Annotated in this window: 49 protein-coding genes, 2 tRNA genes and 1 pseudogene (1 of these 52 cut by a window edge); 21 read left to right on the top strand and 31 right to left on the bottom strand. The window is 70.3% G+C overall.

Features of this window, described 5'->3' with window-relative positions:
* Positions 1 to 273 precede the first annotated feature (273 nt).
* Positions 274 to 966: an HAD family hydrolase gene (locus NFU81_RS13590; protein ID WP_251489384.1), complete on the top strand. Its 693-nt coding sequence runs from the start codon at positions 274 to 276 to the stop codon at positions 964 to 966.
* Positions 967 to 1,207: 241 nt separating this feature from the next.
* Here the strand turns inward: NFU81_RS13590 and NFU81_RS13585 are convergent, their stop codons facing one another.
* Together NFU81_RS13585 and NFU81_RS13580 are read right to left on the bottom strand one after the other, a co-directional pair.
* On the bottom strand, positions 1,208 to 1,741 hold the full coding sequence (locus NFU81_RS13585; protein WP_251489330.1) for a hypothetical protein: 534 nt from the start codon (positions 1,739 to 1,741) through the stop codon (positions 1,208 to 1,210).
* Between the two features lie 191 nt (positions 1,742 to 1,932).
* Positions 1,933 to 2,005 (bottom strand) — tRNA-Ala (locus NFU81_RS13580).
* A gap of 101 nt (positions 2,006 to 2,106) precedes the next feature.
* Here NFU81_RS13580 and NFU81_RS13575 point away from each other — a divergent pair.
* Together NFU81_RS13575 and NFU81_RS13570 are read left to right on the top strand one after the other, a co-directional pair.
* Positions 2,107 to 2,676: a DNA-binding protein gene (locus tag NFU81_RS13575; protein WP_251489328.1), complete on the top strand. Its 570-nt coding sequence runs from the start codon at positions 2,107 to 2,109 to the stop codon at positions 2,674 to 2,676.
* Positions 2,677 to 2,726: 50 nt separating this feature from the next.
* The gene (locus NFU81_RS13570; RefSeq protein WP_251489326.1) at positions 2,727 to 3,977 is read left to right on the top strand and encodes a serine/threonine-protein kinase; all 1,251 of its coding nucleotides are present in this window, start codon (positions 2,727 to 2,729) and stop codon (positions 3,975 to 3,977) included.
* A 28-nt stretch (positions 3,978 to 4,005) separates the two neighbouring features.
* On the opposite strand, the gene NFU81_RS13565 is transcribed toward NFU81_RS13570, so the two are convergent.
* From NFU81_RS13565 to dnaA, 12 genes are all read right to left on the bottom strand, one after another.
* Positions 4,006 to 5,481: a hypothetical protein gene (locus NFU81_RS13565; protein WP_251489324.1), complete on the bottom strand. Its 1,476-nt coding sequence runs from the start codon at positions 5,479 to 5,481 to the stop codon at positions 4,006 to 4,008.
* Positions 5,478 to 7,421 (bottom strand): vWA domain-containing protein, encoded by a 1,944-nt coding sequence (locus tag NFU81_RS13560; RefSeq protein ID WP_251489322.1) that lies wholly within the window; start codon positions 7,419 to 7,421, stop codon positions 5,478 to 5,480. Before NFU81_RS13560 ends, NFU81_RS13565 begins: the two co-directional genes overlap by 4 nt.
* Before the next feature lie 180 nt (positions 7,422 to 7,601).
* The gene (locus NFU81_RS13555; RefSeq protein ID WP_200804389.1) at positions 7,602 to 7,742 is read right to left on the bottom strand and encodes a DLW-39 family protein; all 141 of its coding nucleotides are present in this window, start codon (positions 7,740 to 7,742) and stop codon (positions 7,602 to 7,604) included.
* Positions 7,743 to 7,891: 149 nt separating this feature from the next.
* Positions 7,892 to 7,965: transfer RNA gene (locus tag NFU81_RS13550), tRNA-Ile, on the bottom strand.
* Positions 7,966 to 8,035: 70 nt separating this feature from the next.
* A complete protein-coding gene (locus tag NFU81_RS13545; RefSeq protein ID WP_251489320.1) occupies positions 8,036 to 8,713 on the bottom strand; it encodes a DUF3566 domain-containing protein in 678 nt (225 codons plus the stop codon).
* 3 nt (positions 8,714 to 8,716) lie between these two features.
* Positions 8,717 to 11,383 (bottom strand): DNA gyrase subunit A, encoded by a 2,667-nt coding sequence (gene gyrA / locus NFU81_RS13540; protein WP_274036902.1) that lies wholly within the window; start codon positions 11,381 to 11,383, stop codon positions 8,717 to 8,719.
* A gap of 43 nt (positions 11,384 to 11,426) precedes the next feature.
* Positions 11,427 to 13,427, bottom strand: a complete 2,001-nt coding sequence (gene gyrB / locus NFU81_RS13535) for a DNA topoisomerase (ATP-hydrolyzing) subunit B (RefSeq protein ID WP_251489379.1) — start codon at positions 13,425 to 13,427, stop codon at positions 11,427 to 11,429.
* 334 nt (positions 13,428 to 13,761) lie between these two features.
* Complete coding sequence (locus tag NFU81_RS13530; protein ID WP_251489318.1) at positions 13,762 to 14,310, bottom strand: DciA family protein; 549 nt, start codon at positions 14,308 to 14,310, stop codon at positions 13,762 to 13,764.
* Positions 14,307 to 15,455 carry a DNA replication/repair protein RecF gene (recF, locus tag NFU81_RS13525; RefSeq protein WP_251489317.1) on the bottom strand — a complete coding sequence of 383 codons (1,149 nt, stop codon included), beginning with the start codon at positions 15,453 to 15,455 and terminating at the stop codon, positions 14,307 to 14,309. Before recF ends, NFU81_RS13530 begins: the two co-directional genes overlap by 4 nt.
* A gap of 57 nt (positions 15,456 to 15,512) precedes the next feature.
* The gene (gene gnd / locus NFU81_RS13520) at positions 15,513 to 16,391 is read right to left on the bottom strand and encodes a phosphogluconate dehydrogenase (NAD(+)-dependent, decarboxylating) (RefSeq protein ID WP_251489314.1); all 879 of its coding nucleotides are present in this window, start codon (positions 16,389 to 16,391) and stop codon (positions 15,513 to 15,515) included.
* Positions 16,392 to 16,515: 124 nt separating this feature from the next.
* Positions 16,516 to 17,646, bottom strand: coding sequence for a DNA polymerase III subunit beta (gene dnaN / locus NFU81_RS13515; RefSeq protein ID WP_251489312.1), 1,131 nt, complete (start codon positions 17,644 to 17,646; stop codon positions 16,516 to 16,518).
* A gap of 733 nt (positions 17,647 to 18,379) precedes the next feature.
* Entirely contained in the window at positions 18,380 to 20,272 is a 1,893-nt protein-coding gene (dnaA, locus tag NFU81_RS13510) for a chromosomal replication initiator protein DnaA (protein WP_274036906.1), read from the bottom strand.
* A 390-nt stretch (positions 20,273 to 20,662) separates the two neighbouring features.
* On the opposite strand from dnaA, the gene rpmH reads away from it, so the two are divergent.
* The 9 genes from rpmH (at position 20,663) to NFU81_RS13465 (ending at position 27,281) form a co-directional block, all read left to right on the top strand.
* Positions 20,663 to 20,800: a 50S ribosomal protein L34 gene (gene rpmH / locus NFU81_RS13505; RefSeq protein ID WP_030354375.1), complete on the top strand. Its 138-nt coding sequence runs from the start codon at positions 20,663 to 20,665 to the stop codon at positions 20,798 to 20,800.
* 19 nt (positions 20,801 to 20,819) lie between these two features.
* Positions 20,820 to 21,218 (top strand): ribonuclease P protein component, encoded by a 399-nt coding sequence (gene rnpA, locus NFU81_RS13500; protein ID WP_251489310.1) that lies wholly within the window; start codon positions 20,820 to 20,822, stop codon positions 21,216 to 21,218.
* Entirely contained in the window at positions 21,215 to 21,532 is a 318-nt protein-coding gene (gene yidD, locus NFU81_RS13495; protein ID WP_167981854.1) for a membrane protein insertion efficiency factor YidD, read from the top strand. Before rnpA ends, yidD begins: the two co-directional genes overlap by 4 nt.
* A gap of 2 nt (positions 21,533 to 21,534) precedes the next feature.
* Complete coding sequence (gene yidC, locus NFU81_RS13490; RefSeq protein WP_251489308.1) at positions 21,535 to 22,764, top strand: membrane protein insertase YidC; 1,230 nt, start codon at positions 21,535 to 21,537, stop codon at positions 22,762 to 22,764.
* A gap of 15 nt (positions 22,765 to 22,779) precedes the next feature.
* Complete coding sequence (locus NFU81_RS13485) at positions 22,780 to 23,298, top strand: Jag family protein (protein ID WP_251489305.1); 519 nt, start codon at positions 22,780 to 22,782, stop codon at positions 23,296 to 23,298.
* Positions 23,299 to 23,404: 106 nt separating this feature from the next.
* Positions 23,405 to 24,148, top strand: coding sequence for a 16S rRNA (guanine(527)-N(7))-methyltransferase RsmG (rsmG, locus tag NFU81_RS13480; protein WP_251489303.1), 744 nt, complete (start codon positions 23,405 to 23,407; stop codon positions 24,146 to 24,148).
* A 236-nt stretch (positions 24,149 to 24,384) separates the two neighbouring features.
* A complete protein-coding gene (locus NFU81_RS13475; RefSeq protein WP_251489301.1) occupies positions 24,385 to 25,500 on the top strand; it encodes an AAA family ATPase in 1,116 nt (371 codons plus the stop codon).
* A complete protein-coding gene (locus NFU81_RS13470; RefSeq protein WP_251489299.1) occupies positions 25,497 to 26,591 on the top strand; it encodes a ParB/RepB/Spo0J family partition protein in 1,095 nt (364 codons plus the stop codon). Before NFU81_RS13475 ends, NFU81_RS13470 begins: the two co-directional genes overlap by 4 nt.
* 72 nt (positions 26,592 to 26,663) lie before the next feature.
* Complete coding sequence (locus NFU81_RS13465; RefSeq protein WP_251489297.1) at positions 26,664 to 27,281, top strand: GNAT family N-acetyltransferase; 618 nt, start codon at positions 26,664 to 26,666, stop codon at positions 27,279 to 27,281.
* Positions 27,282 to 27,373: 92 nt separating this feature from the next.
* Here NFU81_RS13465 and trxA read toward each other — a convergent pair whose 3' ends face one another.
* The 7 genes from trxA to NFU81_RS13430 all read right to left on the bottom strand — a co-directional run bounded on the left by trxA (position 27,374) and on the right by NFU81_RS13430 (position 37,230).
* On the bottom strand, positions 27,374 to 27,703 hold the full coding sequence (trxA, locus tag NFU81_RS13460; protein WP_251489296.1) for a thioredoxin: 330 nt from the start codon (positions 27,701 to 27,703) through the stop codon (positions 27,374 to 27,376).
* 42 nt (positions 27,704 to 27,745) lie between these two features.
* A complete protein-coding gene (trxB, locus tag NFU81_RS13455) occupies positions 27,746 to 28,696 on the bottom strand; it encodes a thioredoxin-disulfide reductase (protein WP_251489293.1) in 951 nt (316 codons plus the stop codon).
* 144 nt (positions 28,697 to 28,840) lie between these two features.
* Positions 28,841 to 29,716 (bottom strand): anti-sigma factor family protein, encoded by an 876-nt coding sequence (locus tag NFU81_RS13450; RefSeq protein WP_251489291.1) that lies wholly within the window; start codon positions 29,714 to 29,716, stop codon positions 28,841 to 28,843.
* Positions 29,713 to 30,387, bottom strand: a complete 675-nt coding sequence (gene sigM, locus NFU81_RS13445; protein WP_251489289.1) for an RNA polymerase sigma factor SigM — start codon at positions 30,385 to 30,387, stop codon at positions 29,713 to 29,715. The genes NFU81_RS13450 and sigM overlap by 4 nt, the downstream gene beginning before the upstream one ends.
* Positions 30,388 to 30,422: 35 nt before the next feature.
* Positions 30,423 to 32,261 carry a protein kinase family protein gene (locus tag NFU81_RS13440; protein ID WP_251489287.1) on the bottom strand — a complete coding sequence of 613 codons (1,839 nt, stop codon included), beginning with the start codon at positions 32,259 to 32,261 and terminating at the stop codon, positions 30,423 to 30,425.
* Between the two features lie 140 nt (positions 32,262 to 32,401).
* Positions 32,402 to 34,882: a murein biosynthesis integral membrane protein MurJ gene (gene murJ, locus NFU81_RS13435; protein WP_251489285.1), complete on the bottom strand. Its 2,481-nt coding sequence runs from the start codon at positions 34,880 to 34,882 to the stop codon at positions 32,402 to 32,404.
* Positions 34,883 to 34,908: 26 nt separating this feature from the next.
* On the bottom strand, positions 34,909 to 37,230 hold the full coding sequence (locus tag NFU81_RS13430; RefSeq protein ID WP_274036913.1) for a DUF6049 family protein: 2,322 nt from the start codon (positions 37,228 to 37,230) through the stop codon (positions 34,909 to 34,911).
* Between the two features lie 177 nt (positions 37,231 to 37,407).
* Between NFU81_RS13430 and NFU81_RS13425 the strand changes: the two genes are divergently transcribed.
* The gene (locus tag NFU81_RS13425) at positions 37,408 to 38,877 is read left to right on the top strand and encodes a CCA tRNA nucleotidyltransferase (RefSeq protein ID WP_274036914.1); all 1,470 of its coding nucleotides are present in this window, start codon (positions 37,408 to 37,410) and stop codon (positions 38,875 to 38,877) included.
* 40 nt (positions 38,878 to 38,917) lie between these two features.
* Here the strand turns inward: NFU81_RS13425 and NFU81_RS13420 are convergent, their stop codons facing one another.
* From NFU81_RS13420 to NFU81_RS13410, 3 genes are all read right to left on the bottom strand, one after another.
* Positions 38,918 to 40,225: an MFS transporter gene (locus tag NFU81_RS13420; protein WP_251489280.1), complete on the bottom strand. Its 1,308-nt coding sequence runs from the start codon at positions 40,223 to 40,225 to the stop codon at positions 38,918 to 38,920.
* A gap of 111 nt (positions 40,226 to 40,336) precedes the next feature.
* Complete coding sequence (locus tag NFU81_RS13415) at positions 40,337 to 41,419, bottom strand: inositol-3-phosphate synthase (protein WP_251489279.1); 1,083 nt, start codon at positions 41,417 to 41,419, stop codon at positions 40,337 to 40,339.
* A 23-nt stretch (positions 41,420 to 41,442) separates the two neighbouring features.
* The gene (locus NFU81_RS13410; RefSeq protein WP_251489277.1) at positions 41,443 to 42,087 is read right to left on the bottom strand and encodes a PadR family transcriptional regulator; all 645 of its coding nucleotides are present in this window, start codon (positions 42,085 to 42,087) and stop codon (positions 41,443 to 41,445) included.
* A gap of 341 nt (positions 42,088 to 42,428) precedes the next feature.
* Between NFU81_RS13410 and NFU81_RS40820 the strand changes: the two genes are divergently transcribed.
* On the top strand, positions 42,429 to 45,173 hold the full coding sequence (locus NFU81_RS40820; protein ID WP_274036918.1) for a transglycosylase domain-containing protein: 2,745 nt from the start codon (positions 42,429 to 42,431) through the stop codon (positions 45,171 to 45,173).
* A gap of 87 nt (positions 45,174 to 45,260) precedes the next feature.
* Positions 45,261 to 46,733: a glycosyltransferase family 87 protein gene (locus tag NFU81_RS13400; protein WP_251489275.1), complete on the top strand. Its 1,473-nt coding sequence runs from the start codon at positions 45,261 to 45,263 to the stop codon at positions 46,731 to 46,733.
* Here the strand turns inward: NFU81_RS13400 and NFU81_RS13395 are convergent.
* From NFU81_RS13395 to NFU81_RS13385, 3 genes are all read right to left on the bottom strand, one after another.
* Positions 46,721 to 47,761: an alanine racemase gene (locus tag NFU81_RS13395; protein ID WP_251489273.1), complete on the bottom strand. Its 1,041-nt coding sequence runs from the start codon at positions 47,759 to 47,761 to the stop codon at positions 46,721 to 46,723. The two genes, NFU81_RS13400 and NFU81_RS13395, sit on opposite strands and share 13 nt — an antisense overlap.
* A 34-nt stretch (positions 47,762 to 47,795) precedes the next feature.
* A complete protein-coding gene (locus NFU81_RS13390) occupies positions 47,796 to 48,935 on the bottom strand; it encodes a lipid II:glycine glycyltransferase FemX (RefSeq protein ID WP_251489271.1) in 1,140 nt (379 codons plus the stop codon).
* Positions 48,936 to 49,065: 130 nt separating this feature from the next.
* On the bottom strand, positions 49,066 to 49,374 hold the full coding sequence (locus NFU81_RS13385; protein WP_251489269.1) for a hypothetical protein: 309 nt from the start codon (positions 49,372 to 49,374) through the stop codon (positions 49,066 to 49,068).
* 269 nt (positions 49,375 to 49,643) lie between these two features.
* Between NFU81_RS13385 and rpsF the strand changes: the two genes are divergently transcribed.
* Genes rpsF through rplI form a run of 4 tightly spaced genes read left to right on the top strand, consistent with a single transcriptional unit; the run spans position 49,644 to position 51,350 of the window.
* Complete coding sequence (gene rpsF, locus NFU81_RS13380) at positions 49,644 to 49,934, top strand: 30S ribosomal protein S6 (RefSeq protein ID WP_251489267.1); 291 nt, start codon at positions 49,644 to 49,646, stop codon at positions 49,932 to 49,934.
* A 58-nt stretch (positions 49,935 to 49,992) separates the two neighbouring features.
* Positions 49,993 to 50,604, top strand: coding sequence for a single-stranded DNA-binding protein (locus NFU81_RS13375; RefSeq protein ID WP_251489265.1), 612 nt, complete (start codon positions 49,993 to 49,995; stop codon positions 50,602 to 50,604).
* 41 nt (positions 50,605 to 50,645) lie between these two features.
* Positions 50,646 to 50,882: a 30S ribosomal protein S18 gene (gene rpsR / locus NFU81_RS13370; protein WP_031512678.1), complete on the top strand. Its 237-nt coding sequence runs from the start codon at positions 50,646 to 50,648 to the stop codon at positions 50,880 to 50,882.
* Positions 50,883 to 50,900: 18 nt separating this feature from the next.
* Positions 50,901 to 51,350 (top strand): 50S ribosomal protein L9, encoded by a 450-nt coding sequence (rplI, locus tag NFU81_RS13365; RefSeq protein ID WP_251489263.1) that lies wholly within the window; start codon positions 50,901 to 50,903, stop codon positions 51,348 to 51,350.
* Between the two features lie 88 nt (positions 51,351 to 51,438).
* Here the strand turns inward: rplI and NFU81_RS13360 are convergent, their stop codons facing one another.
* Positions 51,439 to 52,773 carry an MATE family efflux transporter gene (locus NFU81_RS13360; protein WP_251489373.1) on the bottom strand — a complete coding sequence of 445 codons (1,335 nt, stop codon included), beginning with the start codon at positions 52,771 to 52,773 and terminating at the stop codon, positions 51,439 to 51,441.
* Positions 52,774 to 53,310: 537 nt separating this feature from the next.
* Here NFU81_RS13360 and dnaB point away from each other — a divergent pair.
* Complete coding sequence (dnaB, locus tag NFU81_RS13355; RefSeq protein WP_251489261.1) at positions 53,311 to 54,771, top strand: replicative DNA helicase; 1,461 nt, start codon at positions 53,311 to 53,313, stop codon at positions 54,769 to 54,771.
* Between the two features lie 22 nt (positions 54,772 to 54,793).
* Here the strand turns inward: dnaB and NFU81_RS13350 are convergent.
* Together NFU81_RS13350 and NFU81_RS13345 are read right to left on the bottom strand one after the other, a co-directional pair.
* Positions 54,794 to 55,501, bottom strand: a pseudogene (locus tag NFU81_RS13350) (FAD-dependent oxidoreductase); the annotation flags it as partial.
* A 43-nt stretch (positions 55,502 to 55,544) separates the two neighbouring features.
* Positions 55,545 to 56,477, bottom strand: a complete 933-nt coding sequence (locus tag NFU81_RS13345; protein WP_251489259.1) for an NADP-dependent oxidoreductase — start codon at positions 56,475 to 56,477, stop codon at positions 55,545 to 55,547.
* 101 nt (positions 56,478 to 56,578) lie between these two features.
* Between NFU81_RS13345 and NFU81_RS13340 the strand changes: the two genes are divergently transcribed.
* On the top strand, positions 56,579 to 57,172 hold the full coding sequence (locus tag NFU81_RS13340) for a TetR/AcrR family transcriptional regulator (protein WP_251489256.1): 594 nt from the start codon (positions 56,579 to 56,581) through the stop codon (positions 57,170 to 57,172).
* 18 nt (positions 57,173 to 57,190) lie between these two features.
* Here NFU81_RS13340 and NFU81_RS13335 read toward each other — a convergent pair whose 3' ends face one another.
* On the bottom strand, positions 57,191 to 57,671 hold the 3' portion of the coding sequence (locus NFU81_RS13335; protein WP_251489254.1) for a DinB family protein. Its footprint extends 41 nt past the window's final position; 481 of the gene's 522 nt are visible here — the last part of the coding sequence; the start codon falls outside the window, past its right edge; it ends in the stop codon at positions 57,191 to 57,193.

Here is a 57,671-nt window from a genome sequence, read left to right as displayed (position 1 = left end):
CAGCGCGCTTGCCAGGCACAGCGCCGCCGCCTCGGCGGCGGCCTCCCGGGCGTACTCGCCGCGGTCGCGCTGGCCGTCGCCTTCGACCTCGCACTGTCCCCGCTGTGGGCCGCGGTCGCGCTGGCCGTCCGCGCCCTGATGAACACCACCCCGGCGCGGCCACCGGGACCGCCCGGTCCCTCACCGCGACCGCCGCCCTCGCCCTCGTCTGCGCCCCGATCACGCTGCGCCTGTACGCCAGGCAGAGCTGAACGCGGCGCCTACGCTGGCCGTATGGCCCTCATCGTCCTGTGGGACATCGACCACACGCTCATCGACAACGCCGGTGTCAGCAAGGAGATCTACGCCGCCGCGTTCGAGGCCGCGACGGGAAGCCGTCCGGCCGAGCCGGCGATCACCCAGGGGCGCACCGACCGCCTGATCATGCGGGACATGTTCCGGCGCAACGGCGTGGACGAGCCCGGGTGGCCCGCCGTCGAAGGCGCCCTCACCGAGGCCGGCCGAGCACACCTCGATGTCCTGCGCCGGCGCGGCACGGCGCTGCCAGGCGTACGGAGCGTCCTCAAGGAAGCATCCATGCGGGCCGGTTGGGTGTCCTCGGTACTCACCGGCAACATCGCGGCCAACGCCCGCGTCAAGCTGTCGGCCTTCGGCCTGGACGCGCTGCTCGACCTGCCCGTCGGGGCGTACGGCGCCGACGCCGAGCAGCGTCCACACCTTGTGGATATCGCCCGCCACCGCACCCAGCGCGCCCACGGCCTCCCCCCGGACACCCCCGTCGTCCTGGTGGGCGACACCCCCCGCGACGTCGAAGCCGCCCTGACCTCCTCGGCCCACGTCATCGCCGTGGCCACCGGCATCGACCCCCCGACCGCCCTCACCGCGGCCGGCGCCCCCGTCGTCCTCCCCGACCTGACCGACACCGCCCGCGTCCTCCACCTGCTGGAGGAGGTCGAGCGGGGCTGAAGGGCAGTGCTGCGCCCCATCGGCATGACCCGCACCCAGGACGACGACGCTCCCCACAGGCAGCCCCGACCCCAACGGGGAACGTCAGCGGCCCCCTCACCCGGATCGGGCGAGGTGCGGCTGACCTGGGGAAACTTCCCCCACTGGCTTCCGCTGGTGGTGGGGTTTTCCGGGGGGCATGTGTGCCGGATGCGTGCTGCCGGCGGCAAGGGAATGCCCGGCTAGAGGCAGCAATGAGAGTTCAGGCGCCACTCACAGGGCCGTCAAGGGCGGCCGGTCGGCGGGAGGCACGGAGGTGGCCGGTGCACCAGCCGAGTCCGGCGCCGAGGGCCAGCAGCAGGCCCATGCCCAGAAGGGTGGGGATGGCGAAGACGACCAGGCCGACGCCGGCCGCGTTGTCGTTGTCGGGGGACGCGCCCCCCTGGGTGTCGGCCGGCGGGGAGATCAGCATGGCCGCCACGTAGCAGGCCATCAGCAGGGCGGTACTCACCGGGGCGGAGAGCAGGAGAACCGGCCAGGCCCTGCGATGGCCGAGCAGCGCACCCCAAAGGACGGTCCAGCCGAGAGCCGCGGCGACCAGCCAGATCAGCACCGTGCGGGCGGTGCTGGGCGGAATGGCGGTGTCGGTGGTGTCGAGGTCCTGGATGGTGGGGAGCCAGGACACCAACAGCCCGGCCCAGATCACGGCGCAGCACCACATCCACCACGGGAGCTCCCGCAGATTGCGGAAAGCCACGCCCAGCAACTCAACCGGGCTGTCCGGGAGTTCGACCACGGGGCGGCCCCTTGGCTTTTCGGGTGACTTGGCGGACGCCCCCGTGGGGACGCCCTGGTCCGTGCCGATGGTTCCCGGTGGCGGCGGTCGGAGGATGGGCCGGTCGAGAGGTGTGCCACATACGCGCCGGACGCCGGCGGCCCCCTCACCCGTACTGAGTGAGGGGGCCGCTGACCTGCGTAAACACACTGTGGAGCCTAGGAGATTCGAACTCCTGACATCTGCCTTGCAAAGGCAGCGCTCTACCAACTGAGCTAAGGCCCCGCGTCGGGGAACAGCGTACCGGGTCGGGCGGGGTGGGCCGAAACGGGATTCGGGCGCCTAGGATGGTTTGCGGATTCGCAGGCGCAAATCAGGGAGCGGGTATGGACGGCTCGGGACAGGGTGGTGCGGGGCAGGACGCCGTGGGCCGGGCGCTGGAGGCCAGGGAATTGCAGCGGGGTTGGTACGGGGAGCCGTTGGGGGAGTTGTTCCAGCGGCTGATCGGGGACCTGGGGCTCAACCAGGCGCGGCTGGCCGCGGTGCTCGGGCTGTCGGCGCCGATGCTGTCGCAGCTCAAGAGCGGGCAGCGGGCCAAGATCGGGAATCCCGCGGTGGTGCAGCGGCTGCAGGCGCTGCAGGAGCTGGCCTGGCAGGTGGCGGAGGGGCGGACCGGGGCGCTGGAGGCGGCGGCCAGGATGGACGAGATCCGCGAGTCCGCGGGCTCCTCCGTGCTCAGTACGACGACGCACTCGGCGGCCGCGGAGGACGCCGCGCCCCGGCAGGTGGTGCGGGGCATCCAGGAGGTCCTGCGGTCGGTCGCGTCGGCCGAGGAGATCGAACAGGCGGCCCTGAGCCTCGCGCCGATCCATCCCCGCCTGGCAGAGTTCCTTCGTGTGTACGGCGCCGGGCGGACCAGTGAGGCCGTTGCCCACTACGAGGCGCACCGGGACTGAGGCGAGCAGGACCGCAGGCAGGTCGGCAAGCAGGGGGAGAGCGGTACGGCATGGGTGAGGTCTTCGCAGGCCGTTACGAGCTGGTGGACCCGATCGGGCGCGGCGGTGCGGGCGCGGTCTGGCGGGCCTGGGACCAGCGGCGCCGCCGCTACGTCGCGGCGAAGGTGCTCCAGCAGAGCGACGCCCACGCGCTGCTGCGCTTCGTACGCGAGCAGGCGATGCGCATCGACCACCCGCACGTACTGGCGCCGGCGAGCTGGGCGGCCGACGACGACAAGGTCCTGTTCACCATGGACCTGGTGCACGGCGGCTCGCTGTCGCACCTGATCGGCGACTACGGGCCGCTTCCGCCGCGCTACGTGTGCGTGCTGATCGACCAGTTGCTGGCCGGGCTGCACGCGGTGCACGCCGAGGGCATCATCCACCGGGACATCAAGCCGGCCAACATCCTGCTGGAGGCGACCGGCACCGGCACCCCGCACGTGCGGCTGTCGGACTTCGGCATCGCCATGCGCAAGGGTGAGCCGCGGCTGACCGAGGCGGACTTCGTGGTCGGCACGCCTGGCTATTTCGCGCCGGAGCAGATGCTGGGCGCCGAGCCCGACGTCCCCGCCGACCTCTACGCCGTCGGCCTGGTCGCCCTCTACCTGCTGGGCGGGCAGCGGCCGGACTCGCGCGCCATAGCCGAGCGCTTCCTCACCGAGGGGGTGCCGCCCGCGCCCGTCGGGGTGCCCGAGCCGCTGTGGCAGGTGATCGCGGCGCTGCTGCAGCCCGATCCGCGGGCCAGGTTCCGTACCGCCACGGGAGCGCGCAAGGCGCTGGCGGGAGCCGTCGAGCTGCTGCCCGAGCCGGCTCCGGGCGAGGAGCCGGTGGAGATCTTCGACCAGATCGGTCCGCTGCCCGAAGGCTTCGGCCCGGACGGCCCGCTGCCGGCGGGTCCCGCGCCCGCGCCGGAAGCGGGACCCGGGACGGCACCGGCGGCAGGACCCGCGACCGTACGTCCGCAGACGCCGCCCGCACCGCCCCGGCAGGCGCCCGAGCCGGCCTACGCGTCGCCGACGACCGGCTACCCGCTGGCCGCACCCGCGCACCCGCCGACCAGGACCGACGTCCCGAGCCCCGCGCCCGTACCGCCGATGCCGGTGCCGCAGCCGCCCGTGGCGGCCGCCGCCGCGGCCCCGGTCGCCGCTGCGCCCGTCCGCGCACGCAGACCGGGACCACCCGCCAGCGTGGTGGTCCCGGTCCTCGTGCTGGCCGCGATCTGCTTCGCGGTCGGCATCTACGCGCTGACCACGGGCTGACCTGGGGGTCGGCCCGTGGCCGGGTCCTTCACCAGGACGGCGGCGGCCCGAAGCCGGACTGCGGCGGCAGCTGCTGCGTGACGGTGTCGGGCACGGCCGCCACCCTGCGCCGGGCGGTCAGGACCCACACCGCCAGTGCCAGCACCAGCACCGTGCCGGCGCCGAGGGCGGCGAAGCCCAGGAAGCGCTTGGCGGAGTTGCCGGACGACGACCCGGCCGACTGCGGTGTCCCGTTCGCCGCGGACACGTCGTGCGCGTCGACGCCGATCCCGGCGCCCTTCGGGTCCCCCGCGTAGGCGGGTGCGGGCTGGGCCGTGCCCGTGACGTTCACCCGCAGCGTCACCGGCACGGGGCCGCTGACCGCCTTCGCCACGTCCGGGTGCACGGTGACGGCGAAGTAGTACCAGCCCGCGTACCGCACCCGCGCGACGTCGGTGTCGTCGGCCGCGCGGTTGGCGTAGGAGACCGGTGCGAGCTGCTCGTGCACCGAGGCCGGGGTGCCCTCGTAGGAGTGCTCCTGGTCGTCGATGAGTTCGCGTACCGGGCTGTAGGCGGCCAGCCGCACCCCGGAGCCGACGTAGGCGCCGCTGTCGGTGACCTGGGCGCTGGAGAAGTCGGAGAAGACGGTCGCCTGCTGGCCCCAGTCGACCGGGACCTTGTAGAAGCGGGTCTCGCCCGGCAGCACCTTGTCCTTCCAGATGCCGGTCTTGACCGCTGCGGCGGTCTCGAACGACGTGCCGCCCGTGGCCTGTTGCGGGGTCCCGACGGTCAGCGGGGTCGGCGAGGCGGTGCCCAGGCCGTCCGGCGCGTGGCCGGCCGCCGCACCGCTCTTGAGCGGTGGTTCGAGGACGTAGCGCAGCTCCAGCGGCCAGGGCGCCGGGTCGGAGGCGCCGTCGCTGGTGCGGTGCACGGACAGGGTGTACTGGTTGGCCTCCTGGCAGGAGGTGTCGACGCGCATCAGCCGTGCCACCGCGCTGCCCACCGGGCGGACGGCGCCGTCGTCCTGGAAGTGCGCGTCGGCGCTGTCGCAGTCGGTGCCGTCGGCGCTCTCCAGCTTCAGCTCGATGCCGTCGCCGTACGCCACCCTGCCGCCGGACGGCGGAAGGGCGAAGGCCGACGCATAGGCGGAGGACTTGTCGTCCAGCGTGATGCCGTAGATGCGGGTCTCGCCGACCTTGATGGTGTCGCGGTAGGTGACGCCCGGCTGCATCGCGGGAGCGTCCGCGGTGGTCGCCGCCCCGGCGAGCGGCCGGCCCTGCGGCTGCCAGGTCGCGGGCGCCCCCGGCCCCGTGGTGGGGGTGCCCGTGTCGGCGGCAGCGGACGAGCCCTGGACGCCCTGGAGCGCGGTCAGCGCCAGCAGCGCCGTCACCGCGGTGTATATGCCGCGCCGGGCAGTGGTCGAGGCCGTAACCGTCGTATACGTACCGCGCCGTACCGCCACCGCACTGTGTGCGCCGTGCACCGCGCTATGTGCGCCGCGCTTCACCGTCATGCCCCGTGTCATGCCCCACCCCTTGTCGTACGGCTCCGCAGGCGGTGCACCAGCGCCGCCGCTCCTATTGCGGCGAGCGCTACGGCGCCGCCCGTACCCGCTGCCACCAGGTCCATGCCGCGCAGGCCGCCGTCGGACGAGGCGGACGCGGCCGCGTCCGGTGCCTTGCCGGCGGTGTCCTTGCCGTCGCTATGTACGTCGCCCGGCGTATCACCCTGCACATTGCCGTGGGCTGCCAGTGCCGGCGCCTGATACTGCGGTCCCGCCAGCTCCGTACCGGTGACGTCGAGCCGCAGGATCACCCCGACCGCGGTGTTCCTGGCCAGTTGCGCGGCGTCAGGGCCGAGGCCGACGGCGATCCAGTAGTCGCCGGCACTGTGCACGGAGTTCGCGTCGTCCTCGTCCACCCAGCGGTTGGTCCAGGTCGCCGGCACGGTGCCGAGCCCGACGGAGACCGGCGTACCGCTGTAGGAGCGGTTGTCCCGCGCGTCCGAGGCGTCCCCGACCGGCAGCCGGCCCGGCGCGTACGCGGTGGTCGCGACGAAGGTCGAGGCGGAGGACGAGGCGCCGTCGAGCACCGGCTCGTTGGCGAACTCGGCCGCGTAGGTGAGCTGCTGGCCCCAGCCGACGTGCACCTTGTAGTAGCGGGTCTGGCCCGGCAGCAGGCGGTCCCGCCAGACGCCCTTGGTCAGGGCCGTGGCGTCGTTGAAGCCGGTGCCGCCGGCCACGTCCTTCGGGGTACCGGCCAGCGGCGCGGGAGCCTTGCCGTAGTCGGTCCGCGCGGCCGCCGGGACAGTGCCCTTCGGCAGCGGCGCCTCGTTGTCGAAGCGCAGCTCGACCGGCCAGCGGCTGGTGTCCGAGGTCGCCGCGTTGGTGCGGTGCACGGAGAGCAGGTAGCGGCCGGCCTTGTCGCAGTCGTCCTTGGCGTCCCGGGTCGGCACCCGGCTGACCGCACCGGTCAGCGTCATGGCGCCCTCGTCCTGGCCGAAGTGCGCGGAGTCCGAACCGCACGTGTACGCGTAGGACCCGGTCCCCGCGAGCTTCAGCTCGATGCCGTCGCCGTAGTCCACCCGCACACCCGGCTGCGGGACCGCCGTCGCGGACAGGTCGGCGGTGCTCGCCGCGTCCAGCGGGACGGCGTACCAGCGGGTCTCGCCGGGGCCGATGGTGTCGGTGTACTGCCCGGGGCCGATCGGCGCGGCCTTCGCCGGGGTCGCCCCGCCGGTCACCGGCTCGCCCGCCATGCGGTAGGCGTCGGCGCTCAGCTGGGAGGCGCGCACCAGCTGGCGGGCCAGCGCGGCGGCGTCAGGAGCGTCGTAGTAGGCGCCGTGTCCGGCCCTGGCGATGCATTCCAGCTCGTCGCGTGCGGCGCCCTTGACCTGGAAGCCGACCGTGTCGATCCGCAGGTTCAGGCCGTCGCCCGCGAGGCCCGCCGCCACCTCGCAGGGCTTGGGGGCACCGCAGTTGGACTCGCCGTCGGAGACCAGCAGGATCGTCCGCCGCCCGCTCGCGGGCAGATCGGCCGCGGCCTTGGTGAGGGCGAGCGCGGTGGGGGTGTCGCCCTTGGGCTGTACGGCGGCCACCGCCTGCTTCATCGCGGCCCGGTCCAGCGCGGTGACCGGCTGGGCCAGCGAGGTGTCGTCGCAGCCGTGGGTCTTCCCCGCGCCGTAGACCCGCAGCCCGGTCGGGTAGCCGTCGGGCAGTCCGTCCACCACCGAGCCGATGGCGGTGCGGGCCGACTCGATCCTGGTGTGCCCCGAGCCGTCGGGTCCGGCCATGGAGCCGGAGGAGTCCAGCACCATGATCAGGCTGCCGTCCTGGCTCCCCGCCGCCGGCGGCGCCGCGGACGCGGCCGGGGCCGTGAGCACACCCCCCGCGAGCCCCGCGAGCCCTGCGAGCAGCAGGCCGGCGGCCGGCCGCAGAAGCCGCCCCGGCGGTGGTCGTCGTCTCATGGCGCCACTTCCCCCTCGTTTCCGCACGTACGCGTCATCGTTTGCTCAAGCAAAGTAAAGGATTTGCTAGCGCAAACTCAAGCGGCTGCGGTCACGGTCCTGCAACAACAAAGGTCCCGGCCGCAGAGTGCAGCCGGGACCCGGGGCGGTCGCAGCACCTCACGGTGCCGCACCGCCGTCTCACACGTTCGCGCCGGAACCCGCCGGGACAGCGTCAGTGGCTTCCGTCCACAGGTCCTGCTCGGCGCGGTCCGCCTGAATCTGTCGGTACACGAACAGCCCGGCGACGGCGGCCAGTGCGACCAGGAGAAACTTCTTCATCGCGTGACCTCCTCCTTCATGGGTGGGGACAGCATCTGACGCGCCCGACTATACACAGCAGTCGATACCGAACGGTGACCTGAGGTCGGTTTGACCGCGCGCAAACGCCGAGAGGGACCTACTCGATCGAGTAGGTCCCTCTCACGCGGTGGGGCTACCAGGACTTGAACCTGGGGCCTCTTCCTTATCAGGGAAGCGCTCTAACCGTCTGAGCTATAGCCCCGCGCTGCAACGAAAGATTAGCGCACAGCAGGCCATGTCCCAAAATCGGTATCGCGGCAGGCAGCCCGCGGCTACTCGTCCTCGGCCAGCGTCAGCTCGACGCCGCCCACGAAACCGGCCGACAGGTTGTAGATGAAGGCGCCCAGCGTGGCCAGCGCGGTGGCCAGCACCACGTCGATGACCGCGATCACCGTCGTGAACATCATGACCCGGTTCAGCGACAGGAACGACACCAGGTCGAAGCCGCCCTTGCCGCCCTGCTCCGAGGTCGTGGCCTCGCTGATGGTCGAGCCGACCGTGCTGAAGACGCCGATGGTGTCCAGCACCATCCACAGCACGGCCACCGCCACGATCGTGCAGATGCCCAGCGCGATGGACAGCAGGAAGCTGACCTTCATCACCGACCACGGATCGGCCTTGGCGATCCGCAGCCGCGCCTTGCGGGTGCGCGGCACCGTGCGGGCGGCCGGCCGCGGCCGCCGTACGCCGGCCGCGGTCGGCGAGGCGTGCCCGCCCGAGCCGCCCTGCTTCGGCGCGGCCCCGCGGCCGCCGTGGCCGGTCGGCGCGGCGCTGGGCGGCGCCGGCGGTGCACCAGGCGGCGGAGGCGCGTACGCCTGCGGCGGCTGATGCGGCTGAGCCGGCTGACGGGTGCCCGTCACGGCGTATCCCCCCTCGTCGGGGCCGTTGGCGGAGCCACGGGCACCCCCGGACCTCCCGGCCCCGCCCGCTGCGCCCGTGGCTCCACTCACGGCTTACTCCTCCGGTTCACCGGCCGCGGGCTGACCGCCCTCGGCCGCAACGTCGTGCTCGCTGCTGCGCTCACTGTCGTTCACGGTGTCATCATCCTCGACGCCGGCAGGACCCGCCGCCTCCGGATCATCCTCCGCCTCGGCATTGCGCGCGATGCCGACGACGGCATCCCGCTTCCCGAGGTTGATCAGCTGGACGCCCATGGTGTCACGGCCCGTCTCCCTGACTTCGTTGACCCGCGTACGGATCACCCCGCCGCTCAGCGTGATGGCGAGGATCTCGTCGGTCTCCTCGACCACCAGCGCCCCGACCAGCGAGCCCCGGTCCTCCACGATCTTGGCCGCCTTGATCCCCAGTCCGCCGCGGCCCTGCACCCGATACTCGTCCACCGCGGTGCGTTTCGCATAACCGCCGTCGGTGGCGGTGAAGACGAACGTACCGGTCCTGACCACATTCATCGAGAGCAGTTCGTCCCCCTCGCGGAAACTCATGCCCTTCACGCCGGAGGTGGCGCGGCCCATCGGGCGCAGCGCGTCGTCCGACGCGGTGAACCTGATGCACTGGGCCTTGCGGCTGACCAGCAGCAGATCGTCGTCCGCGGAGACCAGCTCGGCGCCGATCAGCTCGTCGGAGCCCGCGATGCCGCCCACCTCTCCTTCGGCCTCCCGCAGGTTGATGGCGATCACGCCACCCGAGCGCGGGGAGTCGTAGTCCTTGAGCGCGGTCTTCTTCACCAGGCCGGACTTGGTGGCCAGCACCAGATACGGCGCCGCCTGGTAGTCCTTGATGGCCAGGATCTGGGCGATCCGCTCGTCGGGCTGGAAGGCCAGCAGGTTCGCCACGTGCTGGCCGCGCGCGTCCCGGCCGGCGTCCGGCAGCTCGTAGGCCTTGGCGCGGTAGACCCGGCCCTTGTTGGTGAAGAACAGCAGCCACTGGTGGGTGGTGGTCACGAAGAAGTGGTCGACGATGTCGTCCTGCTTGAGCTTCGTGCCGCGTACGCCCTTGCCGCCGCGCTTCTGCGACCGGTAGTCCTCGGTCTTGGTGCGCTTCACATAGCCGCCACGGCTGATCGTGACGACGATGTCCTCCTCGGCGATCAGGTCCTCGATGGACATGTCGCCGTCGAAGGGCACCAGCTTGCTGCGCCGGTCGTCGCCGAACTTGTCGACGATGGCCTGCAGCTCCTCGCTGATGATCTGCCGCTGCTTCTCGGGCGAGGCGAGGATCGCGTTGTACTCGTTGATCTTCGCCTGCAGCTCGTCGTGCTCGGCGATGATCTTCTGCCGCTCCAGGGCGGCCAGCCGGCGGAGCTGCATCTCCAGGATCGCGTTGGCCTGGATCTCGTCGATGTCGAGCAGGCCCATCAGGCCCTCGCGCGCGACCTCGACGGTGTCGCTGCGCCGGATCAGCGCGATGACCTCGTCGATCGCGTCGAGCGCCTTGAGCAGGCCGCGCAGGATGTGGGCGCGCTCCTCGGCCTTGCGCAGCCGGAAGCGGGTGCGCCGGATGATGACCTCGACCTGGTGGTTCACCCAGTTGCGGATGAACGCGTCCAGCGACAGGGTGCGCGGCACGCCGTCGACCAGGGCCAGCATGTTGGCGCCGAAGTTGGTCTGCAGGTCGGTGTGCTTGTAGAGGTTGTTCAGCACCACCTTGGCGACCGCGTCCCGCTTCAGCACGATCACCAGCCGCTGGCCGGTACGCGACGAGGTCTCGTCGCGGACGTCCGCGATGCCGCCGATCTTGCCGTCCTTGACCAGGTCGGCGATCTTCTGCGCCAGGTTGTCGGGGTTGGTCTGGTACGGCAGCTCGGTGACGACCAGGCACTGCCGGTTCTGGATCTCCTCGACCGCGACGATCGCCCGCATGGTGATCGAGCCGCGCCCGGTGCGGTACGCGTCCTCGATGCCCTTGCGGCCCACGACCAGCGCGCCGGTCGGGAAGTCGGGGCCCTTGATGCGCTCCATGAGCGCGTCGAGCAGCTCCTCGGGGGTCGCGTCCGGGTTGGCCAGGCACCACTGGGCGCCGTCGGCGACCTCGCGCAGGTTGTGCGGCGGGATGTTGGTGGCCATGCCGACCGCGATGCCCGCCGAGCCGTTGATCAGCAGGTTCGGGAAGCGCGCCGGCAGGACCGTCGGCTCCTGGTTGCGGCCGTCGTAGTTGTCCTGGAGGTCGACGGTCTCCTCGTCGATGTCCCTGACCATCTCCATGGACAGCGGCATCATCTTGCACTCGGTGTACCGCATGGCGGCGGCCGGGTCGTTGCCCGGGGAACCGAAGTTGCCGTTGGAGTCCACCAGCGGCATCCGCATCGACCACGGCTGCGCGAGCCGGACCAGCGCGTCGTAGATCGAGGAGTCGCCGTGCGGGTGGTAGGTGCCCATGACGTCGCCGACGACGCGCGCGCACTTGTAGAAGCCCTTCTCGGGCCGGTAGCCGCCGTCATACATGGCGTACAGCACCCGGCGGTGCACCGGCTTGAGGCCGTCACGGACGTCCGGCAGCGCGCGCGAGACGATGACGGACATCGCGTAGTCGAGATAGCTGCGCTGCATCTCGGTCTCGAGCCCGACGGGCTCGACACGCAGGCCGCCGGCCTCGTTGCGTAGTTCCCGCTCGGAATCGGGGACGTCGGGCACGGGTGGGATGTTGGGGGTCTCGTCGGCCATCGCTGTCAGATTGTCCTTTCACACGGCCAAAGTGGGGGCCGACTCAGATGTCCAGGAACCGGACGTCCTTGGCGTTGCGCTGGATGAACGACCGGCGCGCTTCCACGTCCTCGCCCATCAGCACCGAGAACAGGTCGTCGGCCTGGGCCGCGTCGTCCAGCGTGACCTGGCCGAGCACCCGGTGGTCGATGTCCATCGTGGTGACCCGCAGCTCCTCCGCGTTCATCTCGCCCAGGCCCTTGAAGCGCTGGATCGAGTCCTCGCGGATCCGCTTGCCGTTCCCCTTGCCCAGCTCCACCAGCGCGTCGCGCTCACGGTCGGAGTAGGCGTACTCGAAGTCGTCGCGGCCCCACTTGATCTTGTACAGCGGCGGGCGGGACAGGTAGACGTGTCCGGCCTCGACCAGCGGGCGCATGAAGCGGAAGAGGAAGGTCAGCAGCAGGGTGTTGATGTGCTGGCCGTCGACGTCGGCGTCCGCCATCAGGATGATCTTGTGATAGCGCAGCTTGGCGATGTCGAAGTCCTCGTGGACCCCGGTGCCGAAGGCCGAGATCAGCGCCTGGATCTCGGTGTTCTGCAGGATCTTGTCGATCCTGGCCTTCTCCACGTTCAGGATCTTGCCGCGGATCGGCAGGATCGCCTGGTACTGCGGGTTGCGGCCGGACTTGGCCGAGCCGCCGGCCGAGTCGCCCTCGACGATGAAGATCTCGCACTTCGTCGGGTCGTTGGACTGGCAGTCGCTCAGCTTGCCCGGCAGCGACGCCGACTCCAGCAGGCCCTTGCGGCGGGTCAGGTCGCGCGCCTTGCGGGCCGCGACCCGGGCGGTGGCCGCCTGGATCGACTTGCGGATGATGTCCGCGGCCTCGGTGGGGTTGCGGTCCAGCCAGTCGGTCAGGTGCTCGTGAACGACCTTCTGGACGAAGGTCTTCGCCTCGGTGTTGCCCAGCTTGGTCTTCGTCTGGCCCTCGAACTGCGGCTCGCCGAGCTTGACCGAGATGATCGCGGTCAGGCCCTCGCGGATGTCCTCGCCGTTGAGGTTGTCGTCCTTCTCACGCAGCAGCTTCTTCTCCCGCGCGTACTTGTTGACCAGGCTGGTCAGCGCCGCGCGGAAGCCCTCCTCGTGGGTGCCGCCCTCGTGGGTGTGGATGGTGTTGGCGAAGCTGTAGACGCCCTCGCTGTACTGGCTGTTCCACTGCATCGCGACCTCGACCGAGAGCAGCCGCTCCTTGTCCTCCGCCTCGATGTCGATGACGGTGGGGTGGATCAGCTCGCCCTTGCGCGAGTTGAGGTACGTCACGTAGTCGACCAGGCCGCCCTCGTAGTGGTACGAGACGCTGAGCGGCCTGCCCTCCTCGTCCACGTGGTCGGCGCGCTCGTCGGTCAGCGAGATCCGCAGGCCCTTGTTGAGGAACGCCATCTCCTGGAAGCGCCGCGACAGCGTCTCGAAGGAGTACTCGGTGGTCTCGAAGATGTCGGGGTCGGCCCAGAAGGTGACCGAGGTGCCGGTCTCCTCGACCTGCTCGTTCTTCGCCAGCGGCGCGGTCGGCACCCCCAGCTTGTAGTCCTGCGTCCAGCGGTGGCCCTCGGTGCGGACCTCGACCGCCACGCGCGTGGACAGCGCGTTGACGACGGAGACGCCGACGCCGTGCAGACCGCCGGAGACCGCGTAGCCGCCGCCGCCGAACTTTCCGCCGGCGTGCAGCACGGTCAGCACCACCTCGACGGCGGGCTTGCCCTCGGAGGCGACCATGCCGACGGGGATACCGCGGCCGTTGTCGACCACCCGGACGCCGCCGTCGGGGAGGATCGTCACGTCGATGGTGTCCGCGTGACCGGCCATCGCCTCGTCGACCGAGTTGTCGACCACCTCTTGCACGAGGTGGTGCAGGCCGCGTTCACCGGTCGAGCCGATGTACATACCCGGGCGCTTGCGCACCGCGTCGAGGCCTTCGAGCACGGTGATCGCGCTGGCGTCGTAGGACTTGCTGGAGTTCTCGTTGGGGTTGCCGGAATCGGCCACGAAGCGCCCTTTCTGGCACAGCACGAGCCGGGTCCCGCAGTGCGGGATCGGCTGCGTCTTCGACATGTTCCGCTGGGGTACCCCCGCGCGTTGCCAGGGGAGGGCGGTGTGTCGACCAGTCTACCGGTAGCGCCGACATGAATGGGGCTTTGCCGGTACCTCCCTTCCCATGTGCCGCCCAAAACTGCCGCCGCCCGACTCCCTACACGCAGCCCCGGTGCCAAAACCGCTCACGCGGGCGTCCAGGGCTTCCGGCTGTCAAGGCGCGGCTACGCTGAGCACGGGGACGGCTCCGCGGTCGCGCAGGCGTGCGAAAAGACCCTTCGAAAGGGTCGCCCACCTGCGCGAACGGGCTCGCTCAGCCGTAGGTGTCGCCGGGACCGCGGCTGCCCGGCGCCCGCAGCCTGCCGTAGGAACGGGTCGGCGCCACCGGGCCGAGCACCTTGAGCAGCTTCACCGTGCCGTGGCCGAGGTCCGAGTTGAGCCGGGCCACCAGGGTCGGGGCCAGCAGCCGCAGCTGGGTCGCCCACGCGGTGGAGTCGCAGGTCACAGTGAGGACCCGCGCCTCCTCGTCGTAGCGGTCGGGCGAGCAGTGCTGGGCGACCTCGGGGCCGACCAGCTGCGGCCAGCGGCCCATCACCCCGCCGACCGCGGCCGGCGCCTCCCAGCCGCGCTCGGTGATCAGCCGGTTGATGGCCGCGCCCAGCGGCAGCGGGTCCCTGCCGTCCGCCCTCGCGCCGCTGCGCAGCCCGCCGCGCCTGGCTTGTTTCTTCTGTACGGCCGCGGCGCCCCTGGCCCTGGCCTGTTCCTTGGCCGCCCTCAGCGCCACCCGCGCCAGGTCCACGCCCGACGCCTCTGGCGGCGCGGGCTGCTGGGGTACGTCGCCGCCACCCGCCGTGTCGCTCACTGCCGAACCACCGTCCCGTCCTGCACCGAGAAGCGCGCCCCGCGCAGCAGCCCCGGCACGTCGTCGTCCACTGCTGCGGTGACCAGCACCTGCTCGCCCGGCGCCACCATCTCGGCCAGCCGCTCCCGGCGCCTGGCGTCCAGCTCGGCGAACACGTCGTCGAGCACCAGTACCGGTTCGTCGCCGTCCGCGCACAGCAGTTCGTAGGAGGCCAGCCGCAGCGCCAGCGCGTACGACCAGGACTCGCCGTGGCTGGCGTAGCCCTTGGCGGGCATCGGGCCGAGCCTGAGCACCAGGTCGTCCCGGTGCGGGCCGACCAGGGTGACGCCGCGTTCGATCTCCTGGCGCCGGGCCGCGGTCAGCGCGTCGAGCAGCCGCGGGAAGAGCTCCTCGCGGCCGACGGCGCCCGCCAGCGCCTCGTCGCCCATCGAGCTGCGGTAGTCAAGGCCCACCGGACCGCCGCCGGGCGCCAGCTGCTCGTAGGCCTTGTCGGCCAGCGGCTGCAGCGCCGCCACCAGGTCGAGCCGGTGGGCCAGCAGCTCGGCGCCGGCCGTGGCCAGGTGCTGGTCCCACACGTCCAGGGTGGACAGGTCGGCGCCCTTGCCACCGTGCCTGCGGGCCAGTGCGGCGGTTTTCAGCAGCGTATTGCGCTGCTTCAGCACTCTTTCGAAGTCGCTGCGCACACCCGCCAGACGCGGCGCCCGGGCGGTGATCAGCTCGTCGAGGAAGCGGCGGCGCTCCCCAGGATCGCCCTTGACCAGCGCCAGGTCCTCGGGCGCGAACAGCACGCTGCGGACGATGCCGAGCAGATCGCGCGGGCGGACCTGCGAGGAGCGGTTGATCCTGGCCCGGTTGGCGCGGCCCGGGTTGATCTCCAGTTCGAGCAGCTGGCGCCGCTCGGTGTCGGCGGGCGTGCCCTGCACGACCTGGGCGCGTACCACCGCCCGCTCGGCGCCGACGCGGACCAGCGGGGCGTCGGAGGAGACCCGGTGGCTGCCCAGCGTCGCCAGGTAGCCGACCGCCTCGACCAGGTTGGTCTTGCCCTGCCCGTTGGGACCCACGAAAGCCGTGACGCCCGGGTCGAGAGGGACCTCGGCCCGGGCGTAGGAGCGGAAGTCGGCGAGCGACAGGTGCGCTACGTGCATCGCGTGCTTGGCGCGTCGCCGCGCCGACCTCCCTGCTTGCTGTGTGGTGCGGGCCGCCTACTCGGCGGCGGTGACCGCGTGGCCGCCGAACTCGTTGCGGAGCGCGGCGATCATCTTCATCTGCGGCGAGTCGTCCTGGCGGGACGCGAAACGCGCGAAGAGCGAGGCGGTGATCGCCGGCAGCGGCACCGCGTTGTCGATCGCGGCCTCCACCGTCCAGCGTCCCTCACCCGAGTCGTCGGCGTAACCGCGCAGGCCGCCCAGGTGCTCGTCCTTGTCCAGCGCGTCCACGGCCAGGTCGAGCAGCCAGGAGCGGATGACCGTACCGGACTTCCAGGAGCGGAAGACCTCGCGGACGTCGGTGACGGAGTCCACCGCCTCCAGCAGCTCCCAGCCCTCGGCGTAGGCCTGCATCATCGCGTACTCGATGCCGTTGTGGACCATCTTCGCGAAGTGGCCGGCGCCGACCCGGCCCGCGTGGACCGCGCCGGAGTCGCCCTCGGGCTTGAGCGCGTCGAAGATCGGCTGCGCCTTGGCGACGTCCTCTTCCTTGCCGCCGTACATCAGCGCGTAGCCGTTGGCCAGGCCCCACACACCGCCGGAGACACCGCAGTCGACGAAGCCGATGCCCTTGGCCGCCAGCTCCTCGGCGTGCTTCTCGTCGTCCGTCCAGCGCGAGTTGCCGCCGTCGACCACCAGGTCGCCGGGGGAGAGCAGCTCGCCCAGCTCGTCGATGGTGGACTGGGTCGCGGCGCCGGCCGGCACCATCACCCACACCACCCGCGGTCCCTGCAGGCCGTCCACAAGCTCCTTGAGGCTGTGGACATCGGCGAGATCCGGGTTGCGGTCGTAGCCGACGACGGTGTGGCCTGCGCGGCGGATGCGCTCGCGCATGTTGCCGCCCATCTTGCCGAGACCGATGAGACCGAGCTCCATCACAAATCCTTCGTTCGAAGCGCCCCGGGCGCCCGCGGTGTTGCGGCGACGCCGGCTGCTGCCTGACCCTGAACCTGACCTGAGGATGAGCCTACGTCGGCCCGGGCGGCAGCCGCGGGCGGGCTCAGCCGGACAGCCGGACCGGCATGATCAGGTACTTGTACGCGTCGTCCGGCTCGGCGTCGACGGCGGCGCGGCCGCTGAGCAGCGCCGGCTTGGTGGACGTGGTGAACGACAGCTGCGCCGCGGGGGAGTCGATCGCGCTCAGCCCGTCCAGCAGGAAGGTCGGGTTGAAGGCGATCGAGATGTCGTCGCCCTCCAGCTTGGCGTCGACCCTTTCCACAGCCTGTGCATCGTCGCTGGAGCCGGCCTCCAGGGTGAGCACACCCTGCTCGAAGCTCAGCCGCACCGGGGTGTTGCGCTCGGCGACCAGGGCGACGCGCTTGACCGCCTCGACGAAGGGCGCGGTCTCGATCACCGCCACGGAGGCGAACTCGGTCGGGAAGAGCGTGCGGTACTTGGGCAGGTCGCCCTCGAGCAGCCGGGTCGTCGTCCGCCGCCCCGCGCCCTCGAAGCCGATCAGGCCCTCACCGGCGCCGGAGCCGGCCAGCGCGATGGACACGGTGTCGCCGCTGGTGAGGGACTTGGCGGTGTCCTGCAGCGTCTTGGCGGGCACCAGGGCGACGGCCGAGATGTCGGCCTGCTCCGGCTTCCACAGGAACTCGCGGACCGCGAAGCGGTAGCGGTCGGTGGCGGCCAGCGTCACCGTGTCGCCCTCGATCTCGATCCGCACACCGGTCAGCACCGGCAGGGTGTCGTCGCGGCCGGCCGCGATGGCGACCTGGCTGGCGGCGGCGGCGAAGACCTCACCGGGAACCGTGCCGGACGCCACCGGCATCGCGGGCAGCGCCGGGTACTCCTCGACCGGCAGCGTGTGCAGCGTGAAGCGGGAGCTGCCGCAGACGACGGTGACCCGGACCCCGTCGGTGGAGATCTCCACAGGGCGGTTGGGAAGTGCCCGGGAGATGTCCGCGAGCAGCCGGCCGGACACCAGGACGGTGCCCTCCTCGTCGATCTCGGCCTCGACGGCGACCCGGGCCGAGACCTCGTAGTCGAAGCCGGACAGGCTCAGCTGGCCGTCCTCGGCCTTGAGCAGCAGCCCGGCGAGCACCGGCACCGGGGGGCGGGCCGGGAGGCTGCGGGCTGCCCAAGCCACTGCCTCGGCGAGTACGTCGCGCTCCACCCGGATCTTCACCGGAACCGCCTCCTGCTTGTTGCCAGCTGTCGGGGAACAGTCTGACGCACAGGACTGTCACTCGGAGCGGCTTGCCGTCAAGCGGCGACACAGCCGGCCGGGAGGCGAGGGCCGAGTTGTGCACAGGACCCGCTTCGAAGCAGTTTCCCCGTTCTCTACGTGTAGTCGTAGTAGTAGGGGTTGTGGATACCGTGGATAACCGGTTCCTGTGCAGGTCAGGCCCGGTTTTTTATCCCCAGGGCCTGTGGGTGGGACCGGTGGACAACCAGGGGGTGCTGTGGACGGCGGAAAGTTGTGCACACCCCGTACACAGGCGACCCGGTGTTGTCCCCAGCTCTGTCCCCAGGAATACCCCGGTTCTCCCCAGGCCAACCCACCGCCTTGGTGTGACGGCTTTCACTCTCCCGTGGGACAGGGGGCTGTTCGTTGCCGAACAGTGGACAAAGATGTGGAGAAGCGGCTCCGAGCTGTGCACAACCGGCCCCAACCTGTGGGCGGGCGGTGGACAACCGGTCGGTGGGTGCTGTGGACGGCCGGTCCGTCCACAGTCTGTGGATCACGGTTACCCACATATCCCCACCCCACTGAGCAGCCAGGACACCGCCGCGGCCGACCCGCCTGTGGAGAGTATCTGGACAACTCCGGTGTCCCCAGGCTGTGGACAGACAAATCGCCGCGATCCTGTGGACAACAGGACCGCGGCGACGGGTAATCGAACGGAGCGCGGTGCGCGTCAGCTCTTGATGCGGTTGGTCAGCTCCGTCACCTGGTTGTAGATGGACCGCCGCTCCGCCATCAGCGAGCGGATCTTCCGGTCGGCGTGCATCACCGTGGTGTGGTCGCGGCCCCCGAAGAGAGCGCCGATCTTGGGCAGCGACAGGTCGGTCAGCTCCCGGCACAGGTACATGGCGATCTGCCGTGCGGTGACCAGCACGCGGCTGCGCGAGGAGCCGGACAGGTCGTCCACCGCGAGGCCGAAGTAGGCCGCGGTCTCCGCCATGATCGCGGTGCCGCTGATCTCCGGCACCGAGTCCTCGCCGCCCGGGATCAGGTCCTTCAGCACGATCTCGGTGAGCTGCAGGTCCACCGGCTGCCGGTTGAGGCTCGCGAAGGCGGTGACCCGGATCAGCGCGCCCTCCAGTTCCCGGATGTTGCGGGAGATCCGGGACGCGATGAACTCCAGCACCTCGGGCGGCGCGTTCAGCTGCTCCTGGACCGCCTTCTTGCGCAGGATCGCGATCCGGGTCTCCAGCTCGGGCGGCTGGACGTCGGTGATCAGGCCCCACTCGAAGCGGTTGCGCAGCCGGTCCTCCAGGGTGACCAGCTGCTTGGGCGGCCGGTCGGAGGACAGCACGATCTGCTTGTTCGCGTTGTGCAGGGTGTTGAAGGTGTGGAAGAACTCCTCCTGCGTCGACTCCTTGCTCGCCAGGAACTGGATGTCGTCGACCAGCAGGATGTCCATGTCGCGGTAGCGCTTGCGGAAGGCGTCGGCCTTGCCGTCCCTGATGGAGTTGATGAACTCGTTCGTGAACTCCTCGGAGCTGACGTACCTGACCCGGGTGCCGGGGTAGAGGCTCCGCGCGTAGTGCCCGATCGCATGGAGCAGGTGCGTCTTGCCGAGGCCGGACTCTCCGTAGATGAACAGCGGGTTGTAGGCCTTGGCCGGGGCCTCGGCCACCGCGACCGCCGCGGCGTGCGCGAAGCGGTTCGAGGCGCCGATCACGAAGGTGTCGAAGAGGTACTTCGGGTTCAGCCGGGCGGTGGGCTCCACGGCCCCGCCGCTGCCGCCCGATCCCCCGCCGCCCGGGCCGCCGGAGCCGCCCGGCGGCGGGGGCACGGCAGAGGACCGCTCGGGGCGGGCGGCGGGCGGCTGCCCGCCCTGCTGGGGATACCCGCCCGCGGACCCGGCGCCGTACGGCCGGTCGCCGGGGTGCGCCTGGTGCGGTACGGCCGGGTAGCCGCCGTCGAGGCGATCGGCGCGGTAGCGGTCCCGGCCGCGGTCCAGCTCCCGGTTGCGATCGAGGTCGCGGCCGCGGTCGAGGTCCCGGCTCCGGTCCAGGTCGCGGCCGCGGTCGCGGTCGAGGTCACGCTCCCGGTCGAGGTCCCCGCGACTGTCGCGAATGTCACGAATGTCGCGGCCGTCGAGCCGGTCCCGCGGGTCCCTGGGGTCGCGGCCGTCCCGGTCGCCGTGCGCGTCGCGGGCGTCCCTGGCGTCGGGGTACGGGTCGGGCCTGCGGTCCTGGAAGGCGCCGGCGGGCGGTGCGCCCCAGTTCCCGAGCCCCGGCTGCTGCCACTCCTCGTCCGGCGTACGCGGCGGCCAGTCGTCCGTTCCCCCGTCCGGATGGTCCTGCTCGCCGCCGGAGGCGACCGCGATGGCGATGCCCACGGTGTGACCGAACTCATGGCTGAGCACATCGGTGATCAGTTGCTTGAGCTGCTGGCCCTCGAGGATCTTCTTGGCGTACTCGTTCGGCGCGGACAGCACGGCGGTGCCGGCCACCAGGGCCAGCGGCTGGATGCGCCGGAGCCATTCCGCATGGGTGGGTTTCAGGTCCTCGCTGTCCACCAGCAGTTTCCTGAGCACTTGCGGCCACACTGCGGCAAGATCGGCGGATACGTCAGCCACAGGGCACGCTCTCTCGGTTGCTTATGTTGCGTAGGTGGTGCAGCGATCTCCCGCGGACGTGTGGACCTCGGCAGGGGCGGGAAGAGTACGGAGTTCAGCCACGGTAATCAGCGCGGCGGGCGTGGTTCAAGTCGTTGTCCACAGGCTGTGTACAAATGGCGGGGGCGCGCCGTCGGGTTTGACCGGATGGCCTAGCCGCACGTACCGTATCGAGGTCGAGTTGTCGATGGCTGCTGCCGCCTGCCTACCGATGGGCGAGGATCTTCCGGAGCGTTAACGCTGCCGGGCGATCGTCAAGCGGTGCACCCGTTTGATCCGCGAGCTTTTCGTGGGCGCACGGTGACAGCCAGGCGACGCCCCGCCGGACACGATCTCTCCTGGAGCCCCCGAGTGAGCAAGCGCACCTTCCAGCCGAACAACCGCCGCCGCGCCAAGACCCACGGCTTCCGTCTGCGGATGCGTACCCGTGCGGGTCGCGCGATCCTCGCGACCCGCCGCGGCAAGGGCCGCGCGCGTCTGTCTGCCTGATTGCCTCAGGCCTGATGTCGTGCTGCCCTCCGAGAATCGGCTGAGGCGGCGCCAGGACTTCGCGACGGCGGTTCGCCGTGGACGCCGGGCGGGCCGCCCGCTGCTGGTCGTCCATCTGCGCCGAGACGCCACTGACCCGCACGTGCCTGGGGAGAAGACTCCCCCGGCACGTGCGGGTTTCGTCGTGAGCAAGGCCGTCGGCGGGGCGGTACAGCGGAATCAGGTAAAACGCAAACTGCGTCATCTGGTCCGGGCGCGTCTGTCACTCCTCCCCCCCGGTAGCCTGGTAGTGGTACGCGCGCTTCCCGAAGCGGGGAACGCGGACCACGCACAGCTGGCCCTCGACCTGGACGCCGCACTGCAGCGGCTGCTGGGCCGTGACACCCATGGCGATGCCGAGGGGAGGGTGGCTCAATGAAATACCCACTGCTGGCACTGATCAAGCTGTATCAGTGGACGATCAGTCCGCTGCTCGGCCCGGTGTGCCGGTATTACCCGTCGTGCTCCCACTACGGGTACACCGCCATCGACCGGCATGGCGCGATCAAGGGCACTGCCCTTACCGCGTGGCGCATCCTCCGGTGCAACCCCTGGTCGCCCGGCGGAGTGGACCATGTCCCGCCGCGTAAGCGGCCGCCATGGCACGAACTGCTGCGCCGCGCACTGCGGGGCGGCTCCGACGGGCCCGTCACGCCCGAGCCCACCGGACCCTCTCACGCCCAAGGAGCCTGACCGTGGGGATCCTGAACCCCCTATACGACGCAGTGTCGTGGATCATCGTCCAGTTCCACTCGTTCTACAGCCTGATCTTCGACAAGGACAGCGGCTGGGCGTGGGGTCTGTCCATCGTCTCGCTGGTGGTCCTGATCCGGATCTGCTTGATCCCGCTGTTCGTCAAGCAGATCAAGTCCACCCGGAACATGCAGGCGCTCCAGCCCAAGATGAAGGCGATCCAGGAGCGCTACAAGAACGACCGCCAGAAGCAGTCCGAAGAGATGATGAAGCTGTACAAGGAGACGGGCACCAACCCGCTCTCCTCGTGCCTGCCGATTCTGGCCCAGTCGCCGTTCTTCTTCGCGCTGTACCACGTGCTCAGCAACATCGCTAAGGGCAACGAGGTCGGAGTGATCCACTCCAACCTGGTCGACAGCGCCAAGAACGCGCACATCTTCGGCGCCCCGCTGGCGGCGAAGTTCACCGACGGTGCCGCCAAGGTCGAGTCACTCGGTGCCACCCTCACCGATGTGCGGGTTGTCACCCTCGTGATGATCGTGCTGATGTCGGCGTCGCAGTTCTACACCCAGCGCCAGCTCATGACGAAGAACGTCGACATGACGGTGAAGACGCCGTTCATGCAGCAGCAGAAGATGCTGATGTACGTCTTCCCGGTCATCTTCGCCGTGCTGGGTATCAACTTCCCCGTCGGTGTCCTCATCTACTGGCTGACCACCAACGTGTGGACCATGGGCCAGCAGATGTTCGTGATCTACCGCAACCCCACCCCCGGCAGCCTGGCCTTCCAGCAGCGCCAGGAGCGGCTGCGGGCCAAGGGCAAGCTGGTCGAGCAGCCCGAGGAGATCGCTGCCAAGGAGGCCGTCGAGGTCGCCCGGGCCAACCGCACCCAGCCCAAGCGGCAGCCGAAGGCCAAGCGGCACACCGGCGGCGCTGCTGGCGGTCCCGGAGCACCGCGGGCGGGCGGTTCCGGTGGTTCTGCCGGCGACGCCCAGGCCGACACTCCCCAGGACGACACCCCGAAGAGCGGTACCCCCAAGAGCGGTACTCCCAAGGGCGGCGCCTCCAAGGGCGGTGCTACCCGGTCCGGCTCCGGCGGCAAGAGCAGCGGCGGCGCACCGCGGGCCGGCGCTCCGAGGGCGGGCGGTCAGAAGCAGGGCGGCGGCACGCCGGGTAAGCAGCCAGGCGGGGCCAAGTCCAAGCCGACCAACCTGTCGTCGAAGAAGAAGTAAGAGGAGCGTCCAGGCGTGAGCGACGTCAACACCACCGCGGCACCCGACAGCGGCTCGTCCGCGACTCTGACCCGGCTGGAGCAGGAGGGTGAGATCGCGGCGGACTACCTGGAGGGGCTGCTGGACATCGCCGACCTCGACGGTGACATCGACATGGATGTCGAGGGTGAGCGTGCGTCGGTGTCGATCATCGGCGACACCTCCACCCGGGAGCTGACCAAGCTCGTCGGGCGGGACGGCGAGGTGCTGGAGGCGCTGCAGGAGCTGACCCGGCTCGCGGTGCACCGGGAGACCGGTGAGCGCAGCCGGCTGATGCTGGACATCGCCGGGTTCCGGGCGCGCAAGCGCGCGGAACTGGCGCAGCTGGGCGCAGAGGCGGCAGCCGAGGCCAAGGAGACCGGTCAGCCGGTGAAGCTGGACCCGATGACGCCTTTCGAGCGCAAGGTCGTGCATGACGCGGTCGCCGCGGCGGGTCTGCGCAGCGAGTCCGAGGGCGAGGAGCCCCAGCGCAGGGTGGTCGTGCTGCCGGTCTGACCGGTTGCGCACTCCGATCGATCGGCCCCGTCTGCTCGCAGGCGGGGCCGAAGCTTGTCAGCCTGGATGAAAGAACGCGTGCGAGAACCGAGGAAAGGAAAGTCCCGTGACGGAGGCAGCAGCGGAGCTTCCCGCGCCGCCCGAGCAGGCCGGGGCGGTGTTCGGCGACCGGTTCGCCGACGCGCTGCGCTATGCCGAGCTGCTGGCGGATGCCGGGGTGCAACGCGGTCTGATCGGTCCGCGCGAGGTGCCCCGGCTGTGGGAGCGGCACCTGCTGAACTGTGCGGTGCTCTCCGAGGTGATCGACGAGGCCGTGTCGGTCTGCGACGTGGGCTCCGGTGCCGGCCTGCCGGGCATTCCGCTGGCCCTGGCCCGGCCGGACCTGGAGATCACCCTGCTGGAGCCGCTGCTGCGCCGTACGACCTTCCTGGAGGAGGTGGTACGGCTGCTGGGGCTGACCAATGTGACGGTCGTCCGCGGTCGGGCCGAGGAGATGGTGGGCAAGCTGCCGCCGGTGGACGTGGTGACCGCTCGCGCGGTCGCGCCGCTGGAGCGGCTGGCCGGCTGGGGACTGCCCCTGCTGCGCCCGCACGGTGAGATGGCGGTCCTCAAGGGCGATACCGCCGAGGAGGAGCTGAAGGCGGCCAGGGCGGCGCTCGGCCGGCTGGGCGCGGTGAGCGCCTCGGTGACCCAGGTCGGTGAGGGCGTGGTCGATCCGTTGTCCACAGTCGTCCGGGTCCTGGTGGGGGAAAGTCCCGGCGGAGTTCGTGCGGCCACCCGGCGGGCGAAAGCGGCCCGGGCCAGCCGGGCACCGCGAGGCGGGGGCAACGCGGGGCGCCGTCGCCGCTGAGCGACTGGTCGGAAGCGGTCAAAACGTCATAATCCGGAGTGTCCTGTCGGGATACAGGCGTGGCGCGGCGCATCGTGTTCCACGTGAAACGTCGCTCACTGCTTCCAGGAGTCCTCAGCCGCGGCCGTGCCGCGGCCGAGGCGCGCGCCAACAAGCCGACCAAGCCCAATTCGGCTGTGGATAACCGGGATTTATCCACAGCCGACCGGGGCTCGCTGGTTCAGCACCCCTCGGGCATGGCAGGCTCTTCTCATAGCGAGCCTGAAGTCGAGGAGAGTGAGTCCTTGCGGTCCGACGCCAATATCGCGGGGCCGATGGCCGACCCGGTCCCCGGTCCCCGCTCAGCTGAATCAGCCGGGGGACCACTTTCCGTGCCCCCGGGGTTCGGGAGCGATGTTTCACGTGAAACATTGCCTCCTATGGATGACACCCCGATCGGCCGCGCTGCCCAGATGGCCGTCGAGGCGCTGAACCGCACCGGTGAGGGTCTGCCCCGTCCGGCGCAGACCCGGGTGATGGTCGTCGCCAACCAGAAGGGCGGGGTGGGTAAGACCACGACCACGGTGAACCTGGCGGCCTCCCTGGCGCTGCACGGCGCGCGGGTGCTGGTGATCGACCTCGACCCGCAGGGCAACGCCTCCACGGCGCTCGGGATCGACCACCACGCCGAGGTGCCGTCGATCTACGACGTGCTGGTGGAGAGCAAGCCGCTGTCGGACGTTGTGCTGCCGGTGGCCGACGTGGAGGGCCTCTTCTGCGCTCCCGCGACCATCGACCTGGCCGGCGCCGAGATCGAACTGGTCTCGCTGGTGGCCCGGGAGAGCCGGCTGCAGCGGGCGATCGAGTCCTACGAGCAGCCGCTGGACTACGTCCTGATCGACTGCCCGCCCTCGCTCGGCCTGCTCACCGTCAACGCCCTGGTGGCCGGCGCCGAGGTGGTCATCCCGATCCAGTGCGAGTACTACGCGCTGGAGGGACTGGGGCAGCTGTTGAAGAACGTGGACCTGGTCCGCGCCCACCTCAACCCGAAGCTGCATGTGTCCACCATCCTGCTGACGATGTACGACGGCAGGACCCGGCTGGCCTCCCAGGTGGCGGAGGAGGTGCGCACCCACTTCGGCAAGGAGGTGCTGCGCACCAGCATTCCGCGCTCGGTACGCATCTCTGAGGCGCCCAGCTACGGTCAGACCGTCTTGACCTACGACCCGGGCTCCAGCGGCGCCCTGTCGTACCTGGAGGCCGCCCGGGAGATGGCCCTGCGCGGTCTGCCGGGCGAGGTGGCCGTCGAGTACGACCCGCAGTCGCAGGGCGAACAGCACAACCCGCACAGCATGTCGGAGGGGATCCAGTGAGTGATCGACGCAGAGGGCTCGGCCGTGGTCTCGGCGCGCTGATCCCGGCCGCGCCGCAGGCGACCAGCCCAACGTCCGGGACCGCACCGGTCCTGGTGCCGGACCGCGGGGTCGCGGCGGCAAAGGTGGCGGGTCTGGTGGAACGCCGGCCGACGGAGTCCGCACCGCCCGCAGTGGAGATCCCTGTTTCACGTGAAACAGAGCCGGATCTCTCCGCGGCGCGGGTCCCGGTCGCGGGCGCCTACTTCGCCGAGCTGGAACTCGACGCCATCACGCCCAACCCCCGGCAGCCGCGGGAGGTGTTCGACGAGGACGCCCTCAACGAGCTGATCACCTCGATCAAAGAGGTCGGTCTGCTCCAGCCGGTGGTCGTACGGCAGATCAGCGCGGACCGCTTCGAGCTGATCATGGGCGAGCGCCGCTGGCGGGCCTGCCGCGAGGCGGGCCTGGAGCGGATTCCGGCAATCGTCCGGGCCACCGACGACGAGAAGCTGCTGCTGGACGCCCTGCTGGAGAACCTGCACCGGGCGCAGCTGAACCCGCTGGAAGAGGCTGCGGCCTATGACCAGCTGCTGCGGGACTTCTCCTGCACCCATGAGCAGCTGGCCGACCGGATCGGCCGGTCCCGCTCGCAGGTCTCCAACACCCTGCGGCTGCTCAAACTCCCCGCCCCGGTGCAGCGTCGGGTGGCAGCCGGGGTGATCTCCTTCGGGCACGCCCGCGCCCTGCTCTCGCTGGAGGACTCCGAAGCGCAGGACAAGCTGGCGCTCCGGATCGTCGCGGAAGAGCTGTCGGTCCGAACGGTCGAAGAGATCGTGAAGCTGATGAACAGCGAGCCGCAGACCGCCAAGAAGTCGGCGGCGCCGCGGGCCGGCCGCCGGGTGGCCCCGGCGCTCACCCACCTGGCCACCCGGCTCTCCGACCGCTTCGACACCCGGGTGAAGGTGGACCTGGGCCAGAAGCGGGGCAAGATCGTGGTGGAGTTCGCCTCGATGGAAGATCTGGAGCGCATCCTCGGCGCCATGGCACCCGGTGAGGGCAAGGTGCTGGAGAACCGGCTGGACGACGAGGCCGAGGACGACGACGAGTGACACCGTGGCACCCCGGACCTGAACCCCGGGGTGCCACCGTTCGGTCAGCGACAGGAATGGGGTCCTTGGCACATGGGCCGTCGGCTAGTACCGCTCACCCTCGACAATCTTCCTGACCTTCCCAAGCCCTGCCGGCGCTGCGTCTTCTGGGAGCTGGACCCGGTGAGTGGCGAGGCCGCCGTCCAGGCTGGCAAGCCCGAGCTGGAGAAGGAGGCCTGGATCTCCGCGGTGCTGCTGGAGTGGGGCTCCTGCGGCCGGGTGGTGTACGTGGACGAGGTCCCGGCAGGGTTCGTGCTCTACGCCCCGGCCGCCTACGTGCCCCGGTCGATGGCCTTCCCGACCAGTCCGGTGTCCGCGGACGCGGTTCAGCTGATGACGGCCCGCGTGCTGCCCGGCTATCAGGGCCAGGGTATCGGCCGGGTCCTGGTGCAGACGGTGGCCAAGGATCTCGTACGGCGGAACTTCAAGGCGATCGAGGCGTTCGGCGACGCGAAGTGGTCGGCGCCGTCCTGTGTCCTGCCGGCCGACCATCTGCTGGCCGTCGGCTTCAAGACGGTCCGACCGCACCCCCGGTTCCCCCGGCTACGGCTGGAGCTGCGCTCCACGATCTCCTGGAAGGAGGACGTCGAGATGGCCATTGACCGGCTGCTGGGCGCCGTCCAGAAGGAGCCCGTCCTCCGCCCGCTCTGACGTTGCACCCGCTCCCGTAGCTGTCCATACGAAAGGGCCGGCTCCCCCGAGGGGAGCCGGCCCTTCGATGTTCCACGTGGAACAGTGCGCGATCAGCCGATGAAGTCGGAGAGGTCGCGGACGAGCGCGGCCTTCGGCTTGGCACCGACGATCGTCTTCACGACCTCGCCGCCCTTGTAGACGTTGAGGGTCGGGATGGACATCACGCCGTACTTCGCGGCGGTGACGGGGTTCTCGTCGATGTTGAGCTTGACGATGGTGATGTCGTCCGGGTGCTCCGCCGCGATGGCTTCCAGGGACGGGGCGATCTGACGGCAGGGGCCGCACCACTCGGCCCAGAAGTCGACCAGCACGGGCTTGTCGCTGGCGAGGACCTCCTCGGCGAAGGTGGCGTCCGTTACGTGCTTGGGCTTGCCGGCCACGGCAGTCTCCTCAGGTTCGATACAGCGGGTGGGGATGGGGGATCAGGCGGCCTTCCCGGCGTCGCTGAGCGACGACAGGTAGCGTTCGGCGTCCAGAGCGGCGGAACAGCCGGTGCCAGCCGCGGTGATCGCCTGACGGTAGGTGTGGTCCACGACGTCTCCGGCAGCGAAGACACCGGGAATGCTGGTGCGGGTGCTCGGCGCCTGGACGGTGAGGTAGCCCTCCCCGTCGAGGTCGAGGACACCCTTGAAGAGCTCGGTCCTCGGGTCGTGGCCGATGGCGATGAACAACCCGGTGACGGGCAGCTCCGAGGTCTCGCCCGTCTTGGTGTTGCGCAGGGTCAGGCCGGACAGCTTGCCGTCGCCCTGGATCTCGGCAACCTCGCTGTCCCAGACGAAGGAGATCTTCGGGTCGGCGAAGGCGCGCTCCTGCATCGCCTTGGACGCCCGCAGGCTGTCCCGGCGGTGCACGATCTTCACGGACTTGGCGAACCGGGAGAGGAAGGTCGCCTCCTCCATCGCGGTGTCGCCACCGCCGATCACGGCGATGTCGTGCTCGCGGAAGAAGAAGCCGTCACAGGTGGCACACCAGGAGACGCCACGACCGGAGAGCTGGTCCTCGTTGGGCAGGTTGAGCTTCCGGTGCTGGGACCCGGTAGCGACGATGACGGCCTTCGCCCGGTGGACGGTGCCCGCCGAGTCGGTGACAGTCTTGATGTCGCCGGACAGGTCGACCGCGACCACGTCGTCCGGGATCAGCTCGGCGCCGAACCGCTCCGCCTGGGCGCGCATGTTGTCCATCAGGTCCGGGCCGATGATGCCGTCCCGGAAGCCGGGGAAGTTCTCCACCTCGGTGGTGTTCATCAGGGCACCGCCGGCGGTGACCGAGCCCTCGAAGACCAGCGGGTTGAGGGATGCGCGTGCCGTGTACAGCGCCGCGGTGTAGCCCGCAGGCCCCGAGCCGATGATGATCACGTTACGGACGTCGCTCACGGGTGTCTTCCTCGTCTCTGCGGACTGCTGTGGGGGTCCGGCCCTGGCTGGACTCACGTCGTGCCTAACGGATCCTACGGGGCTGGCATTCCCCCGCCGGTGCGCCGCCCCACGCCTACCCCGGTGAGCCCCGGGTACGGCTGGTCAGCCCCGTGGATAGGCGCCCCGGAAGAGCACTCTGCCGGGGGTGTCGGCCGTACAGGTGGCAGTCACCACATAGGCGTCGACCTGCGTGGGGTCGGGGTCGGGAATCACGACGAGGTAGGAGTCGACGCCCTCGTAGGGCTCCCGACTGGCGGCCAGCGGTTGCTGGACCCGCTGGGTGGCTTTGAGTACGCAGCCGGGCACGGTGATGACGGTGCCGTCGGGGCCGGTGACCTTGGCGTCCCCACGGGGGCTCAGCATCGGTGAGGTCACCCCGCCGCCGGTCTTGCCGCCCGCCCCGTCGAGTAGCCGTGCCACCTCTTCACCCACCGCGTTGGAATCGTCTCCGCCCTGGGCGCTGGCCTTCCGCTGGGCGCTGCTGTCCGCGTTGGCGGTGGGGCCGCTGTGGGACGACAGTTCGTAGACCACCCCGCCCAGAGCGAGGACGGCAGCCGTCGAGGCCGCGCCGAGCAGCAGCGCACGCCGGTGCCTGCGGCCGCGGCCGGGTCCGGTGGGTGCCGAGAGACGGCCGGCGGGTGCCGATGTTCCACGTGGAACATCCGCCGCTTCGCCGGTCGCCTGTGCCGGCAGCGATGTTTCACGTGGAACATGCGGCAGAGCGGAGTCGAACCGAGCCTCGGCGGCGAGGGCCGCGTCGATCCGTGCGGCCACATCGGCGGGCATCGGCTCCGGCTCCGGTAGATCGCCGAGCAGGTCGCGGATCTCCGCGAGCGAGGCCAGCACCTCGCCGCACTCCACGCAGGACTCCGCGTGGGCGCGGACTTCCGTCGCCCGCTCCGGCGGCAGGATGCCCTCGGCCAGGTCGGCGATCTCCATGACGTCCGGATGCGGGTCCTGGCCCGTGGTCGATGTCATCGGTGGTCACCTCCGCCCTGTTCCGTTCCTGCCGGTGGGACGGATGTCCCCTGCGTCCGGTTCCTTCCGCCGTCGGGGCCGGCCCGGTCGGCGCCGCCCCCGGTCCGTAGGTGGCTGAGCAGCGGCAGCAGCCGGGCGCGGCCACGGGCGCATCTGCTCTTGACGGTGCCCTCCGGTACGGCGAGCACGGCCGCCGCCTCCGCGACCGGATAGCCCTGCATGTCGACCAGCACCAGGACGGCCCGCTGCTCGGCAGGCAGCGTGGCCAGAGCGGCGAGGAGTTCGCGATGCAGCTCGTCGCGCTCGGCGGGGGCCTCGGCCGACTCGTGCGGTTCGAGGAGGGATTCGAAGTTCTCCTCGTCGGCGACCGGTGCGGTGCGCCGGGACGCGGCCCGTCGTGCCCGGTCCAGGCAGGCGTTCACGGTGATGCGGTGCAGCCAGGTTGTGACGGCCGACTGGCCGCGGAAGGTATGGGCGGCTCGGAAGGCCGACACCAGCGCGTCCTGCACGGCGTCAGCGGCTTCCTCGCGGTCGCCCAGCGTCCGCAGGGCGACCGCCCACAGCCGGTCCCGGTGCCTGTGGACCAGTTCACCGAAGGCATCGGCCTCGCCCGCCACGTGGCGGGCGAGGAGGTCGGCGTCGTCGGCTTCGCCGAGCGGCGTTCGCTCCAAGGCCAGACTCCCCCGTCCGCTTCCGTGGGGCCGGTTCAGCCCGTCACGCTGATCTCCGAGATCCTGCCACGGAATGTGCCGTCCGAGTCCACCGGGAGCTTGGTCAGCCAGACCAGCAGGTAGCGGCTGGTGACCTGCCCGCTGGGCTTGAGTGTCACCTTCTGGTCGCCAGACCCGCCGGCCGCCTTCTGGAAGCCGTCGAGGGTGGTCGGCCGGGTCGTGGTGCCCTGAGGCGCCGCCCACAGTTCCAGGTCGGTGTCACCCACGACGTTCACCGCGACGCTGCTCACGCGGTGGGCGCTGCCGAGGTCCAGGATCACCCCGACGCCGTCCTTGAGGTCGCCGAAGCCGGCGTTCGAGTACCAGCTGGTCTCCCAGGTGGTATTCGGGTCGTGGTCGTCAACCCGACCGATCTGGGACGGGGTCTCGCTGCCGTTGCCCTTCGGCGGCGGGTCGAAGTCCTTGACGCCGACGATCGTCAGCGGCGTGGACGGCGGCGGCGCCGGATTCTGGTTGGCGCTCGGGGAGCTGGGCGGTTTGCGCGGGGAGTGGTTCTCCCGGGACTTCATGGCATCGGCGAGCTGCCAGCTTCCGAGCCCGATCGCCACGATCAGCAGCGCGGAGACGGCCCACTTCAGTGCGCTGCCGGTGCGGCCGGGCAGCGCGGGCGGCGGGGCCGTGGGGAGGGCCGAGGGACCCGCGACGGTATAGCGGGTCGCGCCGGTCGGCGGCTGCGGCGGCTGCTGGAAAGCGGGCGGCTGGTAGACCGGGGCGGGGTGCTCGGGCGGCCGGATCCGCGGGATGCCCGCGATGGCTTTGGCCAGCTCCTCGGGGGTGGTGCAGGGCGGCACCTCACGAGACGCCGTCGCCCCGTCGTTGACCAGGGCACGCATCGCCACGTCCGACATGCCGCGGTGGACGCCCGCGCGCAGCTGGTCAGGTGCGACCAGGCCGACGCCCTTGGGCAGCCCGGACAGGCCGTGCGCGTCCTCCTCGTAGGGCCAGCGCTGGGTGAGGGCGGCGTAGAGCAGTGCGCCGATCGCCTCGGTGTCCTGCCGCTGTGGTCGATCCGAGCTGAGCCCGCGCAGCGAGGCGGCGACGGCGAGCCCGCGGATGCGGTACTGCCCCGAGCTGGTTCGCAGGACCGCACCCGGGTCCAGCCGCAGATGGGCCAGTCCCTCGCGGTGGGCGGCGGCCATTCCCTGGGATACCTGGCTGGCCATCTGGTAGGCCTCGTGCGGCTCCAGCGGGCCCGAGGCCAGCAGGTCGGTGAGCGAGAGGGCGTCCGGCAGCCATTCGTGGATCACATAGGCCAGCTCGCCCTCCTCGACCGCGTCGAGGACCTGGACGAACCGGGGGTCGCCGAGGAGGGCGGCCGAGCGGGCTGCCGCCAGCACCTGGCGGGACCGCGGGTGCTCCGCGGGCAGCAGATGGATGCCCACGGCCCTGCGCAGCTTCTCGTCCACCGCGCGCCAGCTGCTGAAGCCGTCCACCCGTGTGACGCACTCCGCGAGCTGGTAGCGCCGGGCCAGCCGGTGGCCGCTGTGCAAGTCCGGCGCGCTCGTTTTGGGCTTGGCCCGAGGCGCGGGGCGGGGAGAGGGCTCGGGGTCGGGTTGTGGATCGGGATCGGGCTCGGCCTGTGCCGGCTGCGGGTCGGCGTCGACGGCGGGGGCCTGTGCGGTCTCCTCCGCGCCGTCCTCGGTCTTCTCGGTGCCCTCTGCTGTGTCCTTGGGTGGGTTGCCGTCGCCGGCGGTGCCGCTTTCCTGGTCGTCCGTCGTCGTACCGTCGGGTGTGGCGTCGTCCTCCCGGGCTGCGGGCGGTGCCTCGCCGCCCTCATCAGCCACTCCGACGGCCGCCGTGCTCCGATCCGCCACCGTCGTTCCTGCCTCCCCATCCATTGCGCGATCCCACGTCGAGCCGAAGACAATTGTGCCCACAGTCCGGCTCTATGCACGACACGCGGCAGGCCGTGATGGTTGCGCGGCTGGGGCAACGCCCATGGGCGGATGTCGGATCAGCGGCCGAGTCTGCCCCGGACCATGCCGATCATGCCGTTGAGCTCCTGGATGCGCATCCGCTTCGCGATGACCAGGAAGATGCCGCCGAGCAGGAAGCCGCCGACCACCAGCGAGGCCAGCGAACCGGTCACCCCGCCGCCCAGCTTCCCGCTGATGACGTAGGCGGCGAGGCCTGCCACAGTGGCGGCCGGGATACAGGCGCCGACGAGCCGGGCGTAGGTGCGGACCACCCGGCGGCCGTCCACGTCGCCGCCGAGGCGGGCGCTCAGCCGCTTGACGGCCACCCCCACGCCGACCGCGTAGGCCAGGCCGTAGGAGAAGGCCATGCCGACCACGGCCCAGCGGGCGGGCAGTGCGACGAAGCAGAGGGCGGAGGCCGCTGCGTTGACCGTGGCGACGATCACGGTGTTGTAGAAGGGGGTGCGGGTGTCCTCGAAGGCGTAGAAGCCGCGCAGCACGACGTACTGCACCGAGTAGGGGATCAGGCCGCCGCCGAAGGCCATCAGGATGAAGCCGATGTTGCGGGCGGAGCCCTCGTTGGTTCCGGCGTAGAGCAGGCCGCACATCGGCACGCCGAGGGCGAGGAAGGCGAAGGCGGCGGGCACGATCGCGACCGCCGAGGTGCGCAGGCCGTAGGAGATGTCGTCGCGGACCGCGGCGATGTCACCGTCGGCGGCGGACCGGGAGATCCGCGGCAGGACCGCGGCCATCACCGAGACGGTGATGATGGCCTGTGGCATCTGCCACAGCAGCAGCGCGTAGTTGTAGCCGGTGATGCCGGTGCCCTGGTAACCGCTCTTGTCGGCGTTGGCGCCGGCCCAGGTGGCGAGCTGGGTGACCACGATCAGGCCCGCCTGGTTGGCCAGGACGAACAGGAACGTCCACTTGGCCAGCTTGGCGGCCTTGCCCAGGCCGTGCCCGCGCCAGTCGAAGCGCGGCCGGAACTTGAAGCCCGCGTCCCGCAGGTAGGGCAGCATCGCCAGCGACTGCACGACCAGGCCGAGCAGCGTTCCGATGCCGAGCAGCCGGACGCCCTCGGGGGTGATCGTGGTGGCGTCCATCCGGGTCGAGCCGTAGGAGCCGTAGACCCAGATGAACATCCCGAAGGTGAAGATCACCACGATGTTGTTCAGTACCGGTGTCCACATCATCGCGCCGAAGCGGCCGCGGGCGTTGAGCACCTGGCCCATCACCACGTGGACGCCCATGAAGAAGATGGTGGGCATGCAATAGCGGGCGAAGGCGATGGCCACGTTGTACGTGTCCGGGTTGTCGGCGATCTTGGCGGACATCAGCTTGACGAGCAGCGGCGCGGCGAGCACGGTCACCGTCACGATGCCGCCGAGCGCCACCATCACCACGGTCAGCAGCCGGTTGGCGTACGCGCTGCCGCCGTCGTCGTCGTCCTTCATCGCGCGGACCAACTGCGGCACGAACACCGAGTTGAGGCCGCCGCCGATGGTGAGGATGTAGATCATCGTCGGCAGCACGTTCGCGACCTGGTAGGAGTCGCCGAGGGTGGCGACGCCGATCGCCGCGGCGATCACCAGGGTGCGGACGAAGCCGGTGACGCGGGACACCAGGGTGCCGGCCGCCATCAGGGCGCTGGACTTCAGGATGCCGCCGGACTTGGCGGCCGTGGCGGCTCCGGCGGCGGCAGGTACGGCCGCGGTGGTTCCGGTGGCGGCCGCCGACTGCCCTGCGGGGCCTGTGGCGGGCGTACCGGGCCGCTGAGCGCCCTGCGGCGGCTGCCCGGGCTGCTGGTACCCCTGCGGCGGGTACGGCTCCTGGTAGGGCTGCTGCTGCGGTTGCTGGTACGGCTCCTGATAAGGCTGCTGGTACGGGTAGCCGTAGCGCGGGTCGGCATAGCGCGGGTCGACGTACGTCGAGTCGGCGTAGTGCGGGTCCGCGTAGGGCTCGCCCTGGTAGAAGTCCTGGCCGTACCCCGGGTCCTGGTATATCGGGATCGAGAAGCCGGTCGTCTCGTTGGCCGACGGCATGTGCGGGTACGGCGCCGCGTAGCCGCCCTGCGCCGGATAGCCGCCGTGCTGCTGCGGCGGCTGCTGTTGCTGCTGCGGGTACGGCTGCTGGTAGCCGCCGCCCTGCTGCGGGTAGCTCCCCTGCTGCTGATAGCCCTGCTGCGGGTCGTAGCCGCCCTGCTGCTGGGGGTACGGCTGCTGGTAGCCGCCGTGCTGCTGCTCGGGGTAGGGCTGCTGGTAACCGGCCTGCTGCTGGCCGCCTTGCGGCTGCTGGTCGCGGAAGAGGTGGTCGAAGGCGTCGTACTCCTGGCCCGGCTGCTCCTGGTAGCCGGGTTGGGGCTGCTGCTGCTCCCACTGTGCCTGTGCCGGATCCTGCTGCTGATACGGATCGTAGGCATACGTGTTCTGCAGATAGGGGTCGGCGGGCGCCGGACGCTGCTCGGGCGAGGGAGGCATCTGGCCCGCAGAGTCGCGATCACCGTCATACGGCGCGTTCATCAGTGCCCCACCTTATTGTCCGCCGGCTACCCGTCCACTTTCTCACCTGTCGGGGACTGCTCCTGGCTTTCCTGCCCGGTGTCAGCGGCAGGGTCACCCGGCTGCCCTGAGTCCGTACCGTCCGCCTCGTCGTCGTCCCCGTCGTCCCCGTCCTCGCCGTCGCCTCCGTCACCCCGCCGCTTGCGCTGCCGGTAGATCCGCACGCCTGCCAGCACCAGCAGGAGCAGCCCGGCCCCGATGATGAGCATCACCAGGTCGGTGACCTTGTTGATGTGGACATCGAAGGGCTGAGCGGTGCCGTACAGCCCCTTGTTCTCGGTGTAGAGCTGTGCAATCACCTGGACCGTGCCGTTGGCACTGGCCGTGGTCTGGAACTTCAGGGTACGGGTGTGGCCGCCCTCGATGGTGATCGGCTGGTCGGACTCCTTGATCTCCAGCCGGATGTTGGCGCCCGACTTGAGCCGCAGCACCAGGCCCTTCACCGGCTGGCCCAGCTCGTTCTTCACCGTGACCGGGATGGTCCCGCTGCGCCCGGACAGGGTCAGCGCGGTCTTCGGGATGATGTGCACCGCCCCGATCAGGTCCGTCAGGTAGAGGCCGATCGCCTTCTGGTAGGCCTCCTCGCCTGCGGGGTCGCCGCGCCAGCTGGTGGACAGCGAGCGCAGCACCGCGTTCCTGAACGGCACCGTCACCCGGTTCTGCTGGGTGAGGATGACCACGAAGTCGTTCAGGTGGAGCTGGGTCTGCTGGATCTGCTTGAAGGCCCCGGTGGGCAGCTCCCGCTTGCGCAGGCTGCTCGGGTAGGCCTTGCTCGACGGCACCTTGGTGTTGGCGCGGGTGTCGGGGTGCGCCTTGGCCGCGTCGTCGAAGGACACCGGGGAGACCCAGGGCGCCGTTGTGGTGTCGTGGATCGCCTCGGCCATCGCCTGTGCCTGCGCGACGGTGGGCATCCGCTGCGGCGCGACCACCACGTTGCGCTGCTTCTCCGGCGCCTCCATGGTGATCATGAGGGTCTGCGCGATGAAGCTCTGCACCGCGAGGTTGGTCTGCTGCTGGTTGCCCAGAGTGCCGGTGAAGGCGGTGGACAGCGTCGCGTCGGCGACCACCGCGGTGGTGCCGCCGCCGATCGGGCGGGCCGCGTTCGGGGTGTAGCTGAGGTCGCCCTCGCTGAAGGTGTCGCTGCGGGCGATGATCCGCTTGGCGCCGCCGGCGCGGGCCACCGAGACGATGGACGGGTCGATGGCGCCGTCGACGGGCCAGGCCACGTCCGCTGTCTGGGTTCCGCCGAAGATGGTCTGGGTGGTGGTGAGTCCGAGGGCGGTACCGGTCTTGAGGTGGGTGAGGGCGCCGGGCACGTTCCGCCCGTGGTGCGCCAGCGAGGCGATGTCGGTGTCGCCGAAGGGCAGCGCGATGACCTGCTCGCCGGCCACCGCGGTCCTGAGGTCGTTCAGCCACTGCTTGGCGACGGTGTCGCCGGTGCCCGGTGTGGTCTTGGCGAGGTCGCCGCCCGGGCCCGCGACCCGGTACCCCTTCGTCATGAACTCCACGGTGGCGAGCAGGTCGGGATCGATGACCCAGGTCACCGGGAGGTTCCTGGCCAGGTCGACCATCTGCCGCAGCCGGCCGCCGGGACCCAGCTCGGTGGCCAGCTGGTCGTCCATGAAGATCGGGCTCACCTGGGAGTCGGTGTCACCGCGCGGGGCGATGTGCGACACGTCGGTGAGCGGCCACAGGTAGCTGATCCTGGTCTGCTTGGTGGTGCTGGTGACCTCGTCGCCGTACCAGGGCAGGAAGGTCCGCTTGATGCCCAGCACATGCGGGCTGGGGTCGGATTTCGTCTGTCCGTCCAGCGTCACCCCCAGCTGGTAGACGCCCGCGTCCGACAGATCGAGTGCGGAGACCGGAACGGTGAGGGAGTACGACAGGTGCCCGCCGGCCGGGATATCCGCCACCTTGCTGATGTGGTCGGGGATCTCGTCGCCGTCGTCGGCGTTGCTGTAGCCGGTGCGCGAGGTGGCGCCCTTGATGGAGCTGCGGGTGCTCAGCGCGCCGCCCCAGGGCATCCTGAGGCCGACGTGGGCGTCGGTGATGGCGGACTTGCCGTCGTTCTCCAGCTGCCCGGAGATGGTGATCGACTGGCCCTTGACCGGGACGCGGGGCGTGAGCGAATTCACCGAGACCGTGGCGGTGCGCGAGCCGCTGCCGGCCGCGGCATGCGAGGGCGCCGCCCCGGTCGCCTGGAGGAGCCCGGTGAGCAGTGTGGCTCCCGTCACCAGTGCGACGGCCCGTGCTGCCCGGCGCCTCGCCGGGGACGGGGGTTTCCCGGGTGACTGTGCCGCCTCGCCCACGCGTTCGCCCGTCCTCGTCGTGTGTGTAGCTGATCGTCTGTCGCCGGTGGTCCATCGGATGTGCGTGTTGGCATGTTAACGATCGGCGCTGTGTCGAAGTGCTGCGGACTGCTCCTTGGTACAAGGCCGTGAAACGCGTGCGCGGGCGGTGGTCGCGGACCCGTACCCTTTTACGTTGTGCCGAATGCCAACGATGCCGCTCAGACTCCGCAGCCCCCGCGAGCCGGACGGGCGGCCCACCACCGGGTCGAGCCCGTAGCCGAGGAGCTGGGCCACCGCTTCCGCGCTGCCGGGTTCGCCCTCGCACTGGTCGGCGGCTCCGTACGGGACACCCTGCTGGGCCGGCTCGGCAACGACCTGGACTTCACCACCGACGCGCGCCCCGAGCAGGTACTGAAGATCCTGCGGCCGTGGGCGGACTCGGTGTGGGAGGTCGGTATCGCCTTCGGTACCGTCGGCGGCATGAAGAAGGCCCAGGACACCGAGGGCCGGGTCCGCAGTTTCCAGATCGAGGTGACCACCTACCGCAGCGAGGCGTACGACAGGACCTCGCGCAAGCCGGAGGTGTCCTACGGCGACACCATCGAGGAGGACCTGGTCCGCCGGGACTTCACGGTGAACTCCATGGCGGTGGGGCTGCCGGGCAACGACTTCATCGACCCCTACGGCGGCCTGGACGACCTCGCTGCCCGGCTGCTGCGCACTCCCGGCTCCCCCGAGTCGTCCTTCTCCGACGACCCGTTGCGGATGCTGCGTGCGGCCCGCTTCGCGGCGCAGCTGGACTTCGAGGTCGCCCCCGAGGTGGTCGCGGCGATGACCGCGATGGCCGAGCGGATCGACATCGTCTCGGCCGAGCGGGTGCGGGACGAGCTGAACAAGCTCGTCGTGTCCGACCACCCGCGCAAGGGGCTGCGCCTGCTGGTGGAGACCGGTCTCGCGGACCGGGTGCTGCCCGAGCTGTCGGCACTGCGGCTGGAGCGAGACGAGCACTTCCGGCACAAGGACGTCTACGAGCACACCCTGACGGTGCTGGAGCAGGCCATCGACCTGGAGACCGAGGGGCCGGACCTGGTGCTGCGGCTGGCCGCGCTGCTGCACGACATCGGCAAGCCGAAGACCCGGCGCTTCGAACCGGACGGCCGGGTCTCCTTCCACCACCACGAGATGGTCGGCGCCAAGCTCACCAAGACGCGGATGCTCCAGCTGAAGTACCCCAACGAGCTGGTGAAGGACGTCTCGCGGCTGGTCGAGCTGCACCTGCGCTTCCACGGTTACGGCAGCGGTGAGTGGACCGACTCCGCGGTGCGGCGCTACGTGCGGGACGCCGGTCCGCTGCTGGAGCGGCTGCACAAGCTGACCCGGTCGGACTGCACGACCCGCAACAAGCGCAAGGCGGCGGCGCTGTCCCGGACGTACGACGGCCTTGAGCAGCGGATCGCCGAGCTCCAGGAGCAGGAGGAGCTGGACGCGATCCGGCCCGACCTGGACGGCAACCAGATCATGACGGTGCTCGGGATCGCCCCGGGGCCGGCGGTGGGCAAGGCCTACCAGCACCTGCTGGAACTGCGGTTGGAGAACGGCCCGCTGGGCGAGGAGGCCGCGACAGCGGCCCTGCGGGAGTGGTGGGCGGCGCAGTCCGCCACGTGATGTTCCACGTGGAACATCGCCCGGTGAGGGCACTTCGCCGTCATCGGGTCGGGGTGCCCGCGTGCGATGTTCCACGTGAAACATCGCGCTCCCGCAGTATCCCGACCGCGGTGGCGGCGTAGATCAGCGCCAGTGCCACGATCAGCCCGATCGAGCGTCCGTCGGCGGGCAGGGCCAGCGCCGCGATCGCGGCGGCGCCGACGAACGCCACGTTGAACACGACGTCGTAGAGCGAGAAGACCCGGCCGCGGTAGGCGTCGTCCACCTGGGACTGGATGACGGTGTCGGTGGCGATCTTGGCGCCCTGGGTGGTGACGCCCAGCGCGAAGGCGGCGAACATCATCGGGCCGATCGTGAAGGACAGCGCCAGCGGCGGCAGCATCAGCGCCGAGGCCGCCGAGCAGACGGTGATCCAGCCGGCGGTGCCGACCCGGGCGGTGGCCCAGGGGGTGACGAGCGCCGCCACGAAGAAGCCGGCCGCCGACAGGCCCACCGCGACGCCCAGCAGGCCGAGGCCCGCGTCGGTGTCGGACGGGTCGGACCAGGCGTAGCGGCAGAGCATCAGCAGCGTCACCGTCAGAGCGCCGAAGCAGAAACGCATCGCGGTCATCGCGGCCATCGCCCGGGCGGCCGCCGGGCGGCGATGCAGATGCCGCAGCCCGGCGTACAGCCCCTGGGCGGTGCCGGCCAGCGCGGTGGCGAACCGCGGGCGGACCCGGTCAGGGTCGGGGCCGAGCAGGTCGCGGCCCAGGGTCAGTGAGGCCAGTCCCGCGCACAGGTAGAGCAGGGCGCCGAGCAGCACCGTGGCGGCGTTGGCCCCGTCCCCTTCTGATGCGAAGAGGTGCACCACGAAGGCGGTGCCGCCGCCCACGGTCGCCGCGAGGGTGCCCGCTGTCGGCGAGAGCGCGTTGGCGGTCACCAGCCGGTCCTGGTCGACCACCCGCGGCAGCGCGGCGGACAGCCCGGCCAGCACGAAGCGGTTGACCGCGGTCACCGACAGGGCGGACAGATAGAACAGCCAGTCCGGAACTCCCAGCAGGATCAGCCCCGCAGTGCCGCAGGACAGCACCGCACGCAGCAGGTTGCAGTACAGCAGCACCTGACGGCGGCGCCAGCGGTCGAGCAGCACACCGGTGAAGGGGCCGACCAGGGAGTAGGGGAGCAGCAGGACGGCCATCGCGGACGCGACCGCGGCCGGTGAGGCCTGCTTCTCCGGCGAGAAGACCACATAGGCGGCCAGCGCGACCTGGAAGACACCGTCGGAGAGCTGCGACAGCAGCCGTACGCCCAGCAGCCGGCGGAAGTCCGGCAGCCGCAGCAGGACGCGAAGATCGCGCAGAAGGCCCATGCGCACAGCCTCACACGACGAGGAAGGCCCCGGGTCTGCGACCCGGGGCCTTCCTCGTTAATCCGTCTGTCGGCGCCTGCGCGCCTCAGTACCGCACAGCCGGCCGGCTGTTCAGCGCTCGACCTCGCCGCGGATGAACTTCTCCACGTTCTCGCGAGCCTCGTCGTCGAAGTACTGCACCGGCGGGGACTTCATGAAGTACGAGGACGCCGAGAGGATCGGGCCACCGATGCCGCGGTCCTTGGCGATCTTCGCGGCACGCACCGCGTCGATGATGACGCCCGCGGAGTTCGGGGAGTCCCAGACCTCCAGCTTGTACTCCAGGTTCAGCGGGACGTCACCGAAGGCGCGGCCCTCGAGGCGGACGTAGGCCCACTTGCGGTCGTCGAGCCACTGGACGTAGTCGGACGGGCCGATGTGGACGTTCTTGGCGCCCAGGTCGCGGTCCGGGATCTGCGAGGTGACGGCCTGCGTCTTGGAGATCTTCTTGGACTCCAGGCGCTCGCGCTCGAGCATGTTCTTGAAGTCCATGTTGCCGCCGACGTTCAGCTGCATGGTGCGCTCGAGGATGACGCCGCGGTCCTCGAAGAGCTTGGCCATCACGCGGTGCGTGATGGTGGCGCCCACCTGGGACTTGATGTCGTCACCGACGATCGGCACACCGGCCTCGGTGAACTTGTCCGCCCACTCCTTGGTGCCGGCGATGAAGACCGGGAGGGCGTTGACGAAGGCGACCTTGGCGTCGATGGCGCACTGGGCGTAGAACTTCGCCGCGGCCTCGGAGCCGACGGGCAGGTAGCAGACCAGCACGTCGACGTTGCGGTCCTTGAGCACCTGGACGACGTCGACCGGAGCCTCGTCGGACTCCTCGATGGTCTCCCGGTAGTACTTGCCGAGGCCGTCGAGGGTGTGGCCGCGCTGGACGGTCACGCCGGTCTGCGGCACGTCGCAGATCTTGATGGTGTTGTTCTCGCTGGCGCCGATGGCGTCCGCGACGTCGAGGCCGACCTTCTTCGCGTCGACATCGAAGGCGGCCACGAACTCGACGTCACGCACGTGGTACTCGCCGAACTGGACGTGCATCAGACCCGGCACCCGGGACTCCGGGTCCGCGTCCTTGTAGTACTCGACTCCCTGTACCAGCGACGTGGCGCAGTTGCCCACACCCACGATGGCTACGCGAACCGAACCCATACCCGTTGCTCCCTGTGTAATCGTCACGCGGTTCCCCGGGCTTCGGGTCGGCCGCCGTTCTCTTGGTTGGTGTTGTCGTTGTCGTCCCGCTCGTCGGCCGGCCGCTCGGAGCGTCCGGCCCGCTCGGTCTCGATCAGCTCGTTGAGCCAGCGCACCTCGCGCTCCACCGACTCCATGCCGTGCCGTTGCAGCTCCAGCGTGTAGTCGTCGAGCCTCTCGCGGGTGCGGACCAGCGAGGCGCGCATCTTCTCCAGGCGCTCCTCCAGGCGGCTGCGCCGCCCTTCGAGCACCCGCATCCTGACGTCCTTGGACGTCTGGCCGAAGAAGGCGAACCGAGCGGCGAAGTGCTCGTCCTCCCAGGCATCGGGACCCGAGTGCGCCAGCAGCTCCTCGAAGTGCTCCTTGCCCGCGGCGGTCAGCCGGTAGACGATCTTCGCCCGGCGGCCGGCCAGTGGCGCCGCGGACGGACCCAGGTCCACCGCAGGCTCCTCGACCAGCCACCCGAGGGTGACCAGCGTCTTCAGGCACGGATAGAGGCTCCCGTAGCTGAAGGCGCGGAACACCCCGAGCGAGGTGTTGAGCCGCTTGCGCAGCTCGTACCCATGCATCGGCGACTCGCGCAGCAGACCGAGAACCGCGAATTCGAGGATTCCGGAGCGCTTGCTCAATCCCTCGTCCCCTCGTTCGCGCTTCTTCCGATCCGATGTATCGAGTCGATACATCGCGACGATAGAACGGCGCGAGACATCATGCAAGACGGCAGGTGGTGACCGGCGTCACATCCTCAAACCTGTGAGCTGCCAACGGTCCGTTATGTGAAGAACGTTCGCATCATGTGTCTTTTGGTCGTGCGTACTCTGTTCGCCATGCAGAGCACCGGGAACCCTGCGCCGTCGGCGCGCGTCTTGATCCTGGGTGCGGTGCGGCCTGACACAGCCGCATGCAGGGGGACCGACCGGATTGTCACCGATGCCTTCAGGCGATCCCGCCTGTCGAGGAGTAGCTGTTCATGAGCGAGCACCGTCGCAAGCCGCCGCCGCAGTCGCCTGCCGGCGGCCGTGCTGCCGCCCGGCGCGGGGGACAGCAGCCGACGCCCCCGCCGTCAGGCGGCCGCCGTGCCGCAGGCGGTCCCCCCGCCGGAGCGCGTAGCGAACGCGATACACCGACCGGTTCCCCCAGCGGCGCCCACGGCGGTTCGCCCGCCGGGCCGTCCCGCGGTTCCGGTGGCGACGAGCCGTACCAGGGCAGAGCCGCGGCACGCCGCGCGGCCCAGGGAGGACGGGCCGCAGGACGGCGCAGAGGCGCGGGCAGCGGTCCCGGCGGTGCCGGCGCAGAAGGCCGTGGCGGTCGCGGCCCCGGCCGGCGACCCACCAAGAAGCGCTTCATCGACTACCCGCGCTTCGGCAAGGAGGGCTGGCGCCACTGGATGCCCTCCTGGCGGCAGGTCACTGCGGTCGCCGTCGGCTTCGTCGGCACGCTCGTGGGCATCGTGGGCATCGCCTACGCCATGGTCGACGTCCCGGACGTGAACAAGGCGTCCGAAGCCCAGAACAACGTCTACTACTGGGCCGACGGCACCCGCATGGTCACCGGTGGCGGCAGCGTCAACCGGCAGAACGTCCCGTACGAGAAGATCCCCAAGGCCATGCGCTATGCGGTGATCTCCGCGGAGAACAAGACCTTCGAGACCGACTCGGGCGTCGACCCGATGGGTATCGCCCGCGCGCTGTTCAACATGGCCAAGGGCGGCGAGACGCAGGGCGGCTCGACGATCACCCAGCAGTACGTCAAGAACACCATGCTCGACCAGTCGCAGACCATCAGCCGCAAGTTCAAAGAGCTGTTCATCTCCATAAAGGTCGGCGCCAAGTTCAGCAAGAACGAGATCATCACCGGCTACCTGAACACCTCCTACTTCGGCCGGAACGCCTACGGCATCCAGGCGGCGGCGCAGACGTACTACGGCGTCGACGCGGAGAAGCTGAACCCCAGCCAGTGCGCGATGCTCGCCACGCTGCTCAAGGGCCCGACGTACTACGACCCCAACGGCAACCCGAGCATCGACCCGGCCGCGAACGCCGCGGCGAACACCGCCAGGGCCACGTCGCGCTGGGCGTCGATCCTCGACAACGAGGTCAGGTTCGGCCACATGACGGCGGTCGAGCGGGCGAAGTACACGAAGTTCCCGATGCCGCAGGGCCTCAAGGCGCAGGCCGGCATGAACGGTCAGATCGGCTACCTCGTCGACACGGCGAACCACTACGTCGAGCAGCACTCCAAGCCCGCGATCACCAAGGAAGACCTGGACCGCGGCGGCTATCAGATCTACACGACCTTCGAGAAGGACAAGGTCAACGAGCTGAAGACCTCCGTCGAGACGGTCAGGGCGCAGCGGATCAAGCCGGGCGAAGGCCACAAGTACACCGGTGACCAGCAGAAGGAGTTCGGCGGTGACGCCGACACCAACGTGCAGTTCGGTGCCGCCTCGGTGGTCCCGGGTGACGGCAAGATCGTGGCCATCTACGGCGGCGCCGGAATGGACAAGGGCGAGTTCAACAACAACGCCGACACCCAGGGCGTCCCTGTCGGGTCGACGTTCAAGCCGTTCGTGCTCGCCGCGGCCATGACGTACGGCACCAACTACAGCGACAACAAACCGCTGACGCCGGACAGCAAGTACAACGCGAACGACCTGATCCCGATCAAGGACCACAACGGCGACTGGGTCGAGAACAAAGACCACAGCATCTTCAAACAGAAGAACGAGTCCGGTACCAAGTGGGGCTACGTCACCTTGAACAAGGCGATGGAGGAGTCGATCAACTCCCCCTTCGTCCAGCTCGGCGAGGACGTGGGCCTGAACAAGGTCAAGGAGACGGCCGTCAAGGCCGGGCTGCTCGGGGACTACGCCCACATGGGAGACATGGTCGCCTCGTACTCCATCGGCACCGCGACACCCAGCGCGATCCGGATGGCGAACGCGTACGGCACTTTCGCCGACTCCGGCGACGCGGTGGAGCCCTACTCGGTGACCAAGGTGGTCCACGACGGCGACGACGACTCGCACTTCCAGAAGCCGAAGCGCACCAAGACCCCCGCGCTGGACCCCGACGTGGCGGACACCGTGACCAAGGTGCTGCAGAACGTGGTGAAGAAGGGCACGGGTAAGAAGGCGCTGGAACTGGGCCGCACCGCGGCCGGCAAGACCGGCACCACCGACACCCCGGGCGGTACCCGGTCGGCGTGGTTCGTCGGCTACACCCAGCAGCTGTCGACCTCGGTCGTGATGTTCCGGCAGGACAGCAAGGCGTCCAAGCTGCTGCCGATGGCCGGTACCGGTGGCCCCACGTCGACCACCCACGGTGGTGACATCCCGGCGACCATGTGGACCGACTACATGAAGGCGGCCCTGGGCAACCAGCCCGACCCCGGCTTCCCGACCCCGGGCAAGCTCGGTGACGGCAAGACGATCAACGAGTCGGGCGCTCCGACGCCGACGCCGTCCATGACGACGCCGCCGCCGACCACCCCGCCCCCGCCGCCCACCAACACCCCGCCCACCAACACCCCGCCCACCAACACCCCGACGTGGACGCCGCCGACGACCCCGACCCAGACGCCCACGACGCCGCAGTGCGGGCTGTTCAACCCGAACTGCAACACGACGCCGCCGACCTCACCGACGGCCACGCCGACGACCAGTCCACCGGGTCGTAACAACGGGGGAGCCAACGGAGCACCCAACGGCGGCTGAGCCGCACAGGACCCCGTGGCGGTCGGGAGACATCACGACCGCCACGGGGTCTGCTGCACCCATAGCCCGGTACGGCAGGATGTCGGCATGACGAGCGTGCGCGATCGCGAAGAGGACGACCGGCAGGAGCTTCCGGTGCGTCCCACCGATGAGGATCCACTGGCCGCCACGGCGAGCGAACTCATCGGCGGCCCGGCCGGCAAACACGCCGAGACCGGCGGCCACCGCTGGTGGAACGCCCTGCGGGTGATGGTCCTGATCGTCATCGGGATGTTCGCGCTCGGCATGGTGCAGAAGGTGCCCTGCTACAACGGCGCCTGGTTCCAGGGCGGCGACCCGCAGTACATCCACGCCTGCTACTCCGACATCCCGCACCTCTACCACGACCGCGGTTTCGCCGCCGACGTGGTGCCGTACTTCGACAGCATTCCCGGGTCACTGTCCGGCAGCGGCTTCCACCACCTGGAGTACCCGGTCCTCACCGGGCTCTTCATGGAGGTCGCCTCCTGGCTGACCCCGCACGGCGGCAGCATGGAGCACCGGTCGCAGATCTACTGGATCGTGAACTCGGGGATGCTGCTGCTCTGCGCGATCGCGCTCGTGCTGCTGGTCTCCCGCACCAACCGGCGGCGGCCCTGGGACGGCCTTTTCATCGCCCTGTCCCCCGCGCTCGCGCTGTCCGCGACGATCAACTGGGACCTCTTCGCGGTGGCGCTGGCCGCCGCGGGCCTGCTGCTGTGGTCCCGCAGCCGGCCGGTGGCCGCCGGTGTGCTGATCGGCCTGGCCGCAGCGGCCAAGCTCTACCCGGTCCTCCTCCTGCTCGCGTTGGGCCTGCTCTGCCTGCGTGCGGGCAGGATGCGGGCCTTCGCCGCGACACTGGCCGGCGCGGTGTGCGCCTGGCTGGCCGTCAACCTGCCGGTGATCCTGCTGGCCAGATCGGGCTGGGGGGAGTTCTACTCCTACAGCCGCACCCGGGGCGTCGACTACGGCTCGGTGTGGCTGATCATCATGCAGCGCACCGGCAACCCGCTCACCGGCGTCAGCGCGTACGTCGCCGCCCTGCTGATCCTGCTGTGCGCGGGTATCGCGGCCCTGACCTTCTACGCGCCCCGCCGGCCGCGGCTCGGCCAGATCGCCTTCCTGGTGGTGGCCGCCCTCATCGTCAGCAACAAGGTCTACTCGCCGCAGTACGTCCTGTGGCTGCTGCCGCTGGCCGTGCTCGCCCGGCCGCGCTGGCGCGACCTGCTGATCTGGCAGGGCGCCGAGGTGCTCTACTTCATCGCGATCTGGATGCAGCTGGCCTACGTCACCGGCGGCACCAAGCACCACGGCCTGTCCGCCGACGGCTACCACCTGGCGGTCGCGCTGCACCTGGTGGGCGTGCTCTACCTGTGCGGGGTCATCATCAGGGACATCCTGCGGCCGGAGCACGACGTCCTGCGGCAGAACGGCGAGGACGACCCGGTGGGCGGGGTGCTCGACGGGGCCGAGGACGCCTTCGTCCTGGGTTTCCTGGCCGAGGAGGCCGAGCAGCAGCCCGCCCCGGCCTACGACGCCTGACGGTCCACGATCCGGTCGAACTGGGTGGTGGTGTGCCGCAGGTGCGCCACCAGCTCGTCACCGACCGCCGGCGGTGCCACGTCGCCCGGCAGGAAGAGGATCGAGACCTGCATGTGCGGCGGCTCGGCGAACCACCGCTGCTTGCCGGCCCACACGAACGGCGACAGGTTGCGGTTGACGGTGGCCAGGCCGGCCCTGGCCACCCCCTTGGCGCGCGGCATCAGGCCGTGCAGCGCCTTGGGCGCCTCCAGGCCCACCCCGTGCGAGGTGCCGCCGGCCACGACAACCAGGTGGCCGTTGTCCGCGGCCTTCTCCTGCCGGTAGCCGTAGCGCTCGCCCTTGGCGATCCGCGTCACGTCCAGGACGGCGCCGCGGTACTCGGTCGCGTCGTGGTCGCCGAGCCACATCCGGGTGCCGATCCTGGCGCGGAAACGGGTCTGCGGGAACTGCTGCTGGAGCGCCGCCTGCTCGGTGGCCTTCAGGTGGCTGACGAACATCGTGTGCAGCGGCAGCCGGGCCGCTCGCAGCCGCTCCATCCACGCGAAGACCTCCTCCACGGCGTCGCTGCCGTCGGTGCGGTCCAGCGGCAGGTGGATGGCGAAGCCCTCCAGGCGTACGTCGTCGATCGCGGTGTGCAGCTTGCCCAGGTCCTCCTCGGCCACGCCGTGCCGCCGCATCGAGCTCATCACCTCGATGACGACCCGGGCGCCGACCAGCCCGCGCACGCCCTCCACCGAGGACACCGAGCGGATCGCCCGGTCCGGCAGCGGCACCGGCTCCTCGCCGAGCCGGTAGGGGGTCAGCACGAGGATGTCGCCGCCGAAGTAGTCCTTGATCCTGGCCGCTTCGTACGTCGTGCCCACGGCGAGCATGTCGGAGCGCAGCCGGGTGGCCTCGTCGGCCAGCCGCTCGTGGCCGAAGCCGTAGCCGTTCCCCTTGCAGACCGGGACGAGGCCGGGGAATTGGTCGGCCACCTGCTGCTGGTGGGCACGCCAGCGTGCGGTGTCGACATACAGGGTGAGCGCCATGGCCTGGAGGACCTTCCTGGTGAGCGTCGGCCGGTCAGCGGCGCGACATGTAGATGTCGAGTGCCTTGTGGAGCAGCTTGTTGAGCGGGAAATCCCACTCGCCCAAGTATTCGGCAGCCTGCCCGCCCGTGCCCACCTTGAACTGGATAAGGCCGAACAGGTGATCGGTCTCGTCGAGCGAGTCGCTGATGCCGCGCAGATCGTAGACGCTGGCGCCCATGGCGTACGCGTCCCGCAGCATCCGCCACTGCATCGCGTTGGACGGCCGGACCTCGCGCTTGTGGTTGGCGGAGGCGCCGTACGAGTACCAGACGTGCCGGCCGACGGTGAGCATGGTGGCCGCGGCGACCGCCTCGCCCTCGTGCACGGCCAGGTAGAGCCGCATGCGGTTGGCGTCCTCGGCGTTCAGCTTGGTCCACATGCGCTGGAAGTACGACAGCGGGCGCGGGCGGAACTGGTCGCGGACCGCGGTGATCTCGTACAGCTGCTGCCAGGCGGGCAGGTCGTCGTAGCCGCCCTGGATGACCTGGACGCCGGCCTTCTCGGCCTTCTTGATGTTGCGGCGCCACAGCTGGTTGAAGTTCTTCAGGATGTCGTCGAGCGAGCGGTTCTCCAGCGGCACCTGGTAGACGTAGCGCGGCTGCACGTCACCGAAGCCGGCGCCGCCGTCCTCGCCCTGCTGCCAGCCCATCCTGCGCAGCCGCTCGGCGACCTCGAAGGCGCGCGGCTCGATGAAGTCGGCCTCGACGTCTCGCAGCCGCTTGACGTCGGGGTCGGCGATGCCCGCCTTGATCGTGTTGGCGTCCCAGCGGCGGATTATCACCGGCGGACCCATCTTGACGGTGAACGCGCCCTGCTGCTTGAGGTGCCGCAGCATCGGCTGCAGCCACTCGTCCAGGTTGGGGGCGTACCAGTTGATGACCGGGCCCTCCGGCATGTACGCCAGGTACCGCTTGACCTTGGGCAGCTGCCGGTAGAGGACGAGACCGACACCGACCAGCCGGCCGCCCTTGGACGGCTGTCCGGGCTGCTCGTCGAACCAGCCGAGGCTCTCCGACCGCCACTCGGACTTCACGTCGGCCCATGCCGGGACCTGGCAGTGGCTCGCCGCGGGCAGGCTCTGGATGTAGGCCAGGTGCTGCTCTCGGCTGATGGTCCTGAGGGTCAGGCTCATGCGGGGCGCTCCCCATGCTCACGACTGCGGGCTTACTGGCCCGAAGCCTACTGTGCAGGGGGAGCCGTCCCACCAGCCCTGTGGACAACGGCGCGGCTTTCCACAGGGCTGCGGGGAATGCCGGGCTCCGCTACCAGAGCCCGCCGGTCAGGCCGCCGTGGGCCACCCCGATGTAGAAGCCGACCGCGGACATGCCGAGGCCGATGATCAGGGCGAAGCGTTCGGGCGTGGTGACCGAGATGAACTGGCCGTAACCGCCGGTGAAGATGCCCACCAGGCCGGTCCAGGAGCTGAGCAGGTGCAGGCTGTTGAACGCCGACGAGATGACCGCGATGCCGCCGAGGACGAGCGTCACGATCGCCAGTGAGTTGACCAGGGGATGCGGCTGGCCGTCGGTGTTGAAGGTGAGGTGGTGGGTCCGTTCCGCATGCTGTGCCATGGGGCACCTCCGTGACGGAGAAGTGGCGGGCTGTAGCACCCGCGCACCCGATGTGTACAGATTGCGGGCATAAGGGGGCGGATTTCAACCCGGGGGACCGAGGCGGGTAGTCTGTATGGTCTGCACCGGTGTCTGCGCTGGGCCGAACCGGGCAGTCCACGGGATCTCCCTCGACTGTCAGTGGCCCGCGTTACCGTTGCGACGCAGATACAAACCCTCCTGCCACGGAAATGCCGTGGCCGCTGAGTCCAAAGGAGGTGGGTTCCACTATGCGTCACTACGAGCTCATGCTCATTCTCGACCCCGATCTTGAGGAGCGCGCTGTCTCCCCGCTGATCGAGTCCTTCCTGTCCGTCGTCCGCAATGGCGGCGGCAGCGTGGAGAAGGTCGACACCTGGGGCCGTCGTCGTCTCTCCTACGAGATCAACAAGAAGCCCGAGGGCATCTACTCGGTCGTCGACCTCAAGGCCACGCCTGAGGTCGTCAAGGAGCTGGACCGCCAGCTCAACCTGAACGAGTCGGTGCTGCGGACCAAGGTCCTCCGTCCGGAACTGCACTAGTCCGGACTTCGAGTAGCAGTCAGTCAGCACTGCCCAAAGCCAGTCGAGAGGTCACCCCATGGCAGGCGAGACCGTCATCACGGTCGTCGGCAATCTTGTCGACGACCCCGAGCTGCGCTTCACCCCGTCCGGTGCGGCGGTCGCGAAGTTCCGCGTCGCGTCCACTCCCCGCACCTTCGACCGGCAGACCAATGAGTGGAAGGACGGCGAGAGCCTGTTCCTGACCTGCTCGGTCTGGCGGCAGGCGGCGGAGAACGTCGCCGAATCGCTTCAGCGAGGCATGCGCGTCATCGTGCAGGGCCGGCTCAAGCAGCGGTCCTACGAGGACCGCGAGGGCGTCAAGCGCACGGTCTACGAACTGGACGTCGACGAGGTCGGCGCCAGCCTCAGGAGCGCCACGGCCAAGGTCACCAAGACCAGCGGCGGTGGCGGTCGTGGCGGCCAGCAGGGCGGCTACGCCTCGGGCGGCGGCCAGGGCGGCGGCCAGGGTGGCGGCAGCTGGGGCGGCGGCCCCGGCGGCCAGCAGGGCGGCGGCGGTGCTCCCGCCGACGACCCCTGGGCCACCAGCGCTCCGGCCGGCGGCGGCCAGTCGGGCGGCGGGCAGGGTGGCGGCTGGGGCGGAAGCTCCGGTTCGTCCGGCGGCGGCTACTCGGACGAGCCGCCCTTCTAGGGCGGACCTCACTCACTTCTTGATCGCATAGGAGAATCACCATGGCGAAGCCGCCCCCGCGCAAGCCGAAGAAGAAGGTCTGCGCGTTCTGCAAGGACAAGACCGTGTACGTGGACTACAAGGACACGAACATGCTGCGGAAGTTCATTTCCGACCGTGGCAAGATCCGTGCCCGCCGCGTCACCGGCAACTGCACCCAGCACCAGCGTGACGTCGCCACGGCTGTCAAGAACAGCCGTGAGATGGCGCTGCTGCCGTACACGTCGACCGCTCGATAAGGAAAGGGTGACCAGATAATGTCCAAGATCATCCTTACCAACGAGGTCAGCGGCCTGGGTGCCGCCGGCGACATCGTCGACGTCAAGCCGGGCTACGCCCGCAACTACCTGATCCCGCGGGGCTTCGCCATCGCGTGGACCAAGGGTGGCGAGAAGGACGTCGAGCAGATCCGCCGTGCCCGTCGCATCCGCGAGATCCACTCGCTCGAGGACGCGAACGTGGTCAAGGCCCAGCTCCAGGCCGTCAAGGTCAAGCTGAGCACCCGCGCCGGTGACACCGGCCGGCTCTTCGGCTCCATCACCCCGGCCGACATCGCTGCGGCGATCAAGGCCGCCGGTGGTCCGGCCGTCGACAAGCGCCGGGTCGAGGTCGGTTCGCCGATCAAGACGCTCGGTGCGCACAAGGTCTCCGTGCGGCTGCACTCCGAGGTCGAGGCTGTTCTCGACCTGGAGGTCGTGGCGGCGTAAGGCCCCTTTTGCTCGGCATGTTCCACGTGGAACACAGGGCCGGGCACCCCTTCGCGGGGGTGCCCGGCCCTTGCGCGTGGAGCGGAGGTCAGCGCGCGGCGCCGGTGACGACCCAGCGGCCGGAGCGGGCGCGCAGCCACAGGGCGGCGAGCCGGGTGAGCATCATCAGCGTCATGGCCCACCACAGGGCGGTCAGGCCCGCCCCCAGTGCCGGCACCGAGAAGGCGACGGGGGCGAAGACCGCCAGGGTGGCCAGCATCGACCAGGCCAGATACGGCCCGTCCCCGGCGCCCATCAGCACCCCGTCGAGTACGAAGACCACCCCGGAGACCGGCTGCGAGATCGCGACCACCAGCAGCGCGGACATCAGCGCGTCCTGTACGGCCGGGTCGGAGCTGAATATCGGCCCGATCAGCGGCCGGGCCAGTGCCACCAGCAGCCCCAGGACCACACCGCAGGCCACTCCCCACTCGATCATCCGCCGGCAGGCCGCCCTGGCGCCCTCTGCGTCCTCCGCGCCCAGGTAGCGGCCGATGATCGCCTGGCCGGCGATGGCGATGGCATCCAGCGCGAAGGCCAGCAGCGACCAGACGGTGAGGGTGATCTGATGTGCGGCGATCTCGGTGTCGCCGAGCCCGGCGGCCACCGCGGTGGCGATCAGCAGTACCGCCCGCAGGCTGAGCGTACGGACCAGCAGCGGGAGGCCGGCGCGGGCGCAGGCGCGTATCCCGGCGGCGTCGGGGCGCAGCGCCGCCCACCAGTCGCCGCCGTCGCCCTTACCGGTGCCCCCGGCCGCTTCGCCGCCGGTCTGCCGGCGGACGCCGCGGACGACGACCCACAGGTAGACCGCGGCCATGCCGTTCTGCGCGATGACCGTGCCCCAGGCAGACCCCGCGATTCCGAGCCCGGCCCCGTAGACGAGGGCGGCGTTCAGCCCGGCGTTGGCGGCGAACCCGCCGACCGCGACCGCCAGCGGGGTGCGGGTGTCCTGCAGACCGCGCAGCACGCCGGTGGCGGCCAGCACCACGAGCATGGCGGGGATGCCGAGCGAGCTGATCCGCAGATAGCTGGTGGCGTAGGGGGCCGCGGTTCCCGAGGCGCCGAAGAGGTCGACGAGCGCGGGTGCCGCGGGCAGAACGGCGGCGATCACCAGGCCGCCGAGCAGCAGCGCCAGCCAGATGCCGTCCACGCCCTGGCGCAGCGCGGCGGGGAGGTCGCCCGCGCCGACCCGGCGGGCGACCGCGGCGGTGGTGGCGTAGGCGAGGAAGACGAAGATGTTGACGGCGGTGGTGAGCAGTGCGGCGGCCACGCCGAGGCCGGCGAGCTGCGCGGTGCCGAGGTGGCCGACGATCGCGCTGTCCACCATCACGAAGAGCGGTTCCGCGACGAGCGCGCCGAACGCGGGCAGCGCGAGGGCCACGATCTCCCGGTCGTGACGACGCCGCCCGGCCGGGCGGCGGCCACCGTCGGACGGTGGGCCGTGGGCTTCGGGCTCCTGCTTTTCTGGCGGCTCGACGACGGGATTCACAAGCACAGCTTAATCGTCCACAAGTAAGAGGTGAAGAGCGATAGGGACTCTTACCGGTGACTGCGTAGAGTGATCTCCTCCGCGTCGTTTGTGGCGATCTTGGTCCGGCGGAAAAAGTTTTTCTCCTGCACAGGCTATGGATGAAGAAAGTGCAGGTCGGCGGGTGTATTCGGGCCGACCTCCGAGGTTGTCCACAGCGCTGTCCCAAGGGCTGTACACAGGTTGGGGGCAGTTCTCCACAGGTATGCCGCCGTCGTCCACACCCCCTGTGGATAACCGTCTTGGTCCAGGCCGTCGCTGGCCCTACCGTGGAGCCTCCGTCCGTCGTGCGCGAGCGCAGCCGGGCGGGTCGAGGATCGGAGCGGTGCCGCTGAAAGAGTGGCACGCACGCGGGGTCCGGCCGAACCGGCCGGACGGGAGGAGGTGGCGGGGGTGACCCAGCCCGAACCCGCCGACGACCACTGGCCCGACCTCCCGCCGGACGACCGTCCAGGCCCGCAGCAGGGCGTCAGCCAGTTCCGTAAGAAGCCCGCCTCCGACGACAACCGCTACTCCGAGGGCGGCGGCGGCTTCGAGCGCGTCCCCCCGCAGGACCTGGACGCCGAGCAGTCCGTGCTGGGCGGCATGCTGCTGTCCAAGGACGCGATCGCCGACGTCGTCGAGGTCCTCAAGGGCGCCGACTTCTACCGGCCCGCCCACGAGACCATCTACACCGCGATCCTCGACCTCTACGCCCGCGGTGAGCCCGCCGACCCGATCACCACCGCCGCCGAGCTGACCAAGCGCGGCGAGATCGCCCGGGTCGGCGGCGCCCCCTACCTCCACACCCTGGTCAACGCCGTCCCGACCGCGGCCAACGCCGAGTACTACGCCGAGATCGTCCATGAGCGGGCGGTACTGCGCCGGCTGGTGGAGGCCGGTACGCGGATCACCCAGATGGGATACGCCGCCGACGGCGACGTCGACGAGATCGTCAACAACGCGCAGGCCGAGATCTACGCCGTCACCGAGCAGCGCACCTCGGAGGACTACCTGCCGCTCGGGGACATCATGGAGGGCGCCCTCGACGAGATCGAGGCGATCGGCTCGCGCAGCGGTCAGATGTCCGGCGTCCCCACCGGCTTCACCGACCTGGACTCGCTCACCAACGGCCTCCACCCCGGCCAGATGATCGTCATCGCAGCCCGCCCCGCGATGGGCAAGTCCACTCTCGCGCTGGACTTCGCCCGTACGTGCTCCATCGCGAACAAGATGCCCAGCGTGATCTTCTCGCTGGAGATGGGCCGCAACGAGATCGCCATGCGCCTGCTCTCCGCGGAGGCCCGGGTGGCGCTGCACCACATGCGCTCGGGCACCATGACCGACGACGACTGGACCAAGGTCGCCCGCCGGATGTCCGACGTGACAGAGGCACCGCTCTACATCGACGACTCGCCGAACCTGTCGATGATGGAGATCCGCGCCAAGTGCCGCCGCCTCAAGCAGCGCAACGACCTGCGGCTGGTGGTCATCGACTACCTCCAGCTGATGCAGTCGGGCGGCTCCCGCCGGCCCGAGAGCCGCCAGCAGGAGGTCTCGGACATGTCCCGTAACCTCAAACTCCTGGCCAAGGAGCTGGAGGTCCCGGTCATCGCCCTGTCCCAGCTGAACCGCGGTCCCGAACAGCGCACCGACAAGAAGCCGATGGTCTCCGACCTGCGCGAGTCCGGCTCGATCGAGCAGGACGCCGACATGGTGATCCTGCTGCACCGCGAGGACGCCTACGAGAAGGAGTCCCCGCGCGCCGGCGAGGCCGACCTGATCGTGGCCAAGCACCGCAACGGCCCCACGGCGACAATCACCGTGGCCTTCCAGGGCCACTACTCCCGCTTCGTGGACATGGCCCAGACCTGACCGACCGCTGTTCCGGTGCCGTTCAGCCGGGTCGGAAGAACGCGAGCATCTTCTGGGCGGCGTCCGGCGACGCCAGCAGTTCCTGCATCTTCGCGGACATCCGGGCAGCGGCGCCGGTGCGCTCGAACATCTCGCGTTCGTATGCGGCGACGGCGGAGGGAAGGTCGTCCGGGTGCGCGGCCAGGGCGAGACCGAGCAGGGCGCCGTCGAGCAGCGCCATGTTGGCGCCTTCTCCCACCGGCGGCATCAGGTGCGCGGCGTCGCCGAGCAGCGTGACGCCCGGCGTCGACGGCCAGGTCAGGCCGATCGGGAGAGTGCTGATCGACCGTGGCACGACCGTGTCGTCGCAGGCCGCGATCAGCGCGGTGAACCGCGGGTCCCAGCCGTGGAGCAGGTCGATCATCCGCGCCCGGGCGGCGGCCGGGTCGTCGAAGGGGATCCCGCTGGTGGCGAACCAGTCCTCTGCGGTGTTGTAGAAGCTCAGGCCGATACGGACGCGGCCGTCGCCGTTGCGCTGCGCCCCCAGCGACAGCCCGTTGCCGAGCACCCAGTAGTTGCCGCGCCCCACCATCGCGGCGAGGTCGGGGTGCGTGCGGTCGATGTCGGGGATGCCGACCTCGACGATGTTCTGGCCGATATGCGCCGGGCGGGCGTCGGTGAGCAGTGAGCGGACCCGGGACTGCGCGCCGTCCGCGCCGACCAGCAGGTCGTACGTCGCGCTGCTGCCGGGTCGCTCCCCGCCCCAGCGCCCACATTCGCCTGTGCGTCCCCGGCTACAGGGTGAGGACGATCTTGCCCTGGGTGCGGCCGGACTCGATGAGGGCGTGGGCTCCGGCGGCGTCGGCCAGGGGGAGAGCGTGGCCGACGTGGGGGGTGAGGCGGGACGTGGCGGCCAGGGCGGCGAGGGCTTCGAGGCCGACGTGGTCGGGTTCGACGGTGATGCCGGCGAAGCGGCGGCCTGCGGATTCGGTGGCGGCCTTCAGATCGGTGTCGGTGCGGTCGACCACGGTGACCAGCAGGCCGCCCGGGCGCAGGACGGGGATGGAGCGGCGGCCGTAGTCGCCGCCGATCGTGTCGAGGACGACGTCGGCGTCGCGGACGGCGTCGGCGAAGTCGGTGGTGCGGTAGTCGACGGCTTCGTCTGCGCCCAGGCCGCGGACGAAGTCGTGCTTGCCCGCGCTCGCGGTGGTGACGACGTGGGCGCCGTGGGCCTTGGCGATCTGGATGGCGAGGTGGCCGACGCCACCCCCGCCGCCGTGGATCAGTACGCGTTGGCCCGGTTCGACGCGGGCGGCGTCGATGAGGCTCTGCCAGGCCGTCAGGCCGGCCAGCGGCAGGGCGGCGGCCTGGACGTGGTCGAGCGCGGCGGGCTTGCGGGCCAGCTGGCGGGACGGGACGGCGACGTATTCGGCGTAGCCGTTCGCGGCCCGCGGGAAGAAGGGCATGCCGAATACCTCGTCGCCGGCCCGGAAGCGGGTCACGCCGGGGACGACCTCCTCGACGACGCCGGAGATGTCCCAGCCCAGCACGAAGGGCGGCCGGCCGATCAGCGGGAAGGCGCCGGAGCGGACCGCGGCGTCGACCGGGTTGACCCCTGCGGCATGGACCCTGACCAGCACTTCCGAGGGCAGTGGTGCGGGGCGCGGCAGGTCGGTCACTTCGAGGACGTCCGGGGCGCCGAAGGACCGCTGGGTGATGGCACGCATGGCTGTGCTCCTCTACGGGACAGGTGGCGACAGCGATCTTTAGCGATCGCTACAACGGGGACCGTAGCACAAGCTTTAGCGATCGTTATAGGCTGGTGGTCATGAGCACCGCACGAGGACAGCGCCGCGCCTTCGACCGTGACGAGGCGCTGGAGACCGCGATGACCGAGTTCTGGCGGTACGGCTACGAGGCCACGTCCGTCGCCGCGCTCACCCAGGCGATGGGCATCAACCCGCCGAGCCTGTATGCGGCGTTCGGCAACAAGCGGCAGCTGTTCAGCGAGGCCGTCGCCCGCTACGCCGGCACCCACGGCAGTTACGGCGCCCGTGCGCTGGCAGAACCCACCGCGCGTGCCGCGGTCGAGCGGCTGCTGCGGCTGGCGGCGGCCGCGTACACCGAACCGGGAAGGCCGCCGGGCTGCCTGGTGATCAACGGGGCGACGAACTGCACGCCCGCGTCCGAGGACGTCAAGGCGGAACTGCGCGAGTGGCGCGACGGGACCAAGCGCGCGCTGGAGCGGAAGATCGACGCCGACGTGGCGTCGGGCCTGCTGCCGCCGGGCACCGACGCCATGGCGCTGGCCACCTTCTACGCGGCTGTCGTCCAGGGCATGTGCACGCAGGCCTGCGACGGGGTCGGCCGGGCCGAGCTGGACCGGACGGCCGACGTCGCGCTCGCCGCCTGGCCGGGATGAGCAGGCGCCGCCGGCGGGTCAGTCGGTCAGGACCAGCCAGCGGCGGCCGTCGAGGAGTTCGCGGACCGCGTCGAGGTGGCCGCTGTGGCAGGCGGTCTCCGCGATGACGTGCAGCAGGATCTCGCGGTGGCTGTGCATGTCCTGGTCGCCGAAGAGGTCGGCCGGCCACCAGGCGGGGGCGGTGCCGGCCGGGGTGGCGGTGATGATCGCGTCGGCGAGGGAGATCTCGCGGCGGTAGCGGTCGAGCACCTCGGCGGCCGGGACCGCGGGGTCGACCACCCAGGCGTCGGCCTCGTCGTCCAGCGCGGCGATGACGGCCGGGTCGCCGGCCAGGACCGCGCCGAACCAGAAGCGCTCGACGTCCAGGGCGAGATGGCGGACCAGGCCCAGGCAGCTCCAGCCCGACGGCAGGACGGGGCGGCGCAGGTCCGCGTCGTCGAGGCCGTCCAGGATGCCCAGCACATGCTTGCGCTGGCCGTCCAGGCAGTCCAGCAGCGCG

The sequence above is a fragment of the Actinacidiphila cocklensis genome, from assembly GCF_907177275.1.
Classification (GTDB): Bacteria; Actinomycetota; Actinomycetes; order Streptomycetales; family Streptomycetaceae; genus Actinacidiphila; species Actinacidiphila cocklensis.
Note: the sequence above shows the minus strand (reverse complement) of the source record. Positions and strands in the feature narration are given on the sequence as shown.

Bases quoted from the DNA above. Each gene is read 5' to 3' on its own strand.
- NFU81_RS13415 (WP_251489279.1), bottom strand. From the start codon at position 41,419: ATGGGTTCGGTTCGCGTAGCCATCGTGGGTGTGGGCAACTGCGCCACG.
- gyrA (WP_274036902.1), bottom strand. From the start codon at position 11,383: ATGGCCGACGAGACCCCCAACATCCCACCCGTGCCCGACGTCCCCGAT.
- NFU81_RS13575 (WP_251489328.1), top strand. From the start codon at position 2,107: ATGGACGGCTCGGGACAGGGTGGTGCGGGGCAGGACGCCGTGGGCCGG.
- NFU81_RS13450 (WP_251489291.1), bottom strand. From the start codon at position 29,716: ATGACATCGACCACGGGCCAGGACCCGCATCCGGACGTCATGGAGATC.
- rplI (WP_251489263.1), top strand. From the start codon at position 50,901: ATGTCCAAGATCATCCTTACCAACGAGGTCAGCGGCCTGGGTGCCGCC.
- NFU81_RS13395 (WP_251489273.1), bottom strand. From the start codon at position 47,761: ATGGCGCTCACCCTGTATGTCGACACCGCACGCTGGCGTGCCCACCAG.
- NFU81_RS13555 (WP_200804389.1), bottom strand. From the start codon at position 7,742: ATGAAGAAGTTTCTCCTGGTCGCACTGGCCGCCGTCGCCGGGCTGTTC.
- NFU81_RS13340 (WP_251489256.1), top strand. From the start codon at position 56,579: ATGAGCACCGCACGAGGACAGCGCCGCGCCTTCGACCGTGACGAGGCG.
- NFU81_RS13420 (WP_251489280.1), bottom strand. From the start codon at position 40,225: ATGGGCCTTCTGCGCGATCTTCGCGTCCTGCTGCGGCTGCCGGACTTC.
- recF (WP_251489317.1), bottom strand. From the start codon at position 15,455: ATGCACGTAGCGCACCTGTCGCTCGCCGACTTCCGCTCCTACGCCCGG.
- yidD (WP_167981854.1), top strand. From the start codon at position 21,215: ATGAAATACCCACTGCTGGCACTGATCAAGCTGTATCAGTGGACGATC.
- NFU81_RS13590 (WP_251489384.1), top strand. From the start codon at position 274: ATGGCCCTCATCGTCCTGTGGGACATCGACCACACGCTCATCGACAAC.
- NFU81_RS13385 (WP_251489269.1), bottom strand. From the start codon at position 49,374: ATGGCACAGCATGCGGAACGGACCCACCACCTCACCTTCAACACCGAC.
- NFU81_RS13465 (WP_251489297.1), top strand. From the start codon at position 26,664: ATGGGCCGTCGGCTAGTACCGCTCACCCTCGACAATCTTCCTGACCTT.
- NFU81_RS13475 (WP_251489301.1), top strand. From the start codon at position 24,385: ATGGCAGGCTCTTCTCATAGCGAGCCTGAAGTCGAGGAGAGTGAGTCC.
- NFU81_RS13560 (WP_251489322.1), bottom strand. From the start codon at position 7,421: ATGAGACGACGACCACCGCCGGGGCGGCTTCTGCGGCCGGCCGCCGGC.
- rpsF (WP_251489267.1), top strand. From the start codon at position 49,644: ATGCGTCACTACGAGCTCATGCTCATTCTCGACCCCGATCTTGAGGAG.
- NFU81_RS13400 (WP_251489275.1), top strand. From the start codon at position 45,261: ATGACGAGCGTGCGCGATCGCGAAGAGGACGACCGGCAGGAGCTTCCG.
- murJ (WP_251489285.1), bottom strand. From the start codon at position 34,882: ATGAACGCGCCGTATGACGGTGATCGCGACTCTGCGGGCCAGATGCCT.
- NFU81_RS40820 (WP_274036918.1), top strand. From the start codon at position 42,429: ATGAGCGAGCACCGTCGCAAGCCGCCGCCGCAGTCGCCTGCCGGCGGC.
- rpsR (WP_031512678.1), top strand. From the start codon at position 50,646: ATGGCGAAGCCGCCCCCGCGCAAGCCGAAGAAGAAGGTCTGCGCGTTC.
- NFU81_RS13565 (WP_251489324.1), bottom strand. From the start codon at position 5,481: ATGACACGGGGCATGACGGTGAAGCGCGGCGCACATAGCGCGGTGCAC.
- NFU81_RS13570 (WP_251489326.1), top strand. From the start codon at position 2,727: ATGGGTGAGGTCTTCGCAGGCCGTTACGAGCTGGTGGACCCGATCGGG.
- gnd (WP_251489314.1), bottom strand. From the start codon at position 16,391: ATGGAGCTCGGTCTCATCGGTCTCGGCAAGATGGGCGGCAACATGCGC.
- NFU81_RS13345 (WP_251489259.1), bottom strand. From the start codon at position 56,477: ATGCGTGCCATCACCCAGCGGTCCTTCGGCGCCCCGGACGTCCTCGAA.
- NFU81_RS13390 (WP_251489271.1), bottom strand. From the start codon at position 48,935: ATGAGCCTGACCCTCAGGACCATCAGCCGAGAGCAGCACCTGGCCTAC.
- NFU81_RS13375 (WP_251489265.1), top strand. From the start codon at position 49,993: ATGGCAGGCGAGACCGTCATCACGGTCGTCGGCAATCTTGTCGACGAC.